Raw genomic sequence first — 53,648 nt, forward strand, 5'->3', positions numbered from 1 at the left:
GACTCCCGACGTGAGCCTGTCCACCGCCACCACGACCACGTCCGCGTGTGCGCGCTGGTCCGCCGCCAGGAGCGTGATCTCCGGCCGGTCGCCGAGAAAGACGCGCAGGCCCGCCATGCTGAGCTGGTCACCGGCCTGGACGACGACCCGAACTCGCTGTTCCATTGTCTCCCCAGAGTTCCTTCAGTTCTCGTCGTCGAGTCTGCTCCGGGGCTCTTCACGGATTCTTCAGCCGCGCTCCAGAACCCCATCACGAACGGCGGAAGAACTCGACCTCGCCGAGCGCGATGTGCTTGCCGGGCACCAGACCGGCCGCGTCCCTGACCACGAGCCGGATGCGGACGACGTCGCTGATGCCGGTGTCACTGCGTTGCGGACCGGGCTGGTCGGCCAGCGCGATCGGCACGGTCTCGGTCGCGCCGTCCGAGGACGTGACGATCATGTCCAGCTCGGTCGGCCTGGCCTCCGCGTCGAACGCCTCCTGCTCCGGCGCGGCGCCGCTGTTCACCACGACCGACAGCAGGCGGAACGGGCTCGCGAAGGTGAAGTCGATCGAGTCCCCGACCGCGGGCGCGCCCCAGTACCGGTTGGACAGTCCGTCGACGGCGTTGGCCGCCGGGTGATCGGGCACCGACGCGCTCGCCGTCGTGCTCGCCGGCCGCACGGCCACCGGGGTGGCCAGCTTGTCACGCACGTCCTCCCACAGCGCCCCGGCCTGCGGCCAGAACAACACGCCCGCGACGACGAGCACGACCGCGACCAGCAGCCACGCCAGGCGCCGCAACCAGCGGGACCGGTCACCACGCCACCGCCAGCGCCGCCTCTCCGCGGCGGTCCGCTCCTGGGCGTGGTGCTCCAACGGGGTGGCGCAACGGCGGCAGAACCGCCGTCCCGGCGGGTTGTGCGTACCGCACACCGGACAGGGCGGGCCGTCGACCGCGTCCGTGACGGCCGTGGACGGCAACGGGCGCCGGGCCTCCGGCCTGCCGGGCAGGACGGGCCCCAGCTTCGCCGGATCGGTCTCGACCGGTTCGGGTGGCGAGTCCGCCTCGACGCCCGGCAACACCGCCGCGGTCGGGCCGGAGTCCGTCTTCGCGCCCCAGCCGAGGTAGTTGCCGCAGTTGCCGCAGAACTCGTCCGTGTCGCCGACCTGCGCACCGCACTGCGGGCAGGTACTCATGGGTCCACCACCTCCACGACACAGGTCAGGTGCACCGGGCACACCGACGCCACCACGGCCTCGACCCGCCGCCGGTCGACCGGGCCGTACACCCGCACGACCGGGTTCCCGTCGCCGCGCGGCAGTTCCGTGTCCGGCGAGGAGGACCAGCGGACCTCCGGTCCGTCGACGACCTCGGCACGCACCCCGAGGGAGAGCGACAGCCGCTCGACGAGCCCGCCCGCCGTGCCCCGCCTGCGGTGCAGGGCGATGGCCCGCGCCACCACGGCCCGGCGCAACGGAAGCGGCCACGCCGGATCCAGCTCCGCGGCGACCCAGGACGACAGCCAGGAGAGGAAGTCCTCCGGCGCGAGCGCCGGGTCGAGGTACGCGGGCAGATTGTCCATTGTGGACAGCAAGGCCGACAGCACCGCGTCGAGCCCGGCGGTGAACCGCAGGGCGAAGTCGTCCTCCGCGTACATCGCGGGCAGCATCTCGCCGAGCGGGTGCCTGCTCGGCAGGTCGGGTAGCGCGGCCCTCATGACGTGCCGACCGAGACCTGGTGCTGGTGGGAGAACACCAGCGCGTTGGCCGCGACCTCGAGTCGTTCGATCGGCGCGCCACGCTCGCCGGTGAGCGGGTTGGCCGGGAACATCCTGACCTCGCTCACCAGCGTCACGTCCGGCACCCGTTGCAGCACCGAGAAGATCTCGCCGTACTGCACGGGCCTGCCGAACTCCCAGCCGGTGCCGTCCTGCCCACCCCGCAACGGGTTGAGGTACCGGTAGAGCGCGGCGAGCGCCTCCTCGCGCACCCGTGCGGCCGCGGTCTCCGGCGCGGTCACCCGTGCCACCACGGTGATTCCCTGGTAGCGCGGGGGTTCCACGACGAGCCGGGTGCCGATCAGGCGGCGCTCGTCGAGGTGGGCGGCCACCGCGGCGAGCACGTCGTTCGACGGCACCAGCTGCTCGAACCGCAACCGGTCGCCGTCGTCGGCGACCGCGTCCGGCACCACCAGTACCCGCGCGCCCTCACCCGTCGGCAGGCACCGCACGCGGGCCAGCGCCGGCACGGCCTGCCGCGCGATCAGCTCGTAGTCCGCCGCGGTCACCGCGCGTTCCTGCACCCGCAGCTGGTTCGGCACTCGCAGTTTCGCCTCGGCCACCGTCTCCGCGTCCACCCCGCCGGTCGCGGCCTCGCGGTTGCCGACCTCCGCCACGTACGGCACCGAGCTGCGCAGCACGGAGATCGCGCCACGCGCCACGTTCCCGGCGCGGCCACCGCCGGTGCGGTAGCGAGGCACCCGGATGGCCGCGCCCTTGGGCGGCACCGCCCCGTACCGCCGCAGCCCGCCGTCGGCCTCCCGCACGGCGGGCGGGAACCACAGTTCGCCCGTCGTCGCGTCGAGCACCACGTGCCGGTCGTCGGGCCGGGAGCCGCCGAAGTCGGGCACGACGGTCCAGTCCGCCCAACCGTCCTCCGTGGACACGCGGACGACGACCGGGTCGCCGTCGAGCAGCACCGGCGTGACCGGCAACGTGAACCGTTGGCCCGGCACGCCCTCGGACTCACCGGCGGGCACGTCGGTCTCGACGCGGGCGTGCTCGACGGTCATCGTGCCGCCGACGGTGAACACCTCGGCCTCCCGCACGGTCGGGGACTCGGAGTAGAACGGCTGCCCGGCCCGGGGTTCGACGACCCGGCACCGCAACCAGCCCGCGCGGTGCCCCGCGACGACGGACACGGCGTGCCTGGCGGGCACGTGCAGCACGACCTCGCCCGGCCGGTTGAGCCCGCCCGTGGTGTCCTCGTCGGTCTCGCAGGCGGCCCAGTCCTGGCCGTCCCAGGCCTCCCAGACAAGCGGCGGCTGCCGAGGGTCGACGCCGACGCCCTCGACCTGGCTGTCCAGCCGCACCACGACCGCACAGCGCGGTACGGCCGCCGGCAGGCCGAACAACGTCGCGTCCCCCGCCACCGGCGTGGCCTGGAAGCACCGCACGTCCTTGCCGTCGGCCAGGTCCCGGGTGCGGTCGGTGTGCTCGCCACTCGCGGTCCGGGTGACCAGCCATGCCAGGCTGGACGGCACGATCGGCAGCACGTCGGTGGTGGCGAACACGGCGGGCAGCGCGGTGTCGGTGGCGTCGGTCGCGACCTCGGTGCCCACCGGCAGCACGACGGTGTCCTGCTGTGGCGCGGAAAGCCAGAAGGTGACGTCGGTCCTGGCCGCCGTCGGCGGGAACAGCCGCACCCCGAGCAGGTCCAGGAACGCGAGATAGTTCTTCTCCGGTACCCGGTTGAGCCGGTAGACGAGCTGGTCGACCATGTGCGCGAACGTCTCGATGAGCGTCACGCCGGGGTCGGACACGTTGTGGTCCGTCCACTCAGGACAGCTCTGCTGGACGTACCGCTTGGCCTCGTCGACCAGCTGCTGGAAGCGCCGGTCGTCGAGGTTCGGCGCGGGCAGCACCATCAGCTCACTCCCGTTCCCTCGGCCGGCACGGGTTCTGCGGGGATGGTGTAGAAGGGGAACACGAGGTTGCGCCGGTCGTTGGTGGACCGGATCGTGTACCGCACGTCGATGTACACGCAGCCGGTGTCCACGGCGTCGAACGCGACGACCACGTCGGTGGTCTCGATGCGCGGTTCCCAGCGGTCCAGGGCGGCCCGGACCTCGCGGGCGATGTCACCCGCGGTGGCGTGGTCGGCGGAGGCGAAGACGAGCTCGTGGATGCCGCAGCCGAACTCCGGGCGCATCGGGCGTTCGCCGGGCGCTGTGCCCAGCACGAGCCGGATGGCCTCCTGGATCTCCTGCTCCCGGTCGACCATCCCGATGCCGCCGGTCGCCCCGACCCGCAGCGGGAAGGCCCAGCCGCGGCCGATGAAGTCGGCGCTCACAGCGGACCTCCGACGAGGACCGTGCGGGCGCCGAGCAGGATCTGCGCGCCGCAGGCGGTGCGGTCCCGGGAGGCCGCGACCGGCACACCGGCGATGGTGACCGTCCGCGGGCCGGTCGGCGGCAGGACGACGTTCGCCGGGCCCATCAACGTGTCCGGGTACTTGACGCACACGTGCACACTGCCGACGACGGCGGCGGGCGCGCCCTCGATCCACACGGTGGCCACCTCGGTCGACAGCGGCGCGGGCGGTGGTCCGAGAGCGCCGCCGTGGGAGGTCTTGTCACCCACTCTGGCAGCGGGAGGCATGTGCGTACTCCGTTCTCTGTCAGGTGATTCGCTGTCGGTCGAGTCGGTCAGTTGAGCCGGATCATCCGGCCCTTGACGCGCACCTCGCCGGTCTTCGCGTCGAGGGTGATGCCGGTGGAGTCGAGGGTGATCGAGCTGGTCACGCCGCGCCCGCCGAGGCCGAGGACGTTGAGCTGGAGGCTGCCCTTCTTCTCGTCGAGCAGCACCTCCAGCTTCTTGTCGCCACTCGCGAGCCGGACGCCCGACTGGGCGCCGTCGAGCAGTTCGAGCCGGTTTCCCTCGCGGGACACCAGAGACCGGCGGTTGACCGTGCCGCCCCGGCCGTCGACCAGCGCGGTCCGGTGGTCGGCCGGCTTGTCGACGCCGTTGTAGAGCTTGCCGAGGACGTAGGGCCGGTCGATGCTGCCCTGCTCGAACCCGACGAGCACCTCGTCGTTGACCTCCGGGCTGAACACGCCGCCGCCGCCGAGCTGCACCGTGCGGACCCAGTCGGTCACGTAGTCGTCGTCCAGCCACGGGAACTTCAGCCGCACGAAGCCACGCTGGCCGCCGACCTCCTTGATGTCCGTGACGATCCCGGTCGCGAGGCCGGGCATCCGGATCTCGCGGGACTGGGCGGTCAGGCCGGCGAACGAACGGTCGTAGGAGGCACTGACGACCACGGTGGTCCGGTAGCCCGCGTCCGGTTCGAGGACGTGCGTCACGGCGGTCGCGGTGTACTTGCCGGTGAACGCGGTGCCCGCGTTGGCCAGCGTGAGGGGCACCCCGGCCCGCAGCTTCGGATGCCCGTCGACGACCGCCTCCAGCTCGCCGGACCCGGCGCCGATCGACGCGGCGAGCGCGTCGGCCGCGGCGTTGGCCTCGGCCTGCGTGCCGTAGGGCGTGTCGACGACGAGGGTTCGTGTCCTGGTGGGGAACTTCCCGTCAGCCTTCAGTCCCGGTAGGACGGTGGTGCTCGCCGTGGTGTCGCGTCTCGCCACGACCTTCTGCTTGGCGTTGGCGTCCCAGCCGCGGACCTCGACACCGCCCGCCAGCTCCGCGCTGCTCAACGCGGCCCGCAACGCCATCATGTTGCGGCCGAACTCCAGCACGAACGGGCTGGTGGAGTCGGTGGGCGGCGGCGCGCTCGCGGCGGGTCTGAGCTTGGTGAAGTCGAGCCTGCCCTGGTCGTCGACGGTCACGACGGCGCCGTGTTCCCTGGCGAGGAACTGAAGGAACTCCCAGTCGGAGACGCCGGCCTGGCTCAGCTGCTGGTAGGTGATGCTGGCCGTCTCGACCTTGCCGACGGTCAGCCCGGCGTTCTTGGCGACCTCACGCACGATCGCGTTCGCCGTCATCTTGCGGAAGGCCTTGACGCGCCGGCCGCGGTGGAGCCGGTGCGCCTTGCTCATGGCGCGGATGACCGTGTACGCGCCGGTGCCGTCGACGTCCATCTCCAGCGCGGTGACCTCGCCGCGGAAGAGCGTCTCCTCGACGGTGGTCCGCGCCGCCACGACGGCCACCTCGAGCGTGCCGCCGATGGTGACCCCGGTCCTGGCCAGCAGCTCGTGCGTGTTGTCGTCGTAGGTCAGGGTCGCGGTGTCCGGCAGCCCGACGTTCTCGTCGATGACGCAGCTGCGCAGGTGCTCACGCCACGGCGCGCTCCCGAGCGCGCCCGCCTTGACGACGGCACTGGCGGCGAACGAACGTCCCACGGCGGCGGTCATCCGGCCACCTCCCGTTCCGCGGGCACCAGCAGGTCGGTGCCGGGCACGAGCACCATCGGGTCGTCGATGTCGTTGGCCTCGGCGATGACCCGCCAGGCCGTCGCGTCGCCGTACTCGTGGAAGGCGAGCTGGGGCAGGCTGTCCCCGGCGACGACCCGGTGGGTGCGGCGTGCCTCCCGCGCGCCGGAGGTCGGGTTCTGGCCGGGCAGGCCGACACTGGCCTCCTCGATGGACAACGCGCAGGTCGCCCGCAGTGGTTTGCCGTCGACGTCGAACAGCGAGTAGTCGACCGACAGGCTGGACAGCACCCCGTCGAACGAGACCGACTTCGCCTTCCCCCACTCGAACCGGACCCAGGGGCTAGCGGGCATCTTCCTCGCGATGCTCTTCTTGGTGGGTACGCAGGCGGTCAGCAGCTCCTCGACCCGCTTCTCCACCTTGTTCTCGTGATCGTCGGTGTCGTCGAGAAAGACGTTGACGGACAGGGTTCGCGGGCCACTGCCGACGAACTCGGGCAACGCCGCCTCCTCCGCCATACGCGCGGGCTTGCGTCGCCACTCGGTGCTCTTGCTGAGGGAGAGCGTGCTGGGGTTGAACTGGAACTTGACGGTCTCCAGCTTGCCGCCCGGCTTCGAGCCGACCGTGGCGGGCGGCTCCATGATGACCAGCCGCGCCTTGACCAGGCTGGGTCGCAACAACACATGTCCTCCTAGGACGCCTGTATGCCTTCGTGCGAGAACTCGAGCGTCTCGACGGCGACCTGCGACTGACTGGGGTCGAACGAGGGGCCCTGCCAGCGCACCGGCAGGATCCCGAGCACCTGCCAGGCCACGATCGGCGTCAGATCCGGTGCCAGCGCGACGATCTCGCCGTCCTCGCGGTCGGCCTCCTCGATCACGTCGTTGAACCAGGTGAGCACCTTGCCGGAGTCACTGGTGACCGGCCGGGTCATCGTGATGTTCGACCAGCTGATCCGCGAGGGCAGCTGCCAGACGAACCCGTTGTTGCCGCCCTCGCTGTACTGTTCGACCTCCATCTGCGCACCGAGTCCCTCGCAGGTGTGGAACGTCCCGAAGTCGTCTCCCGCGATCGTCAGCCGGAAGAAGACGCTGCTGGCGAAGATTGCGTCTGTCATGGTTTCTTTCCTTCTCGGTCAGCGCCGCCGGTCGTGCAGCCGGCCGGCACGCTCGCGGCCGTGCCGCAGCTCCGCTCGCAACAACCGCCCGACGGGCTCGAGCAGCCGCCGGGCGAGATCGTCGAGATCCGGCGCGGGATGGTCGGGTCGCGGAGTGTCCGCGGTGGCGGGTGCCTGCCATCGAACGGCGTCCTCCCGGCGCCGCTGCACCGCGACCGGTGCCTTCCGCGCTGGTTGTGGCTCGAGCGGTGGTGGTGTTGCGTCGGGGCTGGGTTGGTTGGGCTGTTTTCGCGCACTTTCTCGGCGCGGCGCGACTACCGGCATCGCGCTGCGCTGAACCGGCGCATTGGCTGTGTTGGCTGCACTGGCTGGGCCTGGGTTGCCGCCCGGTGCGCGGGCGGGATGGCTTGGCGTGCCGGTAGTCGGTGAACGACCGCCGGGAGCCGTGCCAGCCAGGGTCTGCAACGGGCGGCCGCCGATCAACTTCGCCACGTCGACCGAAGTGGAACGGACGGTCGGCGCGAGCCGGACGGGCGCCGCGGTGCCGGCGAGGAGCTGGACGTTCGTGGTGGGTCGGGCCGGGGGTCGGCTGGTCTCGACGGGGTCGGCCGGGGGCTGGAGGTTCGTGGTGGGTTCGGCTGAGAGCCGGATGGTCGTGGCGGGGCCTGCGGGCGGTGGAGCAGGCCGAGCGGCGGAGGTGGCGCCGCCCGCCGACGGTGTGGTCCCGCCGACGGACGGTGGTGCGGAGCGGGGGGCCGTGGCCGGTATGGCGGACGCACGTTGAACGGGCGTGTCGGAACCGACGGCCGCCGCGGTTGCCGGCAGGGAGGCGACGGGTGCGCCCAGCCGGCGCGGAACCTCCGCTTTCCGTTGGACGGTCGGGGTGGGAGCCGCTGTCGGGGGCACCTGCGAGATCGACTGTCCCACGCGCGTTGTTCGCGGCCTGTTCCCTTGCCAGGGTGGTGTGGCCGCTGGTGCTGGCGGGCGGTCTGGCGCGACGGCTCGTTGGACGGCGGGTTCGACCACCGGGCCGGTGGATGACTGGCCTGCCGGACCGGCGCCGGAGACAGCCATCGGCTCCGACCCGGTTGCTGGGCGGCGCACCGGCTGGGAACCGCCGACCGCCGGCCTGGCTGACGGGAGTGGCGTGTGGCCCAGCTGCCCCGCTGTGTGGGCCGCGGCGTCGGTTCGACCGGTGTGGTTGGTTGGCGTGCTGAGGAGGGGACTCGCCACGCCACCCCCGGTGCTCGACGCACTGCGTCTCTGGACCGTGGCACTGCCCGCAGCACCGCCCGCACCAGCACCGCCACCCGCACCAGCACCGCCACCGGCATCGGTACCGCCCCGGGCACCCCGGCTGCCGCCACCATCGGTGGCAGCACTGCTACCGCCGCCCCGGCCCTCGCCGCCGCTCCCGCGGTTGTCGCTACCCCGGCTACCTCCGACACTGCCACCGGTACCTCGGCTGCGACCATCGGCATTGCCGCCGCTCCCGCGGCTCCGGCTACCGCCAGCATCGGCACCGCCGCTGCCCGCGCTGCCTCTGCCTCTCGCCCAGACGAGTCCGGCTCCGCCGCGGGCGGCGGCCCTTCCTCCGTCCGCACCGCGGTCGGCTCCGGCGCCGTTGTTTCCGCGTGTCCCGCCAACTCTGGACACGCTGCCTCCGGCAGCGCCCGGGGCGCCAACGCCTCGGGTACCGCCGTCGGCACCGCCTCGCGAACGGCCACCGGTTCGCCCACCGCCACCACCTCGCCCACCGCCACTGCCCACGCCACTGCCCACGTCGTTGCCCACGTCGCTTCCCGCGTCGCCTCCGCCACCAGCGGCGGTGCCGCCACCGCCCTTCGCCCAGACGAGGCCGTCCCCGCTGCCTCCGCTTCGGGCTCCGACGGCACGGACACCGGCGTTGCCAGCGTCGCCTCCGACGCCCGACTTCCCTCCGGCGGCCCCTCGGCCGCCTCCGGCGCCGCCCATGCGTGCCCCGCCTCCGCTCGGACCACCGGCCTCCGCACGACCACCACGGGCACCGCTGGCGCCAGCACCCCGGTGACCCACACTGCGCTGGACACCCAGAACTCCTCGATCACCCGCAACCTCCCGGACGCCACCGTCCTCGACCGTGGAGGGGTCGACCGAGCGCAACACGGGCAACGGCGTGGCACCCGCGACCGGCGCCGCGACCTCACGGGCCACCCCATGAATCACACCCGCCGGCGCGCTGGGACTGACCAGATGGCCCAGCTCGCCACCAAGCCGTGGGTCCTGCCAGGACGTCAGACTCGCCCGGAACCGCAGGCCGTCGGACACCGGAACGGTGCGCTGGATGATCGAGGGCACGACGGAGGGCACGGCCCGCCAGCCGCCGTCCCAGGGCGGAACACCGGACGAAACACCAGACGAGACACCGGGCCCAACACCACGCCGAGCACCGGACGGTGCGGGTGGACGGCGTCGCCGGAAGAACACGTTGTCACCTCCCTTCGTTCGCCTGGGTGTTGATGCGTGCGATTTCGCGGACCCACTGCGTGCGCTCGTAGTGGGGCAGGTCGAGAATCTCCTGGCGTGGCCAGTGGAAGTGGTAGGCCACGTACGCGACCTCGGTCAGCAGCCGGTCGGGCGCGTACGTCACGATTCCCCCAGGCGGCCACCCGCGAGGTCGACCTCGAACGCGCTACCGCAGGACGGGCAGGACACGCCGGCGCGGGTGTGTCCCTCGCTGTTGATGCGTCGGTAGAAGTCCTGCAGGAAGGCGACGTCGGTGGCGTACATCTGTTCCACCACACCGACATGTACCTCACCGACGGTGCCGAGCGAGGTGATCACCTGGGACAGCAGCACAACGCTGAGATAGCCAGGGTTCTCCTTGACACGCATGTCGATCTGGGGCCGGAGCTCGTCTCTGGCGGTGGCCAGGCGCATGCGGCCGTGCCGGTGCACCACGCCGTCGGCGTCCACGTAGCCGCGCGGCAGCTCGAAGTCGAACTCCGTGGCCGGGGCGGTGCCCGCGGCCACCGGTGTCTCGACGAGCTCGTCGAGGGAGTCCAGTGCGATCGTCCGTCGCCTCATTCGACCTTGATCTCCTCGAACGTCAGGGTCACCTTCTCGGTGGCGGCGCTGGACTCGCCCGCCTTGAGGGACGGGCCCTCCCACTTGCTGGCCCACGCGTTCGTCAGCTGCATGCGCCGCACCGAGTTGCCCTCGGTGTCCTTGACCTCGATGGTGATGTTCTGCCGCGCGGTGTTGACCGCCCCGTTCTCCAGGGTTTCCTTGAGCCACTTGGTGAACTCGGAGCTCTTGTCGAGCCCTCTGGTGAGCGTGACCTCGCCGCCCTTCTGCGCGCCGGGCTGCTTGCGGATGAGCGGCCTGCCCGTCGACGTCACCTGGTAGACCTCGACGACGTCCTCCTCGACGGTCAGCCCGCTGACCTCCTGGAGTGACTCGACCATGTACCCCCCGAGCTGGACGCCGAAGATATGTGTGGCGAGAGCGTCGCCTTCTGCCATGTCCTAACCCCTTCTCACTCGCTGACGAGGCTGGTGCTGTCCGAGAACTGCGCCAGCCGGAACACCACGAACTCCGCCGGCTTCACCGGTGCGACACCGATCTCGCACACGACCTGCCCGAGATCCCTCGACTCGGCGGGGTTGTTGTCCTCGTCGCACTTGACGTAGAACGCCTCCGTCGCGGTGCGGCCGAACAACGCGCCCTGGCGCCACTGCTCGGTGAGGAACGCGGCGATGTTGCGCCGGATGCTCGACCACAGCCGGTCGTCGTTCGGCTCGAAGACGACCCACTGGGTGCCGAGCAGGATGGACTCCTCGAGGAAGTTGAACAACCGCCGCACGTTCAGGTAACGCCAGGCCGCGTCGGAGGACAGGGTGCGCGCACCCCAGACCCGGATGCCGCGCCCGGGGAACGCGCGGACGCAGTTGACGCCGATGGGGTTCAACAGGTCCTGTTCGGACTTGCTCAGCGAGTAGTCGAGGTCGACCGCGCCGCGGAGCACCTCGTTGGCAGGCGCCTTGTGCACACCGCGCTCGACGTCGTTGCGTGCCCACACTCCCGCGACGTGGCCGGACGGCGGCACGGCGACGGTCCGCCCCGCCAGTGGGTCGAACACCTTGAGCCACGGGTAGTACAGCGCGGCGTACCGCGAGTCGTAGCCCGCCTCGTCCATGCGCCAGGTGCGCACTCGCTGCGCGGACAGCCCGGGTGGCGTGTCGAGCACCGCCACGCGGTCGCCCATCTGCTCGCAGTGCGCGATCACCGCCAGCTGCACCGTCTTGACGCCCTCGAAGTCGATCATCTCGCGCTGGTAGGCGCTCATGAGGTCCGGCACCGCGACCATGGTGATCTCGTCGATGCTTTCCAGGCCACCGAACCCGGTCCGCGCCTCGGGGTCGCCGAGGTACTCCTGCGCGTCCACCTTGGCCGGGCTGGTCGTCGGCGCGGGGAGCGTCACGGCCTGCTTGTCCGGCTTGGCGAGCGCGCCGCTGCCCTGCTCGGCGACGCTGATCAGCTTCGACTGGGCGGAAACCTGCGTGACGACGAAGTTCCGGACGTTCTTGCGCGTGGACACGTCGAAGGTCTCGGCGACCCGGTCGCCCTGGCGGACCACCAGACGGAACCGGTCGTCGGGCGGGTTCTCACCGTCGACGTCGGTCACCTCCACGCTGACGTCCGACCCGCTGCCGGGCAGCGCGGCGACCCGCAATCCGCCCAACCGCACCGGTTCCCCGGCCGCCGGCGCCGAGTTCGCGGCCGCGCCGCCGATCCGCACGACGTACGCCGCGCCGCCGCCGTTGGCGAAGTAGCCGTACACGGCGTGCGGCAGGTAGGCGTCCTCGACGAAGCCGCCGAAGTGCTGCACGTACTGGTTCCAGTTGGCCACCAGGGTCGGCTGGTGAAAGGGGCCCTGATCGGCGAAGCCGACGAAGGCGGCCACCGCGGTGCCGACCCCCTCGATCGGTCGCGCCCCGGACTGGACCTCCTCCACGTACACACCTGGGGAGAGGTACTGCGGCATACTCGCTCCTTCGAATTCTCGCTCTGGCAACAAAAGCTTCGTGCCTCCGGCGCCGGGTCGGCAGGTCCGCCGGCCCTCCGTCCGGGGCAGACCCGTGCCTGAAAGGGCATCCGCCACGGGCAAGCGAAACGCCCCGGTGCGGGGGACACCGGGGCGTGGCTCGCGGACGCGACCTGGCTACCCGCCCGCCTGGGACAGCCATGATCCGAACTCGTTCTCCAGCACCAACCTGCCGAGCTTGCGGTACTCCTGGCGCACCGACGTGACGACGTCCGCCATCGACACCGCGCGGCCGGCCGCGGCGGCCAGGTAGGCGGCGGTCACGGCGCAGGCGCGAATCGAGCCGCCCGCCAGCTCGAAACGGTTCGCACAGAACGTCAGGTCGAGGTCGTCGCCGCGGGGGAGGGCGGTGCCGAGGCAGCGTTCCCACAGCGCCAGGCGTTGCGCCGCGTCCGGCATGGGGAACTCCGCGATCACGTCGATCCGCCGCGTGAACGCCTCGTCCACGTTGGCCCGCAGGTTGGTGGTCAGCACGGCGATGCCGTCGAAGGACTCGATGCGCTGCAACAGGTACGCGGACTCGACGTTGGCGTACCGGTCGCGGGCGTCCTTGACCTCCGAGCGTTTGCCGAACACGGCGTCGGCCTCGTCGAACAGCAGTACGCCGTGCACACCGGCCGCCTCGGTGAAGATCCGCTCCAGGTTCTTCTCCGTCTCGCCGATGTACTTGTCGACCACCGTGGACAGATCCACCACGTAGAGCTCCATGCCCAGCTCGGCGGCGATCACCTCGGCGGACATCGTCTTGCCCGTCCCGGACTCGCCCGCGAACAACGCCACGACACCGTGTCCGCGACCGCCGCCCGGACGCATGCGCCACTCGCCGAGCACCCGGTCGCGGTGCGTGGCGCGCCGGGCCAGCTCGGCGAGCTGCCGACGGGTGTGGTCCGGCAGCACCAGGTCGGCCCACCCGACCGCCGGGGTGATCCGCCGCGCCAGCCGTTCCAGCCCGGCGCCGCTCTGTGCCCGCACCCCGGCCCGCAGGTGCCCCAGGGAAACCGGTTGCTGTTCCAGCAGGGCGAGCCGCGACGCGACGGCGACCGCACGATCGACCTCGGCCACCCCGAGGCGAAAGCCGGCCAATCCGGCGACGAGGCCGGGAGCCGGTGCCCGGCCGGTCGCCTCGGTCAGGGCGTGCACCCACCGAGCCGACCGGCTGGTGGCGTCCAGTGGCGGCAAGGGAACCGACACCGCGTCGGTCCACCGCGGATCCCAGTGCCCTCGGCCGTGGACGATCAGGGGGACGTCGTGGCTCGCCAGCCGGCGCACCAGGTCGACCCGGTCCGGCAGGACGGGCCCGAACACGATGCCCGCCCCGCGTAGCCGCGCCTCCAGCACGAGTGCCCGCGCGTTCTCGGCGGCTGCCTTGACCACGAGCGCGTCGTGCCCCGCGGCGGCCATTGCGGCCACAGCGGTCCGCTCGGCATCGCCGTCGAGGTCCCGCAGGTACATCGGTCCGACACCGGCCCGCAGTGCCGCCCCGATACGACGCGGCAGGCCTTCGGCGATGGCGCCGGCGGGCGGTTCGACCCGGGCGACCTCGGCCACCGCCGGTTCGAGGGTGTCGTCACCGAGCAGGTGCGCGAGCACCCGGTCGGGCACCTGGAGCACCCGGGACAGCGCGGGCAGCTGGGGCTCGTTGATCGCGAGCAGCCCGCCGGACACCAGGGGGGCGGCGGGCGCGAACCGGAACCGGGCCGCGCCTGCCGCGGGCAGCCCGCACAGCTCCAGCGCGAGACCGGCGGTCGCGCGCCGGCGGGTGACGTCGTCGTTCAGGTAGCCGTACAGCCGCTCGAAGCGCGGGTCGACGTCCGGCGCCATGGCGATGAGCAGGAACTCCACGTCCACCGGTGCCAGGCCGAACCGGTGGGCGAGCCGCGCCAGCCGGGACCCCGGCGCGAGGTCCGGCAACGCGACGGCGAACCGCTCGCGGTCCTCGGACAGCAGCCGGGTCACCGCGTCCGGGCTGAGGTACAGCCCGCGAAACGGGTCGTCGGGCGCCGGGTCGGTGGCCAGGCGACCCGCGATCGCCTGCCGCACGCGGTGTTCCACCCCGGCGAGCCGGTCCCAGAGATCCGCGAGGTCCGCCTCCGCGACCGCCGTCATCGGATCGGTTCGTGACGGCGACGGCGACCGGGCCGGGGCCGGGACACCGCGAACCCGTCGCCCTCCGCGGTCGTCGGGCCGTCGTACCGGAGGCGGTGCGTCTGGTCGGCCGCCGAGCGCAGCACCAGCCCCTCGGTCACCGGTGGTCCGGCCGGCGTCCAGTCGCCCGCCAGCGGGGAGATCACCTTCAGGTTGATGGCCGGCTTCAGCTCGCCGCCCAGCGCGGACCAGACGTCGGACGCCGCGCCGCCTTCCGTCACCGGGCCCGCCGCGCGCAGTCCGACCGCCAGGCCCAGCTCGGCCAGTGAGCCGGTCAGCCACTCCGGTTCGAGGCGTTCACCGCCGACCAGGCAGCGCAGCGCCTGTGACAGCAGCCGGTGCTCGTCCTGTGCGCGGTTCGTCCACGCGGTGACCAGGTAGGACAGCTCGAACCAGCGCGCGACCGAGCGCCAGCCCCGCGACGTCCCGTCCTCGTCGTGGACCTCGACCTCACCGGACTTCCTGCGGGTCAGGTCCTCCCGGATGTCGTACAGGAAGACGTTGACCGTGGGTGCGTTGCGGCGCGCACGCCACTCCGTCGTCGGCGCCTCGAACACCAGCTCGCCCTGGTCACCGGGCACGTCACCGGCGGCGAGCATCCGGCGGATCGCCTCGTCCACCTCGTGGATCACAAGACACTCCTCATCTGCGCTCCACCATGTCCGGCGGCGCGATCGACCCGGACACGACCAGGAACGGGGTCGTGACGGGGGAGAAACCCGGGCCTGCCGCGGTGATCGTGCGTGGCCCGGTCTGGTCCTTGGTCAGGATCAGCAGCTGCGCGATGAAGCTGCCGTCACCGCGCGGGAACGTGGGCGCGGCGGCCGCGGTGATGCCGGGGGTCCAGGTCAGCCGGACCGGCACGCCCGGCGGGAAGTCCAGGCCCCGCACCGAGGTCACGAAGCCCGGCTTGCCGATGGGAGGCACCGCGACGATCCTCGGCTGGAGCACGACCACGGGCGTGTTCGCCACGTTGTCGGCCGGGTTGGCGTCCGTGCCCGTCGTGCGCAGCGTGCCGCCCGCCGTGGTGCGGAGCGGAATGTTCGGCGCCAGGCCGACCAGCACCACGACCGACGCACCCGATGGCAGGTCCGGCAGCGCGCACCCGGCGGCGGAACACCCTGACGGCAGCGTCGCCACCGGCACACCCCGCGGCAGCGCGAAGTCCAGCCGAAGCCCGGTCGCGGGCACGCCACGGCCGTTGCGCACGGTGTACCGCAGGGTCGCGCGACCGCCCACATAGGACGGGTTCGGCGCCACGTCGACGGCGAGCCCTGGCCCCGCGGCCGGCGGCAGCGGGGGACGGACGGCTGGCGGGCCCGCCACCGGCAGCTCGGTCTCGGCGGCGTTGTCCGACTGCTGCACGTCGATCACGTCACCCGCGGCCGACCACGTCACCTGCTGGCTGCCGGGGGCGATGGCCACGAGGTCCGCGTCGATCGTGACGGGTTCGTCGGGTGCCAGCGCACCGAGGTCGCACCGCAGTGCGGCGACCTCGCAGGTGCCGCGCGACGGTGCCAGCGAGTCGATCCGCACCCCGCCCGGCCGCGCGACGGTCAGCTCGGTGTCCCGGGTGGACGCCGGACCGCGGTTGGTCACCGTGACGGTCACCCGGGTGGTCTGCCCGATGCCGGTCTCGTCCAGCACGGGAGGCGCGGTCACCGTCAGATCCGCGGACGGCTGCCACGCCGGCTCCTTCTGCCTGCCGGGCAGGCCGGTCGCGATCCGGTCCAGCCCGCCGGTCGCGGGGTCCAGCACGGCCAGCTCCTCCGGCGACGCCGAGGACTCCGCGCGCCGCGTGGTCAGGACCAGCCGCGTGCCGTCCGGCGAGAAGCCCGCGTCGCGCGGCTGGAACGGGCCCGCGGGCGCGTCCACCGGGGCCGCGCAGGTGCTTGGTGTCGCGGGCAGCAGCACCTGGCAGCCGTCGTCCGCCAGGGTCGCCTCGAGCAGGCCGTCACGCTCGCGGTTGAAGACCAGGCGTGCGCTGTCCGGGCTGAACGTCGAGCTGTCGTCGGTCACCGCGCAGTCGAACCCGCAGACTGCGGTGGACACGTCGCGCTGCTGGTCGAGCGTGCCCGCCCGGGCCGTCCACACGTGGTTGTCGCGGATCTCGCCGTTCGGCCCGTCGGACACGATGCCGCGGGTGAACGACAGCAGGGTGCCATCCGGCGACCAGGCGGGCTGCGTGTCCTCCTGGTCTGCCACCTCGGGCGGCGGGGTCAGCCTGCCGACCACGCCACCGGAGGCCACGTCGACGATCACCACATGGCTTGGCCCGCCGTCGGGTCGCACGCCGCCGGGGGAGCGGCGCGCGAACGCGATGAACCGCCCGTCCGGCGACCAAGCCGGGTCGAACTCCCAGTCCGCGGTCTGCCGGTCGGCCACCGGCAACCTGCGCGGGTTGGCGCCGTCGGCGTCGACGAGCCAGAGTCGTTGCGCCCGAACGCCGTCGACGTCCTCGAACCGGGTCACCACGATCCGGCGCCCGTCCGGTGAGTACTCCTCGCGCTGCGTCCACGGGTCGAAACCGGGCCTCGGGTGGAACAGCAGGTTCGGGTTGTCGACCGCCTCGGGGTCCTCGCGGAGCACGGTCAGCCCGAGGTCCCGGGGATCCGTGCCGTCGGGCAGGATGTCCTGCAGCGTGGCCGTGGACGCGGTCGGCGCGCTCGTGCGGGACACCAGCAGCCGTCCGTCGAGCAGCGCGGGCGAGGCGAGGTCGCGGTCCTCGCTCAGCAGCAGCGTCGGCTCGCCCGCACCGGTCTCGTACACCCCGCCCTGGCTGAGGAAGAGCAGCGCCGTGCCGTCGGGTTTCCACACCGGCCAGCGTGCCTGCCACTCGGGACCGAGCACCGGCGTGCCGGTACCCGAGCCGTCGACCACCCGCAGCTCCGTGCCGTCGAGGGTGTAGGCGATGCGGTTGTCGACCGGGTTCCACGCGGGTTCGGCGGCCGTGCCGTCGTCGTCGGTCACCCGCACGGCCGCCCCGCCCTCGACCGGCTCGCGGAAGATCGCCCCGTCCCGCGCGAACGCCACCTGCGTGCCGTCCGGCGAGAACGTCGGCCACGTCTCGTCCTCCGGTGTGTCGGTGAGCCTGCGCAGGCCGGTGCCGTCCACACCGACCAGCCACAGGTCCCTCCCGGTGTCGCCGGCGGCGTCGAACACCACCGTGCGCAGGTCCGGCGACAGCTGGGGGTGCGCGGCGTCGCCGGTGGCGGCGAGCCTGCGCACCGCGCCGTCCCCGGTCCGCAGGTACACCTGCGGCAGGCGGCCGTCCCGCAGGCTGGTGAACACCACCAGGTCGCCCCGCGCCGACACGTCGTCGTCGTGGTGTTCCGGTCCCGCACCGAAGAACGGCGCACTCGCCGCCTGGCTCGTCGCGACCCCGATGCCGCGGTGACCGGTGCCCGCGAAGGCGATGCGACCGACACCCTGTGGATTTTCCTGCTGTGCCAACGCCGTCGGCGACGCCAGGCCACGCACCACCACGAGCACACCGCCGAGTACGGCCGCCACCGCGAACACCGCGGCGGCCCGGGACCTCCCCCTGCTGACCACGATCGCACCTCCAGTCCTCGCCGGAATCCTCCCCGGTGCCGCCGCCTCGGCATGAGGTCCGCGCGGGCACAGCGCGGGCAGACCCCGGGACCGTCAGGGCAGTCAGAGCAGTCAGGGCGGTCAGGGCAGTCAGATCAGCCGGAGCGGTCAGATCAGCCCGTGGCGCATGACGTAGCCCACGGCGTGGGCGCGGTTGCGCAGGTGCAGGCGGCTCGTGACACCGTGCAGGATGTTCTTCACCGTTCGCTCCGAATAGGACAGTTTGCCCGCGATCTCCGCCGTGCCGAAGCCTTCCGCGATCAGCCGCAGCATGTCGGCCTCCCGAGGCGTCAGCGTGGAGAGCGTGAGCCCGTTGGGGTCGAGCGCGTGCCGCTGCATCTTTCCCACGTGGTCGAGCAGGGTGGCGAGCAGATCGCCCGGCAGCACGGCTTCTCCGTTGGCCATCGCGAGAACCACGCTGACGAGCCGGTCCTGGTTCGCCTCCGACCGGCGGAGCACGGCCGCCACCTCGCAGTCGACCGTGGTCTGCAGGGACTCCTTGTCGATCCGCTTGACGATCACACCGGTCCGCGTGGTCGTCGACCTCCGCAGCCGCCGGAGGAGCCGAGTAGCGCTGTCGTCGACCTCGTCGACCACGACCAGCGCCACGGCCGCGCGCGTTTCCTCCTGCTGTGTCAACACTTCCACTTCGGGCCTCGGCCGCAGCTGGTGAACCACACCCGCGCGCAACACCGGGTCCTCCGCGTACACCATCACCGGAACTCTCGTTGTCATGTCGGCTCCCCTTTCCTGTTTCATACTGTGGAGCGAGGGGGTGGCCGTGCAGCCGATCCGGGCCAGGAGTGCACGGGATTGCCCGCAGAGTGCCCTTTTCTCCCTGCCTGCCGCCGCGTCGGCTGCCTACCGTTTGCTGCCGTGACCGCTACGACAGAATTCGGTCTCCCCACGGTGGTTGTCACACCCGGCCAGGAGACCAGGACGACGATGACCGTGCGCAACGACAGCGACATCGTCGAGGCGTACACGTTCGAGGTGGTGGGGGAGTGCGCGCCCTGGACCGAGGTGGAGCCGGGCAGGCTGTCGCTGTATCCGGGCACCTCCGGCCAGGTGACCGTCGTGCTGGCGCCACCGCGTTCGCCCGCGGTACTCGCGGGCGAGAAACCGTTGGGAGTACGGGTACTGCCGACCGAACGCCCGGACGCGGTGTCCGTGTCGGAGACGATCGTCATCGTGGAGGCGTTCGCGGAGCAGCGCGCCGAACTGGTGCCGGAGCGCCGCCGCGCGTGGCGCCGGGCCCGGTATGTGGTGGCGCTGCACAACGACGGCAACACCCCGGTCGCGGTGAGCCTGTCCGCGCAGGAGACCGACGACCAGCTGAGCTACACCTTCCCGGCGCGGCCGGTCACCGTCGAACCCGGTGATCGTGCGGAGCTCGACCTGCGTGCGCGGGTCGGCAAGGTGCTGTGGTTCGGCAAGCCCGTGACCTGGCCGCTGCGGGTGGACGCGGCCGCCGAACAGACCCAGCATCCGCTCGACGGTGAGCTGATCCAGCTGTCGGTGTTCCCCAGGTGGCTGCTCGCCGTGCTGGCCGCGCTGCTGGCGTTGATCGTCGCGTGGTTCCTGCTGGTGCGGCCCGCGGTGCGGAGCGCGGCACGGGAGGCCGCGGACGACCGGGCGCAGGAGGTGGCCAGGGCGGTCGAACAGGCAGCGGAAGCCCAGGCGCCACCGGGAGGCGGCGGCGGTGGGCAGCAACAGCCGCAGAGCGGCCAGGAACAGGCCGCGCAGCAGGGGAACCAGCCGCAGGCGCAGCAGAGCTCCAGCACCATCGAGGTCCGCACGAACACCGGTGACCTCGGTATCGGCACCTATGTCGTCCCGGCGGGCAAGGTCTTCCGCATCACCGACCTCGTACTGGGAAACCACCAGGGCGACGAGGGGGTGCTGACGATCAGGTTCGGCGACCGGACCATCACCACGATCGCGCTGGAAACCTTCCGCAACCAGGACTACCACTGGGTGACACCCGTCGACGTGCCCGCGGGCGCGTCGGTCTCCGCGTCGGTCAACTGCGCCCGGCCGGGCACGCCGGCGACCGGACGGCAGGCACCGAACTGCTTCCAGGTGTTGAACGTCAGTGGTCAGCTGGCCGACCAGGGCTGACCGTCCACATCAGACCGCCCGGTCCGCCGGCCGGGCGGTCCCGCTGTCGTGTGCCGCTACTGCCTGCGGTTCCACTCGTCCAGCAACACGTCGATCCAGGCCGCCAGCAGCGCCGCGGTCTCCCTGTCTTCCCGAGCGAGGCACGAGAGCTGCTCGGCCCGCGCGGCCGTGATCTCCGGCGCGAGGTCGACCAGCCTGGGATCCTTCAACGCAACCCCGCCGCGATCCGGAACGCCAGGATGTACTTGGGCAGCTCGACGAGCGCCTGCTCCCACCGGTCGGCAGCGATCTGCCCCGCGAACGCACACTCGACGATCAGCCGGTCGACGTCCGGGTCCAGGTCCGCGGTCCCCAGCAGGGTCGCGGACAGCTCGGCCTTCCGGAGCCGCGCACGCACCTCGTCCAGCGTGCGCTCGAGATCGGCGATGATCGGCGCGGCCTGCTCCGGTGTGACCACCAGCCACCCGGCACGGGCAAGCTGGAGGAAGAGGTCACCGGCAAACCCCTCCACGAGGCGATGCGAATCGTCGTCGGAACGCATACCCACCCTCCACGCGGACCTGGGAACGTGATCTGACCCAACAGGACCCACGCCCGATTTCCAAGGGTCCCGGCCGCAAGGGTGCCCCGCAGTACACCGCCCACTGCCCACACAGTGCATCCCGCCCTCACCTCAGTCCAGCAGCGGGCCCGAACGCCCGGAGGGCGTCTCGACGACGACGTCGAGCCAGGTGCCGCAGGAGCAGCCGAAACCGCCGTGGTGACGGGTCGGCGGGCTGGGGTCCGGGTGGGTCGCCGACAGGTGTCACGGACGCCCGTCCAGACGCGAGTCAGGTTCGCCGCGTGCCGGCCATGGTGAGGGTGAGGGCGCCGGAAACCGATCCCCGGTACCTGCTGTGGAAGGTGCCTCCGGTGCCGTGCAGGTCGAAGTACCAGAGCTTCGCGGGTTTCTCGAGCTTCTTCAACTCCGCCTCGTGTTCCTTCGTTCCCTCCTCGGTCTTCACCGTGCGGGTGTAGTTCTCCAGGGTCACGGTGTCGTCGCCGTCCTTGGCCACGACGCCCGCGAAGTGGAAGTTCCACTGGTCGTCGGAGCGGGCGCGGGTGCTGTAGATCGCGTATGCCTCACCGACTCCGGGGGAGGCGGCGTCGTTGATGCCCAGGCGGCGGTCGCGCGCGAGGTCGGGGTTGTTCTCGTAGGGACCGTGAGCCGCGGTGCCAAGCGCGGCGGCGACGGCGTTGAACGTCTGCCGGGCGTTCTGCGCGGGTGGGTCGGCGAGCTGGTCACCCAGCCTGTCGACCACGATCTGTTGTAGCGCCGGAGATTCCTCCATGTTCTTGCTTGCGAACGTCCGCAGCAGTATCTGGGCCGACTGGAGGTCCATCCCTGCTTGGCTCAGGGCCGGTCCGAGGGCGTTGATCGCCTGTGTGTTGATTTCCCCGTCGTAGGGCTCCTGGTCCAGGTTGAGCTCGATCCGGTGGGTCCGCCAGGTGAAGAGCACCCTGTTCGATTTCAGGTCGCTGAGGAGTCGTCCGGACGTCATGCCCGCTTCGGTGATCCGGTAGGGCACGGCGCTGAGACCCTTGTCGTCATGGGGATTCAGCGCCGCCGTCACGGGCTCGCCGCCCGGCTGGGCGGGGGGGAGTATCGCCAGGTCCATCTCCCGACCGGTCACCTGCTTGGCGACGTCGATGCACTCGTGGACGCTCAGCAGTTCCGTGCCGGTCTTCCTGCCGCCCGCGATGATCACGGGTGTCACCCGCTTCAGCCCGCGCGGGACCAGTTCCGCGGGCACATCTTCGTCGGACAGTTCCAGTCGCACCGGCGACCCCTGTTGCTCGAGCGCGGCGTTGGCCTCGTTGATCACGGCGGGCAGGGCGAAGAAGTTCTGGGACTCGCCCTGCTCCAGCACCATTCCGCCGTTGGCCGACACACGCCACTGGCTGCTCAGGGGTTCGAGGCCGGGCGGCTGGTCATCGGTGGCCTCCTCGCCGATCCGGCCGTCGTCCGTGGTCTCGTCGTCGGACAGCTGTCCGCCCATGGCCTGGGCGACGCGCGCGGCCAGGGTGTTGATGTGGGCGGCGCGGGAACTGCGGGACCCGTTGTCGGGCTTGGCGGCCCGCCAGGCCACGATCGCCTGGTTGATCGCATCCAACTGGGCGTGGTGTGTGGTGGCGGGGTTGTTGTTCGCGGCCTGGCGCCAGGCCGCGACGGCGGTGTCCACGTGCTGCAGCTCGTTGGACCGGCCCATGGTCAGCGCGAAGAAGCTCTGCAGCTTCCACCGGCCGGCCAGGTCGTACAGTGCGTGCTGTGTCTCCGGCAGGCCGGCCGGGGCGCGCTGAACGACCGACGCCTGCGGCGAACCCGGTGCGGGCCGGGCGGGCGCTGCCTGGCCCGGTTCGGGTAGTGGCCGTGCCATCACCCGGTTCGCGGTCTGTTCCGCCTCGCGCTCGAAACGGTCGGCCGGGTCGGAGACGGACAGTCCCGCGCCGTTGTCCGTCCCGGCCACCGGACCGGAGCGCTGCTGGACGACGTGCGCCAACTCGTGCGCCAGCGTGTGCCGGTCGTCGCCACCCGCGCCGAGGACCACGTGGTTGCCCGATGTGTAGGCCCGGGCGCCGATCCCCGCCGCCGAGTCCCGGGCGGTTCCGTCGCTGTGCAGCCGGACGTCGGAGAAGTCCGCGCCGAGCCTGGCCTCCATCTCGGTCCGGGTCGTCTCGTCGAGCGGCTTTCCGGGGGAGCGCAGCACCTCACGCACGGCCGACCGCTGGACCTGGTGGTCGGCCACGAGCCTGGCCACGGCATCGTTGCCGACGGTGCGTTGCAGCATCAGCAGCGTGTCCGGCGACAGGTCTTTCGGGGGAGTGGCCGGCGGATCCGCCGCGCGGGCGCCGCCGGTCGCCGCATCGGCGGGCCGCCTACCGCCCTCCTCAGCGGCACGCTGCCGTTCCGGTCTGCCATGTGCGTGCATGGTTGCCTCCGTTCCGCCTGCCACTATGGCTACCTGCCCACCGGCACGACAGGTCAGGCCCAGGAGGGCAGTAGTCGGGCAGCCGGACTGCCCTCGCGGCCCACACCGCCTCCGGACCGCCACGGATGGCCGCGTCGATCATGAGGCGAACGCGTGGAAGTCAGCCGGCCACAAGAGGTTGGAGGAACTGGTGGACCTCGGCGGCGAGACGGCGCAGCTGCTCCGGCCTCCAGGGCGACGGTCGCGGAGGCCGTCCAGTTGCCGTCCTCATGCCGACACGGTGTGATCGCCCAGGTCAGACCCACGGCCAGGCCGCCGAGGAACGGGGCGAGGTCGTTGCCGCCCATGACCGCCAGTGTCACACCGTGCACCGTGGCCAACAGCCCTGGCGCCCCGATCTGGGCGCAGGCCCTGATCGAGCCGTCGTCCCAGATCGGCCCGGTTCCACAGCCGCACCCACGTTCCACGGCCCGGGGTGCCCAGGGACACCGCCAGGCTCTCGTCGTCTTCGGGACCGTGCTCGCACTCCACGGCCGCAGGGTATCCGCGCCTTCTGCCATCACGCGCGGAGTTTCCGATCGTTGACCGGTTCACCCGAACCAACGGCGAGACCCGGCGCGCTGTGTCACAGTCGTGCCACCGAAAGCAGCAGTCATGGGGGCGAACATGCCAGAGGGATACGCGACTGACACGGACGTGATACGCAACGCGGCGGCCATCCTCGACGGGGCGCACAAGTTCTTCAACGACCGGCTGGTGACGGTGCGGCAGGTCGGGAGCGAGACCGCGAACACGCCGTTCGTGGGCGGGCGCGGGAAGACGGGTGGGTTCCAGGGCGGGCTCGGCTACTTCGACAAGCGGTTCCGGGAAGTGCTCGACGAGTACATCGACGACGAGAAGAATTTCGTGCTCTTCATCCAGCAGGCACACGACCGGCTGACGAACAGCGCGGCCCTGTACGACTCGGAGGAGCGGGGCAACACGCTCCGGATGACCGCGATCGCCCGGCAGCTCGACGGGGAGCAGCAGTGACCGTCGGCGACTGGAGCTACGCGCCGGACCCCGGCTACGTCGACCACCTCGACGACGTCTTCCGGCAGGGCAACGCCCCCCGGCTGGCCGGCATGCTCAGGAGCCTGGCCAACCCGTCGACCATCAGCCCGTACTTCACGCCCTGCTACCTCGACATCCCGGCGGTCGTCGTGGTCGCGCCGGACGACGGCGAGTTCACCTCGCACGAGGTCGGCGGCAGTGAACAGATAGGGACCGACGCCTACTCGATCCTGCAGGGCTCCGCGCGGTCGGACCCGCAGCCGGACCTGACGATCGAGCAGTTCTTCTACCATGCGGACATCCTGACCGGGCAGGACGTCGGCAAGCTCCGCGATCACCTCGGCACGAAGCTGGACAGGCTCGACGTCGTCGACGGCGGGTACGTGGCGGACGTGGTCGAGGCACTGGACGCCACCCGCACCGGCGAGACGACGAAGATCTGGACCGACATCAACCGCGTGTTCCTGACCGACTCGACGGCCGAGGGTTCGATCTGGCACGACTGGACCGGCACCGCGGCGGCGGAGGCCAAACCGAAGTTCGTGACGCTCGGCAAGTGGTTCGCCCAGGACGCGAGTGACGGCGAGTTCCGCCAGCGGGCGTTGCGTGACCTGTCGGAGATCCTGATCCGCTACGCCGCGACGATCCACGGCGCCAGGATGAACCTCGACAACCTCATGGGCGAGCTGGTCGACCAGGTCCACGCCTGGAACGACAACATCGACATCGCCAAGGAGCACCCGGGGAACTGGATCTCGCTCTCCGGGATCAAGGACCTCAAGTCGAAGACGCCGATCGGCGTGGCGTTCAGCGTGGCCGACGCGATGATGGCCGCCGCGGCGGAGACGACGAACGCGAAACAGCTCCCGGAGAACCAGGTCTACTTCAAGCTGGCCTCGTTCCTGAAGGCCGCCGACCAGCTCCTGTGGGACACCGCCAACCAGGTCAACGCGCTCACCGGCGACCTGGACCGGGTCCGCGACGGGCGGGAACGCGTCGACATACCGGTGTGGCCCTCATGATGCGGCGCGGGATCGCGGCACTCGCTCTTGGCATCGTGTTGTTGCTCAGCGCCTGTACCGGTGACGAGACTCCGCCGCCACAAGAGACAACGCCGCGAACACCGTCGGACGGGAACCGGCTCGAGTGGTCGGCGGAACCGTTGTGGCGCGGCGACACGGCCGGGCTGCCTGGCGTCCTGCGGAGCGGCTTCCGAACAGCACGGTTCGCCGGCGGGCTGACGCTCCTCGAATGGGGCTCGGACACGATCGCCGTCGTGGATTCGGATACCGGGCGGCCTGCCTGGACGGCCAGCCGGGAGCCGCGAACGGACCCGACCGCGAAGAACTTTGTCCCGTTCAACCCGACCGGGCGAGCGCCCGTCGCGACGATCGGCGGCGACACCGTGCTGTTCGCGGGTTTCTTCTCCGACGGCGAGCAGTCGACGGCGGCTTTCCGGCTGAGCGACGGCGAACCACTGTGGCTCGCCTCGGTGGAGTACGGCGTCGCGGACGCCGACGACCACCTTGTGGTGGTGCGGCTGGGCGAGCAGCCACATACGCGGGCACTCGACGCGACCACCGGCGTGCCGCGTTGGGACGCCCCGGGGCTGTGGCCCCGGTTCGTGGCGGGTGACCGGGTGCTCGCCGAGATCAGCTCGAAGGAACCGGACCAGGACGCGGACGACTCGACGCTCGTCGCCCTCGATGCCGTGTCGGGAAGGCAGGTGTGGTCGCTGGTCGACCGGTACACGCGGTCGGAGGTCGCGTTCGTGGCGGGCGGTGTCGCGCTCGTCTACGCACGCGCCGCGGGTGAGGCACGGGACAGAGCCGTCGTGCTCGACGTGTCGACCGGGGCGGAGATCACCCGGCTGGGCTGGGACTGGGGTGCCCGCACCACCTGCGCCACCGACCACACCGCGGTGATCGCCTGCACGCTCGACAAGCAGCTCGACACGTACGCGGGCCTGTCGGGCCGGCTGGTCACCTTCGACGTGCGGAGCCGGCAGAGCCATCCCGCCCCGGCCAAGGATCTTCGCGACACCGAGGTGAGCGCGGTGTGGGACGGCTACGTCTTCGTGCGCGCGCACCACACCACCTGGGCGGTGGACCGCGATGGCGCCCGCGCGTCCGCCGACCTCCCCGGCGACCTGATCGGCATCGACGACCGGCACGTGGTGGTTCTCAGGTCCGGCAGTACCTCCGGGATCGCCTCCTATGCGCTGGACTGAGTTTCCACGACCCGGCCATGCCGCCGGACGCCCCGAGCCCACCCGCGTCACCCGGATCTGAGCGTGTCGAAAGCGAGGCGTTCGCCTCGGCCAGCAGCGCGGTTCTGGGGCGGATCGCGGTCTCGTCCACCTCGCTCACGGCGCCGCGTTGGGACCGCGCCGTGCACACCAGCAGGAACGGCTCGGTGGGCGCGTTGTCCACGAGATAGTCGACCACCGCCAGCAACGCCTCGCTCAACGCCCGGAACTTCACCGACGGCGTCGCGGCACGCCCACGCAGTACCCGGAGCCCGGTCTCGGCGGCCAGCCGAGTCGCCTCCGTGGCCAGCCGAGTCGCCTCCGTGGCCAGCCGAGTCTTGCCGATCCCGGCGTCACCACAAAGGACCACCACCCCACCGGAACCCGCCGCGGCGGCCTTCGCCGCGGCGGCCTTCGCCGCGGCCCGCAGCCCGGCGACCTCGTCCTCCCGACCCACGACCGACGGGCCGCCCAACCGCACGAGCCCGGCGGTGCCCCAAGCAGCTCCGCGACCCGGTCCCGCACGGCGGCCAGCCGACCCGCTTTTCCGGCCCGGCCCGGCCCCCGACAGGATGGACAACGTCTCGAACCGGTCGGCGGAGGGCAGGGTCTGCCCGGTTATGTAGTCACGCACGGCCGTACGCGACCAGCCCGTCTTGGCGGCCAGCTCGCGATAACTGGCCTTGCGGTCGTCCCGCACCCGCGCGTCCCGCCGCCGCAGCCCCTGCAGGACCTCGCCCAACTCGGCCAGAGTCCGCACAGCGGCAAGCGACTCCACAGCGAAACCCGGCACCTGCCCGCCGCCACGGACACTGCCGTCCGTACCGTCGGAAGTGAATCTTCCGGCCAACCGGCCTTCAACCCCTCGACAACCCCTGCGCGGCGACCGTCGAAGTATAGGCGGAACGGCGGCCTCCGCCACTACACGTCGACAGGGGAGCTGAGGTTCCGCCGGGTACGGAGGGACCAAACATAAACTGCGGGAAGTGCTTCAAGCGTTCGCAAACCTTCCCTGGGTGCGCTTTCCGATGAAGTACAGTTGCCCGAAGTCGCGAGTACTGGGGAGTGTCCGAGACGTGTCGTCAACCTTCGCGCGATCGATTCCCGAGGAGCAGGACCGGGCGGAGGAGCGGAGGCTTTCCGTCTTCGACCTCGTCGGTTTGGCGGTCGGTGGAGTGATCGGCTCCGGTTGGCTGTTCGCCGCCGCCGAGGCGTCCAGGACCGCCGGGTTCGGCGCGATCTGGGCGTGGGCGATCGGCGGCGCGGTCATGATCGTGATCGCGGTCGTCATGGTGGAGTTGAGCGCCTTCGCCCCGAAGACCGGCGGGCTAATCTTCCTGCCGCTGCAGAGCAGCGGTCCACTCGTCGCGATCATCGCGGCGGCAAGCCTGTGGGTGTTCTACGCGACCAATCCCGCCAGCGAGGCCGCCGCCATGACGAAGGGGCTGGCCTACTGGTATCCCAATCTGCTCGACAGTTCCACGGACACGCCCACCATGTTCGGATTCGTCACCGCGGCGTCGTTCATGGCGGTGATCTTCGCGATCAACCTGGTCGCCCAACGCCTGTTCGTGAAGGTGAACTTCGCACTCACGTTGTGGAAGGTCCTCGTTCCCGTGCTGATCGTCGTCCTGCTGCTCATGGCGGGGTTTGACGGCCGAGCGCTGACCGAGCAGACCGGCAGGGAGGGCAACGGGCTCGACGCCGCGCTCGCCGCGGTGGTGGGAGGTGGCGTGATCTACGCCTACACCGGTTTCCAGGCGCCGTTGGACCTGGCCGGTAACGTCCGTCGGCGTGGAGTCGGTGAGGCGGCTCGTCTGCGTTGGGCGGTGTACGGCACCCTGGCTGGGTCGATCATTCTGTACATCGCGCTCCAGGTCGTCTTTCTCGGTCACAACCATGGCCAGCTGTTGAGGGTCAACTTCGACTCGCCCTACACACAGTTCGCCATCGCGGCATCCTTCGCCTGGCTCGCGCCACTCATCAGGATCGACGCTCTGCTTTCACCGATGGGCTCCGGACTCGTGTTCACGAACGCGCTGACACGCGAGGTCGCCGCGCTCAGCCGCGCCCATCTCACCCACCGGGGCCTGCAGACCGCACGGCACGCGTCGATCAAGCTCGGCAACCGGACGCACGACGTCTACTGGTTGGTGCTGCTGGCCAACTTCGTGGTGAGCCTGATCCTGCTGCTGGTCACCAGTGGCAGCTGGAAGACGCTTATCACGATCATCAGCGTGGCGACGCTGGTCGTCTACGCGTTGCCGGGCGTCGTGCTGGTCTCGTTGCGTCGCGGCGCCCCCGGCCACCCTCAGGTGGGTTCGAACCGTCGGGGGCATGTTCAGGAGGTTCTGGCGCACGCGAGCTTCGTGTCGATCGCGTTGCTCCTGTACTGGGCCCGCTGGGCGAGCCTGTGGCGCGGACTGCTCGTGATCGCGATCGGCTGTGTGCTGTTGTTCGGGTTGCCGCTCCTGGCTCGACGGGATGTCCCGGTGATCGGACGCCTCCTGCGGAAGTACGACACCAAGGAACACGTCACGCTGTTCCGCCAGTGGCGGACGAACCCTGCCGCCCGCGCCGCGACCCTTCTCCTCGGGTACCTGGGCGGGCTGGCGGTGTTGACGCTGCTGGGCAAGTCGACGGTCGGGGTCGATTGCGAGCCCTGGCTGAGCCTTCTGGTCGCCGGGTTCGCGTTCGTGACGTTCCGCCGCCTGGTCGCCATGTCGATGAGCCACATGGCCGAGGTTCCGCCGACGTTGCCGATCCCGGCTAGAGCAACGAGCGGATGACCGCTGCCGCGTCGGCGGTGAGATCCGCCTTCTCGAGCTCGCGTACCGCTTGCTCGCGGCGGGCCACGTCCGACCATCTCCCTACCGTAGCGCGCAGCAGCAGGTGCCGGTCCTCTTCGTCCATGGTTCCGTCCACCAGGCGCCGGACGACCGCCACGACGTCCTTCGGGCGGACCCGCTCCTCGTTCTCGAGGCAGCGTTCGAGCAGGTCCCAGGCGTCCTTCCACAGATCGGTTCCCTTGTCGCCGTGGGCCTTGCCGAAGTGGTCGGCGGCGATGTCGGCGATCAGCTCCGCCAGCTCACCTGGTGCCGGGCCGGTCCCCGACGGGTCGGCCAGTTCCCGGCGCGCGACGTAGGTGGCCTCGGCGTGGCCCGCCTCTCGAAGCCGCTGGAGGCATTCGACGAAGTGGGCCCTGGTGGCGGGGAAGTTCAGGACGCGTGCCGCGAGCCGTTCGCCGACGAGGTGCTCCACGCGCGGCCGGTCGCGTCCGTGCTCGACCTTCCTCAGCAGCGTGACCAGCTCCGTGCCGGACCGGCCCTCGACGTGTACGGCCGCCGCGAAGCGCAGCTGTCGGTTGCACGACGGATCCGCCCTGAGGCTGCGTAACCAGCCGTCCAGCTCGTCGAGCTCACGAAGTGGACGAGGCCCGTTCTTCCGTGCCGCACCCATGGCCACGATGTCGATGAGGAGATCGGCGAGCGTCCTGCCGAGCGTCGCGGACTGCTGCCACGTCTTGATGATCTCGGCCAGCTCCTTGGGATCGGTGCGTGACGCCAGGTGGTTGCGCAGTCTCGCGCATTTCTCCTCGTGCTCCGACAGCTGCTCGCAGAGCTCGACGAGTTCGTGTTGCCCCCAGTGCAGTCCCGCGTATTCGACCAGCGGGTCGGCCGGGCTCCTGATGATGAGGCGACTGACGCGCCGCACGGTAATGGAGAATCGATCGTGTGATTTCAGCTCTTTGTCGATCCAGTCCTCCAGAATCCGCTCGGTCGGACTCAGCTGCCGCAACGCACCGACGAGATCGTGAAGCTCGACGGGGTCGGTCTCGTCCGGTAGCAGACTGTTCTCATCGATCGCTTCGAGCGAGTGCTTGAGAAGGTTGCCGGCGTCTTCGGCGCAGTCTTCGTCGCGCAACGCGATGTAGAGCAGCGCCTTGTCGATGTTCGTTCGGCCCGATCTCGTGCCGGCGAAGATACGCAGCGTCTGCTCGGCCAGGTTTCCCTTGTCGGCGCGGCGGCACTCCCGCACGAACACGGCGACGTCCAGCGCTGGCCGCTGGCACGCGACGTCGTGGATGACGCCGTCGGTCAGGGGAGTGCCTTCGGCGCGTGTGGCGCACTCGGCCTGCCACTGCCCGATCGCGAGCTGAGCCGCCTCCTTGACGTTCCGGCACAAGGCGGCCGTGGCCAGCACGTTGACCGCGTCCCGGGACTCGAAGAGCTGGGCGGACTCGATGAGTTCGGCCACCGGTCGTTTTCGACCGAACACATGCAGGGCACGGATCGCGGCGGCGGGTTGAGGTCTCTCACTCGTCGACGTTCGAGGTTGCTCACCCTTGCGCAACGCGGTGATTCGCTCGATGAAGTTCTCGATGCTCGCCGTGTGCACCCAGTCGTAGGCGAATCCCCATTCTTCGCCCACGTCTTCTCTGGTCGCTCCGCCGTTGTTCACGCTCGTAATGTCGGCTCCACCCGGTTCCAATAGCGCGCGAACTCGTCTGGGGTGTAGTTGTTGTTCGCCGCGTCATGGATGTTCCGCGCGATATCCCGGTTGGCCTCGTCGGTGGTCTGGTAGAGGTGGGCGACGACGTCACCGGCTGTGCCCGGGTCCCGCAGCAGAAAGCTCAGGCTGAGCCGGCTGTCCCGCCTCAGGCGGTGGGCCCAGTCCTCGGGTCCCACCGGCATCACCGGCGCGTCGTTGCGGCGCTCGGGATCCATGTGGTTGGTGAACAGCGGCTCGCGTTCTCGCGCGTTGTTCAGCAGCATCTTCGGCATGTCATGCACCGCATCCTGGCAGTTCTGCATTTCGTCGCGTAATGCGTCGCGCACCATGCCCAGGGTGAGCTGACTCTCGTAATCCGTGGTGCCATTCGACAACACGTTCATCAGATGTCCGCTGAACGGCGTGCACCCGGGAAACCGGCCGGGCAGGTTCGAGCACCCCTTCGCGTCCATGAGATGCGCGTCCGTAGTCGCCGTCAACACGCAGGTACCCCGGTCCAGTCTGCCGAGAATCTCCGGTATGGCGGACTTCTCGCTCAGTTGTGGCAGCAGGTTCGCGTAGCAACAGTCGGCGATCAGGACTTTCAGGTTCGCTCGGCTCCCCCGCATCGTCCGGTAGATGTACCAACTCGACAGCCAGGTCCACGGTTTGTCCTTCTGGGAGGACCCGACCGAGAAATGGACCTGGCCGCCCGGCAGGTCGCTCCAGTACGCACCATGGCCGACGTACACGACGAGCAGTACGTCGTCCGGTTCGGTCTGGTCCGCGACCTCCTGGAGGGCCGCCATGACACCGTCGGCGGTCTGAAGTTCCGCGGGCTCGAGCACCCGGCAGGAGCCCGGACCCCACATCGGATCCCCGGTCAGCAGTTCACCGTACTCGTGCGCACTCGCGCCGATCCACGAGTAACCATCGATTCCGGAATCGGTGCCGTACTCATACGGCCCGATCACCACCGCCCGGCGCCTCATCTCAGCGGTCCGACCGATCGTCGGGCAGTTCCTCGGTGTCGATCACGGTCTCCGGGGGGTCGAGCCGCGCCGCACGCCAGCGCTTCACGACCTTCTTGACGCCATCGACCGTGGCCTGCAGAGTCATCTCGGCGCTCTTGGTGACCACGGCGACCAGGATGATGTCCACGAGTCCAACGGAGAGGACATCCCCGTCGTCCACCGTGTGCTGCTCCCAAGGAAGATCGGTTTCGCGCGTCAGATCGGCGAGCATTTGGTCTGGTTCATCCAGGCCGATTGGCCCTTTCACCGTTACCGATATTCTCGTCGGCATGCTCGATCCCCCCTTGGATGCGACGTGGGCACCATAATAAACGAGGCCTGGTCAGGATCGGGTCGCGACCGAGGACGAGATGGAGCGTGTTCGCCGCGCAGGCTCGGACCGACCTGGAAAAGCCCGGCCTGTGCTCAGCGCGAGCACGAGTTCCAGGACTTCCGAGGTCCTGAGAACGCCGGACAGGGCAGCCGCTACTCGAACACGCCGTAGCCCGCGACGGCGTGTGCCCGGACGCCGTCCATGTCGAGTTCCACGCCGATGCCGGGGGTGTCGGGAAGCGTGATGTAGCCGTCCTTGACGATCGAGCCGCTTCCGTCGGGGGCGTGGACGTAGCTGTCCCACACCGCGCGTTCCTCCAGGGCGTGCCATTCCTGGACGAAGAAGTTGGGGATCGCTCCGCACTGGTGTGAGGTGGCCATCGTGCCCAGTGGGGTCGACACCAGGTGTGGGGCGAAGGGGATGTAGTGCATCTCCGCGAGGTTGGCGATCTTCTTGGCCTCGGCGAGGCCGCCGCACTTGGGCACGTCCGGTTCGATGACGTCGACGGCTCCGCGTTCGAGCAGCTCGCGGAATCCCCAACGCAGGTACAGGTTCTCGCCCGCGCAGATCGGTGTGCGGGTCTGTGCGCGCACCCGCACCAGCGCGTCGATGTTCTCCGCCGGCAGCGGCTCCTCCAGCCACATCAGGTTGAACGGTTCGAGCTCCCACGAGATCCGGCACGCGCTCGGCACGTCGTAGCGGGCATGTAGGTCGATGGCCAGGTCGACGTCTGGGCCGATCGCCTCGCGGACGGCCGCCACACGCTCGACCATCGATCGCAGCTCGGCGGCGTTGACCGTGTGGTTGAAGGCGTCGAACTTGGCGGGGTGGTGGAGGTTGTCGATGTCGAACTTGATGGCGGTGAAGCCCTCGGCGGCCATCCGCTGGGCCCGGTCGACGCATCCGGCGATCGAACCCGCCGGGTCGTCACCGTCGCCGCAGTCGGCGTAGAGGCGGATCCGGTCGCGGAACTTGCCGCCGAGCAACCGGTAGACCGGCTGGCCGGCGGCCTTGCCCGCGAGGTCCCACAGCGCGATCTCGATGCCGGACAGGGCGATCACGAACACCCCGGCCTGGGGACCCGCGAAAACCCTGTTCCGGCGCAGCTTCTCCCAGCACCGCTCGACGTTGCGTGGGTCCTCGCCGATCAGCAGGGGTGCCAGGTACTCGATCATCCCGACGACGGCGCCCGCGCCCGCGTCGGGATTGGCCTCGCCGAACCCGCTGAGGCCCTCGTCGGTATCGATCCGGATCAGCGTGGCCTGGCCGTGATAGGCCACCACTGCCGTCGTGACGTTCACAATCCGCATTGCTCTCCCGCCGCCGGGTCGTGCACAGGAAGGGACTGTCGCGATCTCCAGCTTGTCCGATAAGCTGATGACATGCAAGGGAGACAAGAGTCTCCGGACGTCAGGATCCGGACTCTCCCGGTGCAGGTGGCGGCCCACCTGACCCGGCGCATCGTCAGCGGCGAGATCGCGGACGGCCGGGCCCCGTCGGAGCTCGACATCTCCCAGGAGTTCGGGGTGTCCCGTGTGGTGGCGCGGGAGACGCTCAAGATCCTTGCCTCGCTCGACATCGTGGACGTCGCGCAGGGCCGCCGCGTGGTCGTGCGTCCCCGCGCGGAGTGGGACTACCTGAGCCCGTTGCTGATCGAGTGGCTGCCCGAGGAGATCGTCAACGAGCTGCTGCAGGAGCTGCACCAGCTGCGCGTGCTGCTGGAGCCCGAGCTCGCCGCGATGGCCGCGTGCAGCATCACCGACGAGACCCTGGACCGGCTCTCCGGCGAGATCGACCGCATGTCGGAGCTCGAGGCGGATCCCGACGCCTACCTCGAGGTCGACCACGAGTTCCACATGGAGATCTGCCGGGCGGCCGACAACCGCATCCTCGACCGGATCATGTACTCGGCCCGCTGGCTGGGCACGGCCAGCCGACGCATCACCAACGAGGCGCCGGCCGCGCTGCGCAAGGCCACGAACGACCACACGGAGATCTACGAGGCGCTCGTGGCGCGCGACCCGGCGGGTGCCCGCGCGGCGATGCGCAAGCACCTACGCAACAACTCCGCGCTCATCGCGGAGAAGGAACAGCAGACCAGGCAGGCCGCCCGGCGGCGCTAGCGCACTGCACGACCGACATCCGGAACCAATGACGAGGACGGACGAGGCATGGCAGCACCTACGATCCCGCCGATCCGGCTGGGGCTGATCGGCACCGGACTGGCGGTCGAGAAGCTGCACTGGCCCGCGTTACGCGGGCTCGCCGACCGGTACGTGGTCACCGCGTTCACCGACTCCTCCGGCGAGCAGAGCAGGCGGTTCGCCGACTACAGCGGGGCCGGTCCAGCCTGGGCCGCGGCGGACCGGGCCGAGTTGCTGGCCCGCGACGACGTGGACGCCGTTTTGGTCTCGGTGCCGATCCCGCACCTGTACGAGGTGGCGCGCGACGCGCTCGCGGCCGGCAAGGACGTGCTCTGCGAGAAGCCGGCCGGCGTCGACGCGGCACAGGCCGCGGCCTTCCTCGCACTGGCGGCCGGGCATCCGGACCGCACCTTCATGGTGGGCGAGAACTTCTTCTACCGCGACGACCTGCGCCACGCCCGCGCGTTGGTCGACGACGGCGCGATCGGTCGGCTGCACCTGATGGCGTGGCGGCACGCCGGCCAGATGGTGCCCCGCGAGGGCAGGTTCGCCAGCACGCCGTGGCGGCAGCGGCCGCAGTACCGGGGCGGCGTGCACCTCGACGCCGGCGTGCACCACATCGCGCAGATCCGGTTGCTCTGCGGCGACATCGCGCGGGTGCACGGTGCAGTGCAGGCGGCCAACAGCACGATCGACGCACCGTCGGACCTCGTGCTCAACCTCGTCTTCGCCGACGGCGCGATCGGCAACTACACCGCCTCCTACCCCGAGATCCCGGTGCCGCCCGAGCCCAACGAGATGCGGCTGTACGGCACCGAGGGCGTGCTCGTGCTCGCCGGATCCGCCGCGGAGCGCCGCGTGACGCGTAGCGGCGCCGACGCCACCACGCACACGACAGTCTTCCGCGGTGTCGACGACGGCTACCGCGCGGAGCTCGTCGACTTCGCCGACGCCGTGCAGTTCGGCGTGCGGCCGGTCGGCAGCGTTGCCCAGAGCGTGGCCAACGCGATGGTCGTCCAGCGGGCTCTCGACTCCGCGGAACGGGCGGCAGAACTGGCGCTCGACCCCGTGCCCGGCGCGGGCCCGGTACCGCTGTGGCGGCCCCGTGGCTCGACCGGGCTGTTCGACGGGCTGCCAGGACAACGCATCAGCAGTTCGGCGTCCTTCGCCGCATGAACGACCCGCGGCGCGGCGCTCGCCGCGTTGCCCGCCGGTTGCAACGTCGCCCCGTCGGTACGCGTCCGCTCGGTCGGACGTGAGAGGAGTGGTCATGGTAGAGAAATCGGACTTGTCGAGGCGCTCGTTCCTCGGGATGAGCGCACTGGGGGTGCTCGGACTCGCCGGATGTGGGGACAGCACCCCCGCGGCGCCGAAGGTCAACGTCAAGGTGCCCCAGGTGTTGCTGGACGAGGCGGCCAAGCTCAAGGGCGGGTCGGTGGGGATGCTCTCGCAGAAGCTGTACGCGGAGGCCGCCAACCAGGCGCTGGACAGGTCACTGCAGGTGTTCGCCAAGGAAACCAGCACGACGATCCGCAACGACCTGGTCTCCGGCGACACCGGCGACATGGTCGCGAAGATGGACGCCGACGTGAAGGCGGGCACCAGCCGCGATCTGGCGTTCGTGAGCGACCGGCGGTTCGTCGGCCAGCTCTACAACCTGGGTGACCTCACCGACGTCACCGACGTGGTCGACGAGATGCGCAAGCTCTACGGCGAGCCCGCGTCGGAGGCGAACAACTACTGCGTGTTCAACGGGAAGTGGTATGCGATTCCGTACCACTTCATCGCGTCCGGGATGTACTTACGCAAGGACTGGTACGAGGAGAAGGGGCTCAAGCTCAAGCCCTACTACACGTGGGAGGAGCTGCGCGACAACGCGTTGGAGGTCTCCGACCCGAGCAAGCGGCGCTACGGCTGGGGTATCACGGCGAACCGCTCCGGTGACGCCAACGGCTTCATCGCGAACGTCATCAACTGCTACGGCGGGGCGATCGCCGACAACACCGGCACGAAGGTGGTGTTCAACTCGCCGGAGACGGTCGACGGCGTCCAGTTCATGGCCGACATCTTCACGAAACCGAAGTACGCGCCGATGCTGCCACCCGGGATCGGGAGCTGGACCGACTCGAGCAACAACGAGAACTGGCTGGCCCAGATCCTGGGGCTCACGCTCAACCAGTTCAGCGTCTACGCCGACTCGAAGACCAAGGGCAACCCGGTCTACGCCAACACACACGTGTTCAACGGCGCCACCGGACCGGCGATCAAGGAGCCACTCGCGTTCGGCGAGTCCAACTCGTTCGTCGTGTTCAAGGGGGCGAAGAACGCCGACCTCGCCAAGGTGGTGGCGAAGTACATGGTGAGCGGGACCGCGCTGCTCGGTGTCGCGAAGGAGGCACCCTGCCTGGTCAACCCCTCGTGGGACAAGGTCTGGGACTCCGACCCGTACTACACCAAGGGTGACCCGGCCTTCCCCGCGCTGCGGGAGCAGACCCGCGCGAAGCTGCCGATGAAGACCAGGACCGGCTTCTCGTTCCCCCAGACCCCGAGCCCCGGCGAGCAGGCCGCGACCGCCGCCTACCTGCTGACCGACATGATGCAGTCGGTCATCCAGGGCACCAAGCCGGCCGAGGCCGTCGCCGCGACCCACGCGAAGATCGTCCAGGTCTTCGAGCAGCAGGGCTACAAGCAGTGACCATCCTGCGTCCGCGGGCGACACCGCCGGCGCCGGCTCGTCCGGCGCCGGCCGCGTCGTCCTCGCTCACCGCGTCGCAGCGGCTGCTGGGGCGCGACTGGCGCCTCGCCGCGGTGTTCGTCGGGCCGACGCTGGTGCTGGTGGCGGGCCTGATCCTGTTCCCGATCATCAGCTCGATCGTCACCAGCGCCACGGAGCGCCACGGTGCGGAGACGGTCTTCGTGGGGCTGGACAACTACACCGCCCTCATCGACGACGCCCTGTTCCACAAGGGCGTGCTCAACTCGTTCGTCTTCACCGCGTACGCCGAGATCTTCAAGGTGACGCTCGGTCTCATCGCGGCGTTGATCCTGCACCACATGCGCCGCGGCCGGGCGATCCTCGCCGGGGTGATCCTGCTGCCGTGGGTGGTGCCGACGGTCGTCACGGCCTTCACCTGGCGGTCCCTGTTCGACCCGATCTTCGGCAGCATCAACGTCCTGCTCACCGACTCCGGGATCGGGCCCGCCCTCGCGTCGATCGGCCTCGTCGACCACTGGCCCGCGGAGTGGCTGTCCGATCCCGCGCTCGCGATGCCGTCGGTCATCCTGGTCAACGTCTGGAAGGGCATCCCGTTCTTCACGGTGACGTTCCTCGCCGGCCTCAAGGCGATCGACAGCGGGCTCTACGAGGCGGCCATGGTGGACGGCGCCTCGTCGTGGCAGCGCTTCGTGCACATCACGCTGCCGGGCCTGCGCAACATCATGATCGTGACGGTGCTGCTGTCGTCGATCTGGACGTTCAACAACTTCGACCTGATCTGGCTGATGACCCAGGGCGGACCGGGGGACGCGACCGCGCCGTACGTGATGGTGGCCTACTCCAAGGCCATCCAGCAGCTGCAGCCGGGCGCGGGCGCCGCGGTCACGCTGGTGATGCTGCCGATCATCGGCATCCTCGTGATGATCCTCGTGCGGATGATGCGCCGCAGCGACCAACCGGGTGCGAGCGAGAAGGAACGCAGGCGGCTGACTCCCGCTCAGCGCAGGGCGCTGCCGTGGGTGATCGTCGCGGCCTCGGTGCTCGTGCTCGTGTGGGCGTCGCCGCACATCGTGTGGAAGGCCGCGTTCGTGCTGGGCGTGTTCGTGGTGCTCGCGGCCGCCGTCGGACGGCTCGTCTCCGCGCTCGCCGCGCGGGGCAACAAGCTGGCGGCACGCCTGGTCAGCGGAACCGGCACGGGGATCGCGCTCGTGGGCCTGCTGGGCTTCGTGCTCGCCCCGCTCTACTGGATGACGGTCACGGCCTTCAAGTCCGACAACCAGATCGTCGCGCGCACCGACGACCTCTGGCCGACCCCGTGGACCACCGAGCAGTTCACCAACCTGTTCACGGGCAAGGCGTTCGGCACCTGGTACGTCAACACGATCATGGTGTCGGTGGCGTCCACCGTGATCGCCCTGGTCTGCGCGGCGCTCGCCGGCTACGCGTTGGCACGGCTGCGGTTCCGGGGTTCGGAGAGCTTCACGGTGACGATCCTGCTCACCTACGTGATGCCGGGCGCGTTGCTGTTCATCCCGCTGTACCAGCTGTTGAGCGGGATCGGGCTCAACGACTCGCTGTGGTCGCTGGTGCTCGCCTATCCCACGTTCACCCTGCCGTTCGCGACGTGGCTGCTCGTGGGCTACTTCAAGTCGATCCCGGCCGACCTCGAGGAGGCCGCGCTGGTCGACGGCTGCACGCGGTTCGGGGCGTTCGTCCGGGTCGTGCTGCCGCTGGCCAAACCGGGCCTGCTCGCGGTCGCGCTGTTCACGCTCACCAACGCGTGGAACGAGTTCCTGTTCGCCTTCGTGTTCATCACCAAGGACGACTACAAGACGCTGCCCGTCGGCATGCAGTCGATGATCTTCGGTGACGTCGTGCCGCAGGGGCAGCTGGCCGCGGCCTCGCTGCTGATCAGCATCCCGGTCGTGCTCATGTACGCGTTCGGGCAACGGTTCCTGACCGAGGGCCTCACCGCGGGGGCCGTGAAGGGATGAGTGAGACCCCGGCGATCACCGAGGAGCACGTCGCGACGGCATCCCGGCCGAGCAGCCTGCGCATCACCGATCTGCGGGTGGCGAACGTGGCCGGGGTGCCGTTCCGGTCGTCGATCATCAGGATCGACACCAACCAGGGCCTGGTCGGCTACGGGGAGGTGCGCGACCAGGCCAGCGCCACCTACGCGCTCATGCTCAAGAGCCGGCTCGTCGGTGAGAAGCCGTGCAACGTCGACAAGATCTTCCGCAAGATCAAGCAGTTCGGGTTCCACGGCCGCCAGGGCGGCGGGGTCTCCGGCGTCGAGATGGCGCTGATGGACCTCGCCGGCAAGGCGTACGGTGTGCCCGCGTACGCGCTGATCGGGGGCCGGTTCCGGGACGAGGTCCGCTGCTACGCGGACACGCCGTCGCTGCCGGACCCGCACGCGATGGGCGCCCGCCTGGCCGAGCGCCGACAGCGCGGGTTCACGATGCTGAAGATGGACGTGGGCATCAACCTGCTGTGGGATGTGCCGGGGGCGCTGATCGCGCCGCCGGGCGCCCGCGCGGACCTCACGACGATGCACCCGTTCACCGGCATCCAGGTCACCGCGAAGGGCGTGGAGCATCTGGCGTCCTATGTGGACACTGTCCGTTCCGTGGTCGGCTACGACATCGCGCTCGCCGCGGACCACTTCGGCCACATCGCCCTCGACTCCTGCATGCGGATCGGCCGCGCGCTGGAACCGTTCACCCTGGCGTGGATCGAGGACCTGATCCCGTGGCAGCTGACCGACCAGTGGCGCCAGCTCACCGCGGCCGTCGCCGTCCCGACGTGCACGGGGGAGGACATCTACCTGCTGGACGGCTTCCGGCCGCTGCTCGACGCCGGCGCGATCCGCGTCGTGCACCCCGACCCGGCGACGGCGGGCGGGATCGCGGAGACCAAGCGGCTCGGCGACTACGCGCAGGAGCGAGGCATCGCGATGGCGCTTCACCTTGCCGCGTCGCCGATCGCGACGATGGCGTGCGTGCACCTGGCCGCCGCCACGGAGAACTTCCTCGCACTCGAACACCACGCGGCCGAGGTGGAGTTCTGGAGCGACCTCGTCACCGACCTGCCCCGCCCACTGATCCAGAACGGCTACATCACGGTGCCGGACACGCCAGGACTGGGATTCGGCGACCTCGACGAGGAGTTGCTGCGACGCCACCTCGACCCGCGCGATCCGGTCTTCTTCGCCGAGACGACGCACTGGGACGGGGAGTCGAGCCACGACCGGCTGTGGAGCTGAGCGGGCCCGTCAGACCCGGCCCTGCTCGGCGCGCCACCGCTCGTACTCGGGACGTGCCTCGTCCGAAAGCGGGTAGTACAGCCGCATGTCGCCGCCCTCGGCCAGCCGGATCCGGGAGAACTCCTCCCATTCCGCGTGCTCCTGAGCGACAGCGAGCAAAGCGGGCGCGAGCTTGACCGGCACCACGACCGCCCCGTCGTCGTCGGCGACGACGATGTCACCCGGCTCGACGAGCGTGCCACCGCACGCCACCGGCACGTTGACGGCGGTCGGGACGATGCCGGTCTGCGCGTGGAAGTTCGGTGTGGCGCCTCGGATCCACAGCCCGAGGCCGAGCTCCTTGGCCTTGCCGATGTCGCGCAGGCACCCGTCGATCACCACCCCGGCGCCACCGCGGCCCTTGAAGTAGGTCAGCATCATCTCGCCGAACACACCGCTTTCCATGTCCCCGCGCGCGTCGACGACGATCATGTCCCCGGGCTGGGCGTGGTACATGACGTGCCGGTGCAGCTGCTTCTCCGGTTCGGCGTACTCGTCGACGGGGTAGAGGTCCTCCCGCTTCGGCATGAACTGCAGTGTCAGCGCCGGTCCGGCCACGCACACGCCGGGCGTCACCGGGAGCGGGCCACGGATGAACGCACTGCGGATGCCCATGCGACTGAGTTCGGCGCTGGCCGTCGCGCTGCCGATGGCCGCGAGGGCCGCACTGAGCTCGGCAGGCGGGCGAACGATGTCGTGCGTCTCGACCACGTCGATGGCTCCCTAGAGTCCGCGCTGACTGTCACTGTCGGGGAGTCTCAATGAGACTTCGATCAAAGCCTAGTCCGGCGAACCTGTTTTGGGGATGCGGTCCGAACCCGGACGCATCACCGACCACGGTCGCGTGCCGCGCCACCGGTCGCCGCCGACTGGGGCGCGGCTGGGGGTCGGCGCGCAACGTGGGCCTGTTTTCTGGTGCTGCCTCGGATTACGAGCGAGACGGTGCTGACGACGTGTTCCGGGGCGGCGTTCTTGTCCGCGAGCTGCCGGCGCAGCAGGCGCAACGCCTCGGCCACCATTGCCGGGCGATCGGGGTCGATGGTCGTCAGGCCGGGGCCGAGGTGTTGGGAGATGTCCAGGTTGTCGAAACCGACGAGCTGGACGTCGTCCGGAACGCGCACCCCGGCGTCGTGGAAGCCGGCCAGGGCGCCGATCGCCACCTCGTCGGTGACCGCGAAGATGCCGTCGATGTCCAGCCCGGCGGCCAGCACCTGAGTGATCGTGGCTCGTGCCTCCGCGATCGAGTAGTCGTGCAGTGGGATCACGAGGTCAGGGCGGGGATGCAGGCCCGCGTCGGCGAGCGCGACCGACCAGCCGGTCGCGCGGTAGGTCGCCATCTCCGGGCGAGGTGCGGTGAGTTTGCCGCCCAGCATCGCGATTCGTCTCGCGCCGCGGGTGATCAGATGCTCGGTGGCCAGTCGCGCTCCCTCGACGTTGCCCATCTGGACGCGGTGGTAGCGGTCCGGCACGTCCTGTTCCCCGAGCAGCACGATCGGCAGGTCCGGATGGATCCGGTCGAGATCGGCCATGTCCAGCCCGACAGCGCCGAGCAGGACGCCGTCGTACTGCTGGAGCCGGGCGAGCGAGAGCGCGGAGAGCTCGCGTTCACGGCTCGCGCCCGACTGTTCGACGACGAGGTGCATGCGGTCTGCCGCCAGCGCGTCCGAGATCAGGGACGCCAGCTCGCCGTAGTAGTGCAGGTCGAACCTGGGCACGATCAGGCCGACCGTGCCGGTCCGCCCCGATCGGAGGCGCCGGGCGGTCAGGTTGATCTCGTAGCCGAGCCGGCCGACGACCTCCATGACGTGGAGTCGAGTGTCGGCCCCGACGTTCGACCGGTCGTTGAGCACGTTCGACACGGTCATCACCGACACGCCGGCTTCGCGTGCCACGTCGCTCATCGTGACGGTGCGTCGTCCCATAACGGTCACTCTCCCAGCCCGGGTACGCGACCTGGCATCGGCGTCTGTCGATCAGTCACGAAACGGCGACGATGCGCGGCCTCCGGCTTGACGTCGGGGTGTCAAGTCGCAACTCTGTCCGGTCGTAAGTGTAACGATAAACTACGAAACTTTCGCAGCTCACGTGCCGCGCGGACAACCGTCACACCGGAAGGCGACATGGCGACTACGGCGATCATCAACCTGGACTTGCCTGGTCCGATCATCTCCCGGCACGTGTACGGCCACTTCGCCGAGCATCTGGGTAGGTGCGTCTACGGCGGGTTCTGGGTGGGCGAGGACGCGGACGTGCCGAACGTCGGCGGCATCCGCGCGGATGTCGTCGAGGCGCTGCGGGCACTGCGGATCCCGAACCTGCGGTGGCCGGGGGGCTGCTTCGCCGACACCTACCACTGGCGCGACGGCGTCGGCCCGCGCGATCAGCGGCCGCGGATGGTCAACAGCCACTGGGGCGACGTCGTCGAGGACAACTCCTTCGGCACCAACGAGTTCCTCGAACTCTGCGCGCTGTTGGGCGCGGAGCCGTACGTGTCGGGCAATGTCGGCTCCGGCTCGGTGCGGGAGATGGCCGAGTGGGTCGAGTACCTCACCCGTGCCGGCGACTCGCCGATGGCCGCGTTGCGCCGGGCACACGGGCGGGACGATCCGTGGCGCGTCCCGTTCTGGGGAATCGGCAACGAGGCCTGGGGATGTGGCGGCAACATGCGGGCCGAACAGTACGCGTCCCTTGCCCGCCACTACTCGACGTTCGTGCGCGACCAGGGCGACAACAAGGTCTACCGGATCGCCGCGGGCCCGAGCGACGGCGACTACGCGTGGACCGAGACGATGATGCGCTCGTTCGACGACCTGGCCGCCGACCCGGTCGCGCCTGCGGCTCCGTTCCAGGCGCTGTCGCTGCACTACTACACCATGACCGGCTCCTGGTCGGACAAGGGTGCGGCGACCCGCTTCACCGAGGACGAGTGGTACGTCGCGTTGTCCCGCGCGTCGCGCATGGAGGAGTACCTCACGCGGCACAGCACGGTGATGGACCGCTACGACCCGCACCGGAAGGTCGGGCTCGTGGTCGACGAATGGGGCACCTGGTGGAATGTCGAGCCAGGCACCAATCCTGGGTTCCTGTACCAGCAGAACACCTTGCGCGACGCCCTGGTGGCCGCGGTGCACTTCGACGCGTTCCACCGGCACGCCGACCGGGTGGTCATGGCCAACATCGCCCAGACGATCAACGTGCTCCAGGCGGTGCTGCTCACCGACCAGGATTCCGGCGCGCTCGTGCGCACGCCCACCTACCACGTGTTCGAGATGAGCGTGGGCCACCACGACGCGGCGTCGCTGGACGTGCACCTGCGCGACGTGCCGACCATCGAGTCGGACGGGCGAGAGCTCGGCCTCGTCTCGGTCACGGCGTCGACCAAGGACGACAGTGCGCTCGTCTCACTGGCCAACCTGGACATCGAGTCCCCGGTCGAGGTCGTGCTCGACCTGCGCGGGCGCACCGCACAGTGTCGCGGCGCGCGGATCCTCACCGCACCGACGCCCGCATCGCACAACACCCCGCGAACTCCGTCCGCCGTGGCACCCGCCGCGTTCGACGGTGTGCGCGAGCACCGGCGCGGCCTGATCGTCGAGCTGCCGCCGCACTCCTACCTCACGGCTGAGCTCCGGCTCAGCTGACCCGCCGCGACGCGGCAACGACGCCGAACATCGGCCAACCAAAGGAGTCGTCAATGATGACACGCAGGTACCGCTCCAGAACGCTGGGCATTCTGGCCGGCACGATGGCGGCAGCCCTCGCGCTGCCGGCATGTTCGACAGGTCCGGAAGCCAGCGACTACAAGGATGGCGATCCGTACACCCTCACCGTCTGGACCAACTACACCGGCGAGGCCGGCCTGGCCTGGTTCGACGGTGTGGCGAAACAGTTCGAGGCCTCGCACAAGAACGTCACGGTCAAGGCCCAGCACATCCAGAACGAGGAGCTGGACGGAAAGCTCCAGACGGCACTGAACTCCGGTGACGCGCCGGACATCTTCCTGCAGCGCGGCGGCGGCAAGATGCGGGACATGGCCAAGGCGAAGCAGCTCCTCGATCTCACCGGCACCGCGGTCGACTCCCCTGAGCTGCACAAAAAGCTTGGCGACGCGCCGTACGAGGCGCTCACCGTCGACGGGCAGCTGCTGGCCGCGCCGCAGCTGGTGCAGCCCGGTGGCATCTGGTACAGCAAGGATCTGTTCAGGCAGGCAGGCGTCACCGAGATCCCGAAGACGGTCGACGACCTGGCCGGCGCGATCGACAAGCTCAAGGGCGCCGGCATCACCCCGATCGCGCTCGGCGGCAAGGACGCCTGGCCCGCCGCCCACTGGTACTACTTCTTCGCGTTACGCGAGTGTTCGGCGAAAACCCTTGAGGCGACGAACGAATCGCTGGACTTCGCCGACCCGTGCTACGAGAAGGCGGCCAAGGACGTCGTCGACCTGACTGGTCTGAAGCCGTTCAACGAAGGCTTCCTGAACACCTCCGCGCAGCAGGGCGCCAGCAGTTCGGCCGGCCTGCTCGCCAACCACAAGGCGGCCATGGAGCTCATGGGCAACTGGGAGCCTGGTGTCGTCAAGGACCTCACACCGAACAAGCAACCGCTTTCCGACCTGGGTTGGTTCCCGTTCCCGCAGGTGGCCTCCGGCCAGGGTGACGCGAAGGCGCTCATGGGCGGCAAGGGTGGATTCTCCTGCTCGGCCGGTGCGCCGAAGAAGCTGTGCGGGGAGTTCCTCGCGCTGATGGACTCGGAGAAGAACCAGGAGAGCTTCTACACCGCGTTCGGTTCGATACCGCTGCACGTCGACGCCCAGGACGTGGTGACGAACGACTACGACAAGCAGATGATCAAGGCCCTCAACGAGGCGACCTACGTGTCGGACTTCCTGGACACCAACTACGGCCAGAAGGTCGGCACCGTACTGAACCAGTCGGTCGTGAAGCTGCTGACGGGGGAGACGGATCCCGCGGGGTTGGTCAAGGCGATCACCGAAGCTGCCGACCGGAAGTAGGGACTCGATCCCATGGAGACAGCCGCGCACGTAAACCGCGACGTGCCGGACCGTGCCCGGCCCGGGGCCGGCGCCGTCGAGGCGCCGGCCCCGGCCCGCCGGCCGGGGCCCGGTCGTCGAGTGCCCTGGCGACGATGGGCGGAGATCACGCTGCTCGCCGGCCCTGGCGTCGTCGTCTTCGTCACGTTCGTGATCGTGCCCGTCTTCATGGCCGGGTACTACGGCTTCTTCAAATGGAGCGGTTACGGGATTCCGACCGAGTTCGTCGGCCTGCGCAACTACGAGCTGATCCTCACCGACTCCGCGTTCCTCGAGGCGATGTGGCACAACGGGTTCATCCTGGTCATGTCGCTGATCCTGCAGGGGCCGCTGGCCATCGGGATCGCCCTGCTGCTGAACAGGAAGATGCGCTGGCGTTCCCTCATCCGCGTGTTGATCTTCGTGCCGTACGTGATCTCGGAGGTCATCGTCGCGATCGGGTTCAGCCTCATGCTGCACCCCACCGGTGCGATCAACGACGTGCTGCACCACATCGGGCTCGGCGCGCTGGCGACGGACTGGCTCTCCGACCCGGACGTCGCGATCTGGTCGTTGATGCTGATCCTGGTGTGGAAGTACATCGGGTTCGCGGTCATCCTCATGCTCGCCGGCCTGCAAGGGATTCCCGACGAGCTACGCGAGGCGGCCGCGATCGACGGCGCGTCGTACTGGCGGACGCAGTGGCACATCACGCTGCCGCTGCTCGGTCCGACCATCAGGATCTGGGCGTTCCTGTCGATCATCGGCTCGCTGCAGGTGTTCGACCTGGTGTTCGTGATCTGGGGCCAGTACGTGTCCGACACCGCGGGGACGTCGACGATGGCGACCTACATGGTGGCCAACGGCCGGACCTCCGGCGAGTACGGCTACGGCAGCGCCGTCGCCGTGGTGATCTTCGTAGTCTCGCTCGTGATCGCGCTCATCTACCAGCGTTTCGTGCTGCGTCGCGACACCGAGGGCGCCCTGACCGAAGGTGTGGCCTGATGTCCACTGCTGTCGCATCCCGCAGGACCACGCGCGGGGACCGGTCGGTGGTGAGCGGGCGAGGGAGCCTGATCGCCTACCTGGTCGCGTTCACCCTGGTCGGCCTGTGTCTGGCGCCGGCCGTCTACATCATTCTCGGCGGGTTCCGGACGAACTCCCAGATCATCCGGTCGCCGGCCGGCCTGCCGGACCCCTGGGAGGTCGGCAACTACACCGGGGTGCTGGGCGGCGACGTCTTCTGGCGGCAGCTCGTCAACTCGACGATCGCCGCGGTGGGCACCACGGTCGGCGTCGTCGTGCTTGGTCTCATGGCGAGCTTCGTGATCGCCCGCTATCCGTTCAAGGCCAAGCACATGATGTACTCGCTGTTCGCCGCGGGACTCATGTTCCCCGTCACGGTGGCGATCACCCCGCTCTACATCATGGTGCGCGACCTCGGACTGACCAACACCCTGGCCGGGGTCATCCTGCCGCAGATCGCGTTCGCCATGCCGACCACCGTGATCATCCTCGTGCCGTTCCTGCGTGCCATCCCCAAGGAGTTGGAGGAGGCCGCGCTGATCGACGGGGCGAGCCGACTCGGCTTCTTCGTCCGGATGGTGGTCCCGCTGTCCCTGCCCGGCGTGATCACCGTGGGAATCCTGGCCTTCGTGGCGAGCTGGAACAGCTATCTGCTGCCACTGTTCCTGCTCAGTGACAACGACCTGTACACCCTTCCACTGGGAGTGCAGGCGTTCGCCTCGCAGTACTCGATCGACACCGCGCGCGTGCTGGCGTTCGTGTCGTTGTCGATGATCCCCGCACTCGTCTTCTTCTCCATCTTCGAACGCCGAATCATCAGTGGTCTGACCGGGGCGGTGAAGGGGTGAGCGCGGCCACGATGGTGTCCCGAGGGTCGCGGCGGCTCGGTCAGCTTCCGAGCGTGATGCGTACCGTGTGCTCACCTGTGCCACTGCCGTCGATCGTCGGCCGGCCGGGCCGGCCGTCGATCGTGCACGACCGCACTCGGTTGCCCGTCCCGGACAGCTCGATGTTGAGGGTGATGTCCCGATACGGCAGGCCGTAGAGGCCGACCGAACCCCAGCCGGGCGGCAGTGTCGGCGTGAGGGTCAACCGGTCGGGCGCGAACGTCAGCCCGAACAGTCCGGAGTAGATCAGCCGGAGATAGCCTGACGCCGACCATGCCTGGTCGGGCTGGGAGGTCCATCGCGAGGTGTTTCCGGTCTGCCAGCCGCCGTCGACGGTGCCGGTGGCCGAGTTGTAGATCTCGTAGAAGTTCCCGTCGCTCGCGGAGACGAGCTCGGCAAGGCCGGTGACCGCGCGGCCGAACAGGTCCGGCCTGCCCCCGGCCGCCGCCGCGTGGCCGAACATGGAATGCACCATCGGCCAGACGATCACGTTGTGCCGCCCCGGCCGGTCGTCGCTGAAGCGGGGGAAATGGGGCCAGACGTTGACGATGCCCTTGGGCTGCCAGTGCGTGCCGTCGAGCAACCGTCGGGTCCGCCGGGCATCCGCCACGCCGAACAGCACCGCGAAGGCCAGGCCCGCACCCTCCTGGGACGGGTCGAGCTGCCCGGCGAGCTCGTCGCCGCCGTGGACCAGATAGCCGTAGGTACCGGCGTCCTCGCGCCACAGGTGGCGGTTGATCGCCTGCCGCAACGCCGCCGCGGCGCCGCGGCGGGCGCTCGCGTCACCGGACCTGTGCAGTTCCTCGGCCATGCCGGCGAGCGAGAGGTAGGCGCCGTAGTAGAGACAGTTCGTGGACAGACACATCAGCTCGTCGGTGTGCGGGTAGTCGAGCACGAACGACGAGCCGACGCCGTCGGCCCACGGCGGGCTGGGGTAGCCGGCGATGCCGTCGTTCATGAACGACGGCCCGCGGAACAGGCCGTAGTCGGCGTTGAAGTGCTGTGTCGTACGGGCGGCGAGCGTGGCGGTCGAGGCACGGTAGGCGTCGGCGAGGAACGTGCGGTCGCCGGTGACCCGGTAGTGGTGCCAGGCCGCGACCACCCAGATGATCTGATCCCACCACTGGTTGTCCTGCTGCACGATGAGCGTGCCGTCGGACCGCTGGTCCACGACGGCCCACAGGGTGTTGGCGCCGACGACCGGACCCAGCAGACTGGCGGCGTTCCAGGCGTTGACCGCCGCGTCGCGGGTCCAACGCTGCGGCGACGGGTAGCCGCCACCGGCCCGCACGAACGTCCCTGGCGGGTAGCTGATCCGGTGCGCGTGGTCGTAGGTCCCCGGGTCGGCGTAGACGGTGTTGATGCCGATCAGGCCGGTGAGCGCGGCCTCGTACATCGCGCCGAGGGAGCCCTGCCGGCCGGCGTCGTCGAACACCAGCGTCGGCAGCGTGTACTCGACGCGGCGTGGTCCGCGTGGACCTGGTCGCGGCGCGGCCATCGCCACCGGTGCGCCGGCCGCGGCCAGGGCGCCGCCGGCGGCCACCGCGCCACCGGCCACGAAGAACGAACGTCGGGGCACGCCGGGGAGCGAGTCGCGCGTCATACGACCGAGGCTATGACAGCACCGCGAACGACGGTAGTGATCCGCCCGGGGTTGACGACGTCGGCGATTGGCAGGAAGGTGGCTGAAGCGGCCAATCGTTACCGACATGGTTGTCGACAGCCACTGGGAGGACGCACAATGGCCATGCCCCGACGGAGCATGCTCACCCTGCTCGGCAGTGCCGGGCTGACCACGCTGGCCGCGCGGATGGCCGCCGCGGAGCCGTCGCCGCCCGGGTCCTCGCCGTCCGCGCCGCCGCCCGGCGGCTCGCGTTCGGCCGGCGTGCCGGATCCCCGGCCGGAGAGCGCGCCCCCGGCCTCGTGGCGGGCGGTCGCCGAGGATGTGCGGCGGGAGACCAGGTTCGCCTGGCGGTCCTATGTGGACAAGGCGTTCGGGCACGACCAGATCAAGCCGGTGTCCGGTGGTTTCGAGGAGTTCTTCGTCGACGGCCACCCGATGGGGCTGACCATCGTCGAAGCGCTGGACACGCTCTGGGTGATGGAGCTGGACCGCGAGCTCGCGCAGGGCCTGGCCTGGGTCAGGCGAAACCTGCGGTTCGACGTCGACGCGTCGTTCCAGGTCTTCGAGACCAACATCCGGATGCTGGGCGGCCTGCTGTCCGGCTACCACTGCACCCGCGAGCGTCGCCTGCTGGAACTGGCCGCGGACATCGGCGAGCGGTTGCTGGTGGCGTTCACCAAATCGCCGACCGGGATCCCTTACCGGTTCGTGAACCTGCGCACCGGGGCGGTGAGTGGGCCCGAGACGAACCTGGCCGAGACCGGCACGTACATCACCGAGTTCGGGTACCTCTCGCAGCTGACCGGCGACCGCCGCTTCTACGACGCGGCAAAGCGTGCGTTCCAGGTGACGTTCGAGCGGCGCACCCCACTGGACCTGCTCCCGTACGCGATCCACGCGGAGACCGGTGAGTTCCTCAACCGCACCGCGACGATCGGGCCACCGGCCGACTCGTTCTACGAGTACCTCCAGGAGGGTTCGACGCTGTTCGGCGACGCCGACCTGAAGCACTGGTACGACGTGCTGACCGCGGCGATCATGGCGCACCAGCCGGATACCGTCGACGGCCGGCTGTGGTTCGCGCAGGTGGACGCGTACACCGGGGAGGTCGTGAGCCGTACGCAGAGCGAGCTCGCGTCGTTCTACGCGGGACTCCTCGGTCAGGCCGGTGATCTGCGGCACGGCCGCGCCTACCACGACTCGTGGAACGCGGTGCAGGACCGCTACGGCGTGCTGCCCGAGGGGATCGACTACACCACGCTCGCCGCGACCAGCAAGGGAAACCAGCTACGACCGGAGTTCGCCGACTCGGCGTTCTCGCTCTGGCTGGCGACCGGGAACGAGGTGTTCCGGCGGCGGGCGTTCACGCACTACCAGCAGATGAAGACGACCTCCCGGGCCCGCTACGGCTACACGATCCTCGACGACGTGACCACGAACCCGCCGACACAGGGCGACTTCTGCCCCGGTTACTGGTGGTCCGAGCAGCTCAAGTACTACTGGCTGATCTTCGGCGACGCCCGCCGCTTCGACTACGCCCACAACTACCTGTCCACCGAGGGCAACATCTTCCGCGGCGCACGGCGCTGAGTCCGGTCGCCGCGCTGGTTCTCCCACGCGGCTCATCCGCGCCGGACGCGGCGGTCACGACCGCCGCGTCCGGGTGTACGGGTCAGCCGGGCAGTTGGCAGCCGGGCCGGGTGAGGTCGATGCGGCTCGCGGTGGTGATGCACGCCGCGATGTAGAAGGTCTCCTGGGCGTAGCCGATGTTCGGCCGGATGGTGACGTTGCCGGCCTGGTCGACCTCGCACGGGTTGTCCAGGGTGCAGCGCTGGGCGTTCTCGTTGAGCGTGTTGTTGATGGCGACGACCTGGCCGGTATCGTTGTCGAGCACGGGCGAGCCCGAGGTGCCGGGGATTGTGTGGCAGGCGGCGGTGTAGCGCACGGAGTCCTGCCAGGTCCAGCGGTCCTCGCGCAACCGGAAGGCGAAACCGTCGATGTCGCACGGGTACGTGGCGCGGTGGAAGCCCGAGACCACGGTGATGGCCGTGCCGGCCGTCGGGTGCACCGTGGACAGGTCGAGCGCCCGGCTGCCGAACTGCTGCTGCAGCTGGGCGTAGGTGATGGTGAGCCGGTAGATCGACACGTCGGTGTTGGTCATCGTGGCGTAGAGCAGCCGGTTGGCGCGCAGGGTGCCGAGGCTGGTGCCGTTGGCGTTCAGCAGGGTGAAGGTGCGCGTCGAGGCCTGGTTCTGCAGGACCTCGCCGGCCGCGAGCAACCGGACGCAGTGACCGTTGGACATGACCAGGGCGGGGTCGCCCGGTTGCGAGTTCGGGGTGCGCACCACCGAGCCGGAGCAGTTGCTCAACGCGACGATGCCGGTGAAGTCGACGGCGGTGATCGTGGGAGCGGGTTGGGTCGGCGCGGCGGCGCTCGTGCTCGGAGCCGCGCCGAGCACGAGCGCCGTCATGGCGCCGACGGTCAGCAGCGTGCGGATCAGGTGACCGCGAAGGCGTGTGGTCACAGCAGGGTGTCCTTTCGTTGACCGGAAAAGTCCGGCCTGGTACTCGATCCGGAGGCGCCGGCAGGACTGGGGCTGGACGCGGTCCAGCCCCAGTCCTGTGTGGATGGTGTGCCTCGTCAGTCGGTCACGGGCAGGTGGGTTCGCCTGACTGGGCCGGCACGCTGACCGCGTTCCACGCCGCGAGGACGGCGTTGAAGTTGGCGCAGTTGCCCGGGGTCAGGTTCTTGGCCGCCTGCAGCGTCCACACCCGGTAGCGGGGATAGCCGGACGCGGTGGTCTTCATCAGCATGGCGTTGTAGAAGATCCGGATCGCGGTCTGCAGGCCGACACCCGTCACGGTCGAGCCGTTGCAGGTGGGGCTGGCCGGCTGGCCGTTGGTGGGGCTGCTGCCGTTGACCAGCAGGTAGTACCAGTGGTTGCCCGGCCCGGCGGCGGCGTGCACCTCGGAGTTCGGCACCGAGTTCGAGAAGCAGTTCGGGTCGCCGAGCGCGCTCGGGTTGAACATGTTGCGGATCGGGCCGCTGCCGACGAGGTTGATCTCCTCGCCCACCAGGAAGTCCGGTGGGTCGAACTGCGACGACTCGTTGGCGAAGCCCTCGGTGGTCGCGCCGAACACGTCGGCCACGAACTCCTGGGTGCCGCGCCGCGAGATGCCGCCCGGGGTGTTGTCGTCGATGCCGTGGCCCAGTTCGTGCGCGACGACGTCGAGCGAGCTGATCCACTGGTTCTGCTGGTTGTGTCCGATCTGGACCTGGCTGCCGTCGTAGAAGGCGTTGAGGTCGTTCAGGCCGATGCGGATCGGCCAGCCGCCGCCGTTGCCGTTGAAGCTGTTGCGGCCCAACCACTGGGACAGCATCCGCTCCTCGGTCTCCGCGGCGAACAACGCGTCCAGCCCACCGGTCTCCCGGGCGGTGGCGTTTCCGTTGCCCCACACGTCATCCGGGCCGGAGAACGTGGCGTTGCCGCTCGCGTTCTGCGCCTGCACGGTGGTGTGCGCCGGGTCGCGCAGCAGGAACGTGCTGCCCGACTGGGTGGTGCTGACCGTGATCGGGTTGGGGCCGTTGTAGGCGGACGTGCCGGTGCCGTTCATGACGTGCTCCAGCGACTCGAGTACCGCACCGCTTCGCGCGTCGACATACACCGACTGGATCGAGTAGCGCTTGTCCGCGGTGCCGGTCACCCGAACGTCCCAGACCAGCCGTGGCGTGTCACCGAGCGTGTACACCGACAGCACGGGCCTGTCGGTCGAGGCGACCGTGGTGAGCTGACCGCGCGCGATGTCGGTGGCCTGGCCGGCGGTCAGCTTCGGGGTGGTGTCGAGCTTGCCGGTCATCTGTTGCTGCGCCACCGAAAGGTCGCGCACGGTGCCCTTGCTGTCGGTGACCACGACGAAGTCGCCGCCGATCACCGGAAGCCCCTGGTACGTGCGCTCGAAGGGCACGTACTGCAGGCCTTCCGAGCTGACGACGCTCAGCTGGACGAACTGTTCGTCCGCGCTGGCGAACACGGCCGCCGGCGTCGAGGACACGAACGCGGCCGCCGACCGCGCGGCGAGCGCCTGCGCGCCGGCGGTGGGTGGGGGAGCGGCGGCGGCAGTGCTGGTCAGAGCCACGACGGCCGCGCAGACGGTGCCGGCCGCGATGGCCAGCCTGGATGAGCGTTTCAACGAATGCTCCTTTCCCAGCCCTCGAGGCGGGCCGGAAACATGCAGGGGGCGAAACATTCAGCTGATCGAGGTGACGCGGGTATGGCCGCACTTGTGGATCACGAAGTGAAAGGCCAACCATCTGCACAGTAGTAAATGCTTTCGGCCGCTGCGTACCGCCGTTAGGCAGAAAGCGGCCATGGAGAACCGGGATGACCGGTCAGGTGTCTTACCGGTAGACGGACCCACAGATGTCCGCTATGTCGGCAACGGGCGGTCGGGTTCTTCTCACGTCACCTTGATGACGACCTTGCCAGACGCGTGACCGTTCTCGACGGTGGCGAGGGCGGCCGGGGCGTCGGAGAGCGGATGGACCGCGGTGATCACGGGTGCGAGGACTCCGTCGAGGGCCAGCCGGGCGGACCGCTCCAGGTTCTCGCGGTCGAGGCGACGCTCGACGACACGCCCACCCAGCTCGGGTACGGACAT

At 69.9% G+C, this 53,648-nt stretch carries 46 protein-coding genes; 15 read left to right on the plus strand and 31 right to left on the minus strand.

The features are described from left to right. Nucleotides 1-250 precede the first annotated feature (250 nt). The 17 genes from VET29_RS32450 to VET29_RS32530 all read right to left on the minus strand — a co-directional run bounded on the left by VET29_RS32450 (nt 251) and on the right by VET29_RS32530 (nt 18,763). A complete protein-coding gene (locus tag VET29_RS32450) occupies nt 251-1,180 on the minus strand; it encodes an NADase-type glycan-binding domain-containing protein (RefSeq protein ID WP_324927830.1) in 930 nt (309 codons plus the stop codon). Continuing rightward, nucleotides 1,177-1,701 (minus strand): phage tail protein, encoded by a 525-nt coding sequence (locus tag VET29_RS32455; protein ID WP_324927831.1) that lies wholly within the window; start codon nt 1,699-1,701, stop codon nt 1,177-1,179. Before VET29_RS32455 ends, VET29_RS32450 begins: the two co-directional genes overlap by 4 nt. Beyond that, a complete protein-coding gene (locus tag VET29_RS32460) occupies nt 1,698-3,629 on the minus strand; it encodes a putative baseplate assembly protein (protein ID WP_324927833.1) in 1,932 nt (643 codons plus the stop codon). The genes VET29_RS32455 and VET29_RS32460 overlap by 4 nt, the downstream gene beginning before the upstream one ends. Next, a complete protein-coding gene (locus VET29_RS32465) occupies nt 3,629-4,054 on the minus strand; it encodes a GPW/gp25 family protein (RefSeq protein WP_324927835.1) in 426 nt (141 codons plus the stop codon). The genes VET29_RS32460 and VET29_RS32465 overlap by 1 nt, the downstream gene beginning before the upstream one ends. After that, entirely contained in the window at nt 4,051-4,362 is a 312-nt protein-coding gene (locus tag VET29_RS32470; RefSeq protein WP_324927837.1) for a PAAR domain-containing protein, read from the minus strand. Before VET29_RS32470 ends, VET29_RS32465 begins: the two co-directional genes overlap by 4 nt. 47 nt (nt 4,363-4,409) lie before the next feature. Next, nucleotides 4,410-6,068, minus strand: coding sequence for a VgrG-related protein (locus tag VET29_RS32475; RefSeq protein WP_324927839.1), 1,659 nt, complete (start codon nt 6,066-6,068; stop codon nt 4,410-4,412). After that, nucleotides 6,065-6,769 carry a peptidase M23 gene (locus tag VET29_RS32480; protein ID WP_324927841.1) on the minus strand — a complete coding sequence of 235 codons (705 nt, stop codon included), beginning with the start codon at nt 6,767-6,769 and terminating at the stop codon, nt 6,065-6,067. The genes VET29_RS32475 and VET29_RS32480 overlap by 4 nt, the downstream gene beginning before the upstream one ends. An 8-nt stretch (nt 6,770-6,777) precedes the next feature. Continuing rightward, nucleotides 6,778-7,203: a phage tail protein gene (locus VET29_RS32485; protein ID WP_324927844.1), complete on the minus strand. Its 426-nt coding sequence runs from the start codon at nt 7,201-7,203 to the stop codon at nt 6,778-6,780. A gap of 18 nt (nt 7,204-7,221) precedes the next feature. Then, nucleotides 7,222-7,413, minus strand: coding sequence for a hypothetical protein (locus tag VET29_RS32490; RefSeq protein WP_324927846.1), 192 nt, complete (start codon nt 7,411-7,413; stop codon nt 7,222-7,224). Nucleotides 7,414-9,673: 2,260 nt separating this feature from the next. Further along, on the minus strand, nt 9,674-9,832 hold the full coding sequence (locus tag VET29_RS32495; protein WP_324927848.1) for a DUF6760 family protein: 159 nt from the start codon (nt 9,830-9,832) through the stop codon (nt 9,674-9,676). Next, the gene (locus tag VET29_RS32500) at nt 9,829-10,269 is read right to left on the minus strand and encodes a hypothetical protein (RefSeq protein WP_324927850.1); all 441 of its coding nucleotides are present in this window, start codon (nt 10,267-10,269) and stop codon (nt 9,829-9,831) included. Before VET29_RS32500 ends, VET29_RS32495 begins: the two co-directional genes overlap by 4 nt. After that, nucleotides 10,266-10,706, minus strand: coding sequence for a phage tail protein (locus VET29_RS32505; protein WP_324927852.1), 441 nt, complete (start codon nt 10,704-10,706; stop codon nt 10,266-10,268). The genes VET29_RS32500 and VET29_RS32505 overlap by 4 nt, the downstream gene beginning before the upstream one ends. Before the next feature lie 14 nt (nt 10,707-10,720). Further along, a complete protein-coding gene (locus tag VET29_RS32510; protein WP_324927854.1) occupies nt 10,721-12,229 on the minus strand; it encodes a phage tail sheath family protein in 1,509 nt (502 codons plus the stop codon). Nucleotides 12,230-12,406: 177 nt separating this feature from the next. Next, on the minus strand, nt 12,407-14,395 hold the full coding sequence (locus VET29_RS32515; protein ID WP_324927856.1) for an ATP-binding protein: 1,989 nt from the start codon (nt 14,393-14,395) through the stop codon (nt 12,407-12,409). Beyond that, on the minus strand, nt 14,392-15,066 hold the full coding sequence (locus tag VET29_RS32520; protein WP_324927858.1) for a DUF4255 domain-containing protein: 675 nt from the start codon (nt 15,064-15,066) through the stop codon (nt 14,392-14,394). Before VET29_RS32520 ends, VET29_RS32515 begins: the two co-directional genes overlap by 4 nt. A 10-nt stretch (nt 15,067-15,076) precedes the next feature. After that, complete coding sequence (locus VET29_RS32525; protein ID WP_324927860.1) at nt 15,077-17,989, minus strand: hypothetical protein; 2,913 nt, start codon at nt 17,987-17,989, stop codon at nt 15,077-15,079. A 147-nt stretch (nt 17,990-18,136) separates the two neighbouring features. Continuing rightward, nucleotides 18,137-18,763 (minus strand): helix-turn-helix transcriptional regulator, encoded by a 627-nt coding sequence (locus VET29_RS32530; protein WP_324927862.1) that lies wholly within the window; start codon nt 18,761-18,763, stop codon nt 18,137-18,139. 174 nt (nt 18,764-18,937) lie between these two features. Here VET29_RS32530 and VET29_RS32535 point away from each other — a divergent pair, with 174 nt between their 5' ends. Next, on the plus strand, nt 18,938-20,149 hold the full coding sequence (locus VET29_RS32535; RefSeq protein WP_324927864.1) for a hydrolytic protein: 1,212 nt from the start codon (nt 18,938-18,940) through the stop codon (nt 20,147-20,149). Between the two features lie 56 nt (nt 20,150-20,205). Here the strand turns inward: VET29_RS32535 and VET29_RS32540 are convergent, their stop codons facing one another. The 3 genes from VET29_RS32540 to VET29_RS32550 all read right to left on the minus strand — a co-directional run bounded on the left by VET29_RS32540 (nt 20,206) and on the right by VET29_RS32550 (nt 23,118). Then, nucleotides 20,206-20,358 (minus strand): hypothetical protein, encoded by a 153-nt coding sequence (locus VET29_RS32540; protein ID WP_324927866.1) that lies wholly within the window; start codon nt 20,356-20,358, stop codon nt 20,206-20,208. Continuing rightward, the gene (locus tag VET29_RS32545; protein ID WP_324927868.1) at nt 20,355-20,690 is read right to left on the minus strand and encodes a hypothetical protein; all 336 of its coding nucleotides are present in this window, start codon (nt 20,688-20,690) and stop codon (nt 20,355-20,357) included. The genes VET29_RS32540 and VET29_RS32545 overlap by 4 nt, the downstream gene beginning before the upstream one ends. Nucleotides 20,691-20,979: 289 nt before the next feature. Next, nucleotides 20,980-23,118 carry a DUF4157 domain-containing protein gene (locus VET29_RS32550; RefSeq protein WP_324927870.1) on the minus strand — a complete coding sequence of 713 codons (2,139 nt, stop codon included), beginning with the start codon at nt 23,116-23,118 and terminating at the stop codon, nt 20,980-20,982. A 666-nt stretch (nt 23,119-23,784) separates the two neighbouring features. On the opposite strand from VET29_RS32550, the gene VET29_RS32555 reads away from it, so the two are divergent. From VET29_RS32555 to VET29_RS32565, 3 genes are read left to right on the plus strand one after another with little or no spacing between them, the layout of a single operon-like run. Beyond that, nucleotides 23,785-24,150, plus strand: coding sequence for a hypothetical protein (locus VET29_RS32555; protein WP_324927872.1), 366 nt, complete (start codon nt 23,785-23,787; stop codon nt 24,148-24,150). Further along, complete coding sequence (locus tag VET29_RS32560; protein ID WP_324927875.1) at nt 24,147-25,193, plus strand: hypothetical protein; 1,047 nt, start codon at nt 24,147-24,149, stop codon at nt 25,191-25,193. Before VET29_RS32555 ends, VET29_RS32560 begins: the two co-directional genes overlap by 4 nt. Beyond that, on the plus strand, nt 25,193-26,401 hold the full coding sequence (locus VET29_RS32565; RefSeq protein WP_324927921.1) for a PQQ-binding-like beta-propeller repeat protein: 1,209 nt from the start codon (nt 25,193-25,195) through the stop codon (nt 26,399-26,401). The genes VET29_RS32560 and VET29_RS32565 overlap by 1 nt, the downstream gene beginning before the upstream one ends. Here the strand turns inward: VET29_RS32565 and VET29_RS32570 are convergent. Next, nucleotides 26,355-27,179, minus strand: coding sequence for an AAA family ATPase (locus VET29_RS32570; RefSeq protein WP_324927877.1), 825 nt, complete (start codon nt 27,177-27,179; stop codon nt 26,355-26,357). The two genes, VET29_RS32565 and VET29_RS32570, sit on opposite strands and share 47 nt — an antisense overlap. Before the next feature lie 316 nt (nt 27,180-27,495). Between VET29_RS32570 and VET29_RS32575 the strand changes: the two genes are divergently transcribed. Continuing rightward, nucleotides 27,496-29,208, plus strand: a complete 1,713-nt coding sequence (locus VET29_RS32575) for an APC family permease (RefSeq protein ID WP_324927879.1) — start codon at nt 27,496-27,498, stop codon at nt 29,206-29,208. Here the strand turns inward: VET29_RS32575 and VET29_RS32580 are convergent. The 4 genes from VET29_RS32580 to VET29_RS32595 all read right to left on the minus strand — a co-directional run bounded on the left by VET29_RS32580 (nt 29,189) and on the right by VET29_RS32595 (nt 33,567). After that, the gene (locus VET29_RS32580) at nt 29,189-30,880 is read right to left on the minus strand and encodes a hypothetical protein (protein WP_324927881.1); all 1,692 of its coding nucleotides are present in this window, start codon (nt 30,878-30,880) and stop codon (nt 29,189-29,191) included. The two genes, VET29_RS32575 and VET29_RS32580, sit on opposite strands and share 20 nt — an antisense overlap. Continuing rightward, the gene (locus VET29_RS32585; protein ID WP_324927883.1) at nt 30,877-31,887 is read right to left on the minus strand and encodes a hypothetical protein; all 1,011 of its coding nucleotides are present in this window, start codon (nt 31,885-31,887) and stop codon (nt 30,877-30,879) included. The genes VET29_RS32580 and VET29_RS32585 overlap by 4 nt, the downstream gene beginning before the upstream one ends. 16 nt (nt 31,888-31,903) lie before the next feature. Further along, nucleotides 31,904-32,215, minus strand: coding sequence for a hypothetical protein (locus VET29_RS32590; protein ID WP_324927885.1), 312 nt, complete (start codon nt 32,213-32,215; stop codon nt 31,904-31,906). Nucleotides 32,216-32,409: 194 nt separating this feature from the next. Continuing rightward, entirely contained in the window at nt 32,410-33,567 is a 1,158-nt protein-coding gene (locus VET29_RS32595) for a mandelate racemase/muconate lactonizing enzyme family protein (protein ID WP_324927887.1), read from the minus strand. A gap of 72 nt (nt 33,568-33,639) precedes the next feature. On the opposite strand from VET29_RS32595, the gene VET29_RS32600 reads away from it, so the two are divergent. From VET29_RS32600 to VET29_RS32620, 5 genes are all read left to right on the plus strand, one after another. Continuing rightward, complete coding sequence (locus tag VET29_RS32600) at nt 33,640-34,380, plus strand: FadR/GntR family transcriptional regulator (protein ID WP_324927889.1); 741 nt, start codon at nt 33,640-33,642, stop codon at nt 34,378-34,380. Between the two features lie 48 nt (nt 34,381-34,428). Further along, nucleotides 34,429-35,577 (plus strand): Gfo/Idh/MocA family oxidoreductase, encoded by a 1,149-nt coding sequence (locus VET29_RS32605; protein WP_324927891.1) that lies wholly within the window; start codon nt 34,429-34,431, stop codon nt 35,575-35,577. A 94-nt stretch (nt 35,578-35,671) separates the two neighbouring features. Beyond that, entirely contained in the window at nt 35,672-37,096 is a 1,425-nt protein-coding gene (locus VET29_RS32610; RefSeq protein ID WP_324927893.1) for an ABC transporter substrate-binding protein, read from the plus strand. Continuing rightward, nucleotides 37,093-39,111, plus strand: coding sequence for an ABC transporter permease subunit (locus VET29_RS32615; protein WP_324927895.1), 2,019 nt, complete (start codon nt 37,093-37,095; stop codon nt 39,109-39,111). Before VET29_RS32610 ends, VET29_RS32615 begins: the two co-directional genes overlap by 4 nt. Then, the gene (locus VET29_RS32620; RefSeq protein ID WP_324927897.1) at nt 39,108-40,385 is read left to right on the plus strand and encodes a mandelate racemase/muconate lactonizing enzyme family protein; all 1,278 of its coding nucleotides are present in this window, start codon (nt 39,108-39,110) and stop codon (nt 40,383-40,385) included. The genes VET29_RS32615 and VET29_RS32620 overlap by 4 nt, the downstream gene beginning before the upstream one ends. Before the next feature lie 9 nt (nt 40,386-40,394). Here VET29_RS32620 and VET29_RS32625 read toward each other — a convergent pair whose 3' ends face one another. Both VET29_RS32625 and VET29_RS32630 read right to left on the minus strand, forming a co-directional pair. Then, nucleotides 40,395-41,135: a ribonuclease activity regulator RraA gene (locus VET29_RS32625; protein ID WP_324927899.1), complete on the minus strand. Its 741-nt coding sequence runs from the start codon at nt 41,133-41,135 to the stop codon at nt 40,395-40,397. 116 nt (nt 41,136-41,251) lie between these two features. Then, nucleotides 41,252-42,346, minus strand: coding sequence for a LacI family DNA-binding transcriptional regulator (locus VET29_RS32630; protein WP_324927901.1), 1,095 nt, complete (start codon nt 42,344-42,346; stop codon nt 41,252-41,254). Between the two features lie 198 nt (nt 42,347-42,544). On the opposite strand from VET29_RS32630, the gene VET29_RS32635 reads away from it, so the two are divergent. From VET29_RS32635 to VET29_RS32650, 4 genes are read left to right on the plus strand one after another with little or no spacing between them, the layout of a single operon-like run. Continuing rightward, nucleotides 42,545-44,065, plus strand: a complete 1,521-nt coding sequence (locus VET29_RS32635) for an alpha-N-arabinofuranosidase (protein ID WP_324927903.1) — start codon at nt 42,545-42,547, stop codon at nt 44,063-44,065. Nucleotides 44,066-44,118: 53 nt separating this feature from the next. Next, nucleotides 44,119-45,435: an ABC transporter substrate-binding protein gene (locus VET29_RS32640; RefSeq protein ID WP_324927905.1), complete on the plus strand. Its 1,317-nt coding sequence runs from the start codon at nt 44,119-44,121 to the stop codon at nt 45,433-45,435. A gap of 12 nt (nt 45,436-45,447) precedes the next feature. Continuing rightward, a complete protein-coding gene (locus VET29_RS32645) occupies nt 45,448-46,458 on the plus strand; it encodes a sugar ABC transporter permease (RefSeq protein ID WP_324927907.1) in 1,011 nt (336 codons plus the stop codon). Beyond that, the gene (locus VET29_RS32650; protein ID WP_324927909.1) at nt 46,458-47,327 is read left to right on the plus strand and encodes a carbohydrate ABC transporter permease; all 870 of its coding nucleotides are present in this window, start codon (nt 46,458-46,460) and stop codon (nt 47,325-47,327) included. The genes VET29_RS32645 and VET29_RS32650 overlap by 1 nt, the downstream gene beginning before the upstream one ends. A 40-nt stretch (nt 47,328-47,367) precedes the next feature. On the opposite strand, the gene VET29_RS32655 is transcribed toward VET29_RS32650, so the two are convergent. After that, entirely contained in the window at nt 47,368-48,969 is a 1,602-nt protein-coding gene (locus VET29_RS32655; RefSeq protein WP_324927911.1) for an MGH1-like glycoside hydrolase domain-containing protein, read from the minus strand. A 144-nt stretch (nt 48,970-49,113) separates the two neighbouring features. Here VET29_RS32655 and VET29_RS32660 point away from each other — a divergent pair, with 144 nt between their 5' ends. After that, nucleotides 49,114-50,580: a glycoside hydrolase family 47 protein gene (locus VET29_RS32660; protein ID WP_324927913.1), complete on the plus strand. Its 1,467-nt coding sequence runs from the start codon at nt 49,114-49,116 to the stop codon at nt 50,578-50,580. Nucleotides 50,581-50,662: 82 nt separating this feature from the next. Here VET29_RS32660 and VET29_RS32665 read toward each other — a convergent pair whose 3' ends face one another. The 3 genes from VET29_RS32665 to VET29_RS32675 all read right to left on the minus strand — a co-directional run. Beyond that, a complete protein-coding gene (locus VET29_RS32665) occupies nt 50,663-51,514 on the minus strand; it encodes a serine protease (protein WP_324927915.1) in 852 nt (283 codons plus the stop codon). A gap of 124 nt (nt 51,515-51,638) precedes the next feature. Then, complete coding sequence (locus VET29_RS32670) at nt 51,639-53,180, minus strand: M4 family metallopeptidase (RefSeq protein WP_324927917.1); 1,542 nt, start codon at nt 53,178-53,180, stop codon at nt 51,639-51,641. Nucleotides 53,181-53,447: 267 nt separating this feature from the next. After that, the coding region (locus VET29_RS32675) for a zinc-binding dehydrogenase (protein ID WP_324927919.1) at nt 53,448-53,648 on the minus strand (201 nt) is incomplete at its 5' end.

The sequence above is a fragment of the Actinophytocola sp. genome (genome assembly GCF_035634895.1).
Taxonomy (GTDB): domain Bacteria; phylum Actinomycetota; class Actinomycetes; order Mycobacteriales; family Pseudonocardiaceae; genus Actinophytocola.

What these genes read in the sequence shown, in the direction of transcription:
- VET29_RS32450 (WP_324927830.1), bottom strand. Translation starts at nt 1,180, where the DNA reads ATGAGTACCTGCCCGCAGTGCGGTGCGCAGGTCGGCGACACGGACGAG.
- VET29_RS32455 (WP_324927831.1), bottom strand. Translation starts at nt 1,701, where the DNA reads ATGAGGGCCGCGCTACCCGACCTGCCGAGCAGGCACCCGCTCGGCGAG.
- VET29_RS32460 (WP_324927833.1), bottom strand. Translation starts at nt 3,629, where the DNA reads ATGGTGCTGCCCGCGCCGAACCTCGACGACCGGCGCTTCCAGCAGCTG.
- VET29_RS32470 (WP_324927837.1), bottom strand. Translation starts at nt 4,362, where the DNA reads ATGCCTCCCGCTGCCAGAGTGGGTGACAAGACCTCCCACGGCGGCGCT.
- VET29_RS32475 (WP_324927839.1), bottom strand. Translation starts at nt 6,068, where the DNA reads ATGACCGCCGCCGTGGGACGTTCGTTCGCCGCCAGTGCCGTCGTCAAG.
- VET29_RS32485 (WP_324927844.1), bottom strand. Translation starts at nt 7,203, where the DNA reads ATGACAGACGCAATCTTCGCCAGCAGCGTCTTCTTCCGGCTGACGATC.
- VET29_RS32500 (WP_324927850.1), bottom strand. Translation starts at nt 10,269, where the DNA reads ATGAGGCGACGGACGATCGCACTGGACTCCCTCGACGAGCTCGTCGAG.
- VET29_RS32505 (WP_324927852.1), bottom strand. Translation starts at nt 10,706, where the DNA reads ATGGCAGAAGGCGACGCTCTCGCCACACATATCTTCGGCGTCCAGCTC.
- VET29_RS32510 (WP_324927854.1), bottom strand. Translation starts at nt 12,229, where the DNA reads ATGCCGCAGTACCTCTCCCCAGGTGTGTACGTGGAGGAGGTCCAGTCC.
- VET29_RS32515 (WP_324927856.1), bottom strand. Translation starts at nt 14,395, where the DNA reads ATGACGGCGGTCGCGGAGGCGGACCTCGCGGATCTCTGGGACCGGCTC.
- VET29_RS32530 (WP_324927862.1), bottom strand. Translation starts at nt 18,763, where the DNA reads ATGACAACGAGAGTTCCGGTGATGGTGTACGCGGAGGACCCGGTGTTG.
- VET29_RS32545 (WP_324927868.1), bottom strand. Translation starts at nt 20,690, where the DNA reads ATGCGTTCCGACGACGATTCGCATCGCCTCGTGGAGGGGTTTGCCGGT.
- VET29_RS32550 (WP_324927870.1), bottom strand. Translation starts at nt 23,118, where the DNA reads ATGCACGCACATGGCAGACCGGAACGGCAGCGTGCCGCTGAGGAGGGC.
- VET29_RS32555 (WP_324927872.1), top strand. Translation starts at nt 23,785, where the DNA reads ATGCCAGAGGGATACGCGACTGACACGGACGTGATACGCAACGCGGCG.
- VET29_RS32565 (WP_324927921.1), top strand. Translation starts at nt 25,193, where the DNA reads ATGCGGCGCGGGATCGCGGCACTCGCTCTTGGCATCGTGTTGTTGCTC.
- VET29_RS32590 (WP_324927885.1), bottom strand. Translation starts at nt 32,215, where the DNA reads ATGCCGACGAGAATATCGGTAACGGTGAAAGGGCCAATCGGCCTGGAT.
- VET29_RS32595 (WP_324927887.1), bottom strand. Translation starts at nt 33,567, where the DNA reads ATGCGGATTGTGAACGTCACGACGGCAGTGGTGGCCTATCACGGCCAG.
- VET29_RS32600 (WP_324927889.1), top strand. Translation starts at nt 33,640, where the DNA reads ATGCAAGGGAGACAAGAGTCTCCGGACGTCAGGATCCGGACTCTCCCG.
- VET29_RS32605 (WP_324927891.1), top strand. Translation starts at nt 34,429, where the DNA reads ATGGCAGCACCTACGATCCCGCCGATCCGGCTGGGGCTGATCGGCACC.
- VET29_RS32610 (WP_324927893.1), top strand. Translation starts at nt 35,672, where the DNA reads ATGGTAGAGAAATCGGACTTGTCGAGGCGCTCGTTCCTCGGGATGAGC.
- VET29_RS32620 (WP_324927897.1), top strand. Translation starts at nt 39,108, where the DNA reads ATGAGTGAGACCCCGGCGATCACCGAGGAGCACGTCGCGACGGCATCC.
- VET29_RS32630 (WP_324927901.1), bottom strand. Translation starts at nt 42,346, where the DNA reads ATGGGACGACGCACCGTCACGATGAGCGACGTGGCACGCGAAGCCGGC.
- VET29_RS32635 (WP_324927903.1), top strand. Translation starts at nt 42,545, where the DNA reads ATGGCGACTACGGCGATCATCAACCTGGACTTGCCTGGTCCGATCATC.
- VET29_RS32640 (WP_324927905.1), top strand. Translation starts at nt 44,119, where the DNA reads ATGATGACACGCAGGTACCGCTCCAGAACGCTGGGCATTCTGGCCGGC.
- VET29_RS32645 (WP_324927907.1), top strand. Translation starts at nt 45,448, where the DNA reads ATGGAGACAGCCGCGCACGTAAACCGCGACGTGCCGGACCGTGCCCGG.
- VET29_RS32650 (WP_324927909.1), top strand. Translation starts at nt 46,458, where the DNA reads ATGTCCACTGCTGTCGCATCCCGCAGGACCACGCGCGGGGACCGGTCG.
- VET29_RS32655 (WP_324927911.1), bottom strand. Translation starts at nt 48,969, where the DNA reads ATGACGCGCGACTCGCTCCCCGGCGTGCCCCGACGTTCGTTCTTCGTG.
- VET29_RS32660 (WP_324927913.1), top strand. Translation starts at nt 49,114, where the DNA reads ATGCCCCGACGGAGCATGCTCACCCTGCTCGGCAGTGCCGGGCTGACC.